Source organism: Halorubrum coriense DSM 10284, from assembly GCF_000337035.1.
Taxonomy (GTDB): Archaea; Halobacteriota; Halobacteria; order Halobacteriales; family Haloferacaceae; genus Halorubrum; species Halorubrum coriense.
This window is the reverse complement of the sequence record NZ_AOJL01000036.1, coordinates 109,615-152,512: the sequence shown is the minus strand read 5'-3', so window position 1 is coordinate 152,512 and position 42,898 is coordinate 109,615. Positions and strand designations below refer to the sequence as shown.

General features: G+C 64.9%; 36 protein-coding genes and 3 pseudogenes (1 of these 39 cut by a window edge). 22 read left to right on the top strand and 17 right to left on the bottom strand.

The window, feature by feature from the left end; all coding sequences use genetic code 11:
• Together C464_RS09560 and C464_RS09555 are read right to left on the bottom strand one after the other, a co-directional pair.
• Window positions 1-198: pseudogene (locus C464_RS09560) on the bottom strand (hypothetical protein); the annotation flags it as partial.
• A 392-nt stretch (window positions 199-590) separates the two neighbouring features.
• Window positions 591-1,274, bottom strand: a complete 684-nt coding sequence (locus C464_RS09555) for a sensor domain-containing protein (protein ID WP_006113486.1) — start codon at window positions 1,272-1,274, stop codon at window positions 591-593.
• Window positions 1,275-1,358: 84 nt separating this feature from the next.
• On the opposite strand from C464_RS09555, the gene C464_RS19860 reads away from it, so the two are divergent.
• The 4 genes from C464_RS19860 to glmU all read left to right on the top strand — a co-directional run bounded on the left by C464_RS19860 (window position 1,359) and on the right by glmU (window position 4,500).
• Complete coding sequence (locus tag C464_RS19860; protein WP_275039719.1) at window positions 1,359-1,481, top strand: hypothetical protein; 123 nt, start codon at window positions 1,359-1,361, stop codon at window positions 1,479-1,481.
• A complete protein-coding gene (locus C464_RS09550) occupies window positions 1,478-1,750 on the top strand; it encodes a DUF7521 family protein (protein ID WP_006113485.1) in 273 nt (90 codons plus the stop codon). The genes C464_RS19860 and C464_RS09550 overlap by 4 nt, the downstream gene beginning before the upstream one ends.
• A gap of 147 nt (window positions 1,751-1,897) precedes the next feature.
• Window positions 1,898-3,238 carry a phosphoglucosamine mutase gene (gene glmM, locus C464_RS09545; protein ID WP_006113484.1) on the top strand — a complete coding sequence of 447 codons (1,341 nt, stop codon included), beginning with the start codon at window positions 1,898-1,900 and terminating at the stop codon, window positions 3,236-3,238.
• 53 nt (window positions 3,239-3,291) lie between these two features.
• The gene (glmU, locus tag C464_RS09540) at window positions 3,292-4,500 is read left to right on the top strand and encodes a bifunctional sugar-1-phosphate nucleotidylyltransferase/acetyltransferase (protein WP_006113483.1); all 1,209 of its coding nucleotides are present in this window, start codon (window positions 3,292-3,294) and stop codon (window positions 4,498-4,500) included.
• Window positions 4,501-4,539: 39 nt separating this feature from the next.
• Here the strand turns inward: glmU and C464_RS09535 are convergent.
• Window positions 4,540-6,551 (bottom strand): annotated as a pseudogene (locus C464_RS09535) (hypothetical protein).
• Here C464_RS09535 and C464_RS19980 point away from each other — a divergent pair.
• Window positions 6,435-6,767 carry a hypothetical protein gene (locus C464_RS19980; RefSeq protein WP_006113481.1) on the top strand — a complete coding sequence of 111 codons (333 nt, stop codon included), beginning with the start codon at window positions 6,435-6,437 and terminating at the stop codon, window positions 6,765-6,767. The pseudogene C464_RS09535 and the gene C464_RS19980 overlap by 117 nt on opposite strands.
• A gap of 106 nt (window positions 6,768-6,873) precedes the next feature.
• Complete coding sequence (locus C464_RS09530; RefSeq protein WP_006113480.1) at window positions 6,874-8,037, top strand: sensor histidine kinase; 1,164 nt, start codon at window positions 6,874-6,876, stop codon at window positions 8,035-8,037.
• A gap of 74 nt (window positions 8,038-8,111) precedes the next feature.
• On the opposite strand, the pseudogene C464_RS09525 reads toward C464_RS09530, so the two are convergent.
• Both C464_RS09525 and C464_RS19640 read right to left on the bottom strand, forming a co-directional pair.
• Window positions 8,112-10,068 (bottom strand): annotated as a pseudogene (locus tag C464_RS09525) (glycosyltransferase family 2 protein).
• 61 nt (window positions 10,069-10,129) lie between these two features.
• Window positions 10,130-10,486, bottom strand: coding sequence for a HEAT repeat domain-containing protein (locus tag C464_RS19640; protein ID WP_239640218.1), 357 nt, complete (start codon window positions 10,484-10,486; stop codon window positions 10,130-10,132).
• A gap of 32 nt (window positions 10,487-10,518) precedes the next feature.
• Here C464_RS19640 and C464_RS19635 point away from each other — a divergent pair, with 32 nt between their 5' ends.
• Window positions 10,519-10,845, top strand: a complete 327-nt coding sequence (locus C464_RS19635) for a hypothetical protein (protein WP_239640217.1) — start codon at window positions 10,519-10,521, stop codon at window positions 10,843-10,845.
• A 406-nt stretch (window positions 10,846-11,251) separates the two neighbouring features.
• Here C464_RS19635 and C464_RS09515 read toward each other — a convergent pair whose 3' ends face one another.
• Window positions 11,252-11,632 (bottom strand): response regulator transcription factor, encoded by a 381-nt coding sequence (locus C464_RS09515; protein ID WP_006113478.1) that lies wholly within the window; start codon window positions 11,630-11,632, stop codon window positions 11,252-11,254.
• A 93-nt stretch (window positions 11,633-11,725) separates the two neighbouring features.
• Between C464_RS09515 and C464_RS09510 the strand changes: the two genes are divergently transcribed.
• Together C464_RS09510 and glmS are read left to right on the top strand one after the other, a co-directional pair.
• Complete coding sequence (locus C464_RS09510) at window positions 11,726-12,901, top strand: sugar phosphate nucleotidyltransferase (RefSeq protein WP_080510422.1); 1,176 nt, start codon at window positions 11,726-11,728, stop codon at window positions 12,899-12,901.
• 2 nt (window positions 12,902-12,903) lie between these two features.
• Window positions 12,904-14,766, top strand: coding sequence for a glutamine--fructose-6-phosphate transaminase (isomerizing) (gene glmS / locus C464_RS09505; RefSeq protein WP_006113476.1), 1,863 nt, complete (start codon window positions 12,904-12,906; stop codon window positions 14,764-14,766).
• Between the two features lie 18 nt (window positions 14,767-14,784).
• Here glmS and aglM read toward each other — a convergent pair whose 3' ends face one another.
• The gene (gene aglM, locus C464_RS09500; protein ID WP_006113475.1) at window positions 14,785-16,107 is read right to left on the bottom strand and encodes a UDP-glucose 6-dehydrogenase AglM; all 1,323 of its coding nucleotides are present in this window, start codon (window positions 16,105-16,107) and stop codon (window positions 14,785-14,787) included.
• A gap of 373 nt (window positions 16,108-16,480) precedes the next feature.
• On the opposite strand from aglM, the gene C464_RS09495 reads away from it, so the two are divergent.
• The 3 genes from C464_RS09495 to C464_RS09485 all read left to right on the top strand — a co-directional run bounded on the left by C464_RS09495 (window position 16,481) and on the right by C464_RS09485 (window position 19,566).
• Window positions 16,481-17,359, top strand: a complete 879-nt coding sequence (locus C464_RS09495; RefSeq protein WP_006113473.1) for a TrmB family transcriptional regulator — start codon at window positions 16,481-16,483, stop codon at window positions 17,357-17,359.
• A gap of 88 nt (window positions 17,360-17,447) precedes the next feature.
• Window positions 17,448-18,596 (top strand): NAD-dependent epimerase/dehydratase family protein, encoded by a 1,149-nt coding sequence (locus tag C464_RS09490; protein WP_006113472.1) that lies wholly within the window; start codon window positions 17,448-17,450, stop codon window positions 18,594-18,596.
• Complete coding sequence (locus C464_RS09485) at window positions 18,589-19,566, top strand: NAD-dependent epimerase/dehydratase family protein (protein ID WP_049911018.1); 978 nt, start codon at window positions 18,589-18,591, stop codon at window positions 19,564-19,566. The genes C464_RS09490 and C464_RS09485 overlap by 8 nt, the downstream gene beginning before the upstream one ends.
• Window positions 19,567-19,580: 14 nt before the next feature.
• Here the strand turns inward: C464_RS09485 and C464_RS09480 are convergent, their stop codons facing one another.
• The 3 genes from C464_RS09480 to C464_RS17460 all read right to left on the bottom strand — a co-directional run bounded on the left by C464_RS09480 (window position 19,581) and on the right by C464_RS17460 (window position 23,063).
• Window positions 19,581-20,999, bottom strand: a complete 1,419-nt coding sequence (locus C464_RS09480; protein ID WP_006113470.1) for an oligosaccharide flippase family protein — start codon at window positions 20,997-20,999, stop codon at window positions 19,581-19,583.
• 4 nt (window positions 21,000-21,003) lie between these two features.
• The gene (locus C464_RS09475) at window positions 21,004-22,353 is read right to left on the bottom strand and encodes a sulfatase (protein WP_049911017.1); all 1,350 of its coding nucleotides are present in this window, start codon (window positions 22,351-22,353) and stop codon (window positions 21,004-21,006) included.
• Between the two features lie 74 nt (window positions 22,354-22,427).
• On the bottom strand, window positions 22,428-23,063 hold the full coding sequence (locus tag C464_RS17460; RefSeq protein ID WP_080510421.1) for an IS6 family transposase: 636 nt from the start codon (window positions 23,061-23,063) through the stop codon (window positions 22,428-22,430).
• 125 nt (window positions 23,064-23,188) lie between these two features.
• Here C464_RS17460 and C464_RS18505 point away from each other — a divergent pair, with 125 nt between their 5' ends.
• Both C464_RS18505 and C464_RS17455 read left to right on the top strand, forming a co-directional pair.
• Window positions 23,189-24,307 (top strand): glycosyltransferase family protein, encoded by a 1,119-nt coding sequence (locus C464_RS18505; protein WP_152420917.1) that lies wholly within the window; start codon window positions 23,189-23,191, stop codon window positions 24,305-24,307.
• A gap of 33 nt (window positions 24,308-24,340) precedes the next feature.
• Complete coding sequence (locus C464_RS17455; protein ID WP_080510420.1) at window positions 24,341-25,156, top strand: FkbM family methyltransferase; 816 nt, start codon at window positions 24,341-24,343, stop codon at window positions 25,154-25,156.
• A gap of 225 nt (window positions 25,157-25,381) precedes the next feature.
• Here C464_RS17455 and C464_RS17450 read toward each other — a convergent pair whose 3' ends face one another.
• Window positions 25,382-26,182 (bottom strand): glycosyltransferase, encoded by an 801-nt coding sequence (locus C464_RS17450; protein ID WP_161781671.1) that lies wholly within the window; start codon window positions 26,180-26,182, stop codon window positions 25,382-25,384.
• Window positions 26,183-26,557: 375 nt separating this feature from the next.
• Between C464_RS17450 and C464_RS17445 the strand changes: the two genes are divergently transcribed.
• A complete protein-coding gene (locus tag C464_RS17445; protein WP_006113466.1) occupies window positions 26,558-27,292 on the top strand; it encodes a formyltransferase family protein in 735 nt (244 codons plus the stop codon).
• 8 nt (window positions 27,293-27,300) lie between these two features.
• On the opposite strand, the gene C464_RS09460 is transcribed toward C464_RS17445, so the two are convergent.
• The 3 genes from C464_RS09460 to aglG form a co-directional block, all read right to left on the bottom strand.
• Window positions 27,301-28,293, bottom strand: coding sequence for an NAD-dependent epimerase/dehydratase family protein (locus tag C464_RS09460; protein WP_006113465.1), 993 nt, complete (start codon window positions 28,291-28,293; stop codon window positions 27,301-27,303).
• A gap of 127 nt (window positions 28,294-28,420) precedes the next feature.
• Window positions 28,421-29,590 carry a DegT/DnrJ/EryC1/StrS family aminotransferase gene (locus C464_RS09455; RefSeq protein ID WP_080510418.1) on the bottom strand — a complete coding sequence of 390 codons (1,170 nt, stop codon included), beginning with the start codon at window positions 29,588-29,590 and terminating at the stop codon, window positions 28,421-28,423.
• A 111-nt stretch (window positions 29,591-29,701) separates the two neighbouring features.
• On the bottom strand, window positions 29,702-30,619 hold the full coding sequence (gene aglG, locus C464_RS09450; protein ID WP_006113463.1) for a glucosyl-dolichyl phosphate glucuronosyltransferase: 918 nt from the start codon (window positions 30,617-30,619) through the stop codon (window positions 29,702-29,704).
• Window positions 30,620-30,764: 145 nt separating this feature from the next.
• Between aglG and C464_RS09445 the strand changes: the two genes are divergently transcribed.
• The 6 genes from C464_RS09445 to C464_RS09420 all read left to right on the top strand — a co-directional run bounded on the left by C464_RS09445 (window position 30,765) and on the right by C464_RS09420 (window position 37,195).
• Window positions 30,765-33,899, top strand: a complete 3,135-nt coding sequence (locus tag C464_RS09445; protein ID WP_006113462.1) for an oligosaccharyl transferase, archaeosortase A system-associated — start codon at window positions 30,765-30,767, stop codon at window positions 33,897-33,899.
• A 42-nt stretch (window positions 33,900-33,941) separates the two neighbouring features.
• Window positions 33,942-34,886, top strand: a complete 945-nt coding sequence (locus C464_RS09440) for a DUF368 domain-containing protein (RefSeq protein WP_006113461.1) — start codon at window positions 33,942-33,944, stop codon at window positions 34,884-34,886.
• A gap of 93 nt (window positions 34,887-34,979) precedes the next feature.
• Window positions 34,980-35,540, top strand: a complete 561-nt coding sequence (locus tag C464_RS09435) for a thioredoxin family protein (RefSeq protein ID WP_006113460.1) — start codon at window positions 34,980-34,982, stop codon at window positions 35,538-35,540.
• 91 nt (window positions 35,541-35,631) lie between these two features.
• The gene (locus tag C464_RS09430; RefSeq protein WP_006113459.1) at window positions 35,632-36,327 is read left to right on the top strand and encodes a hypothetical protein; all 696 of its coding nucleotides are present in this window, start codon (window positions 35,632-35,634) and stop codon (window positions 36,325-36,327) included.
• Between the two features lie 78 nt (window positions 36,328-36,405).
• On the top strand, window positions 36,406-36,822 hold the full coding sequence (locus tag C464_RS09425; protein WP_006113458.1) for an MPN domain-containing protein: 417 nt from the start codon (window positions 36,406-36,408) through the stop codon (window positions 36,820-36,822).
• Window positions 36,823-36,868: 46 nt separating this feature from the next.
• The gene (locus tag C464_RS09420) at window positions 36,869-37,195 is read left to right on the top strand and encodes a DUF5789 family protein (RefSeq protein WP_006113457.1); all 327 of its coding nucleotides are present in this window, start codon (window positions 36,869-36,871) and stop codon (window positions 37,193-37,195) included.
• Window positions 37,196-37,231: 36 nt separating this feature from the next.
• On the opposite strand, the gene C464_RS09415 is transcribed toward C464_RS09420, so the two are convergent.
• From C464_RS09415 to C464_RS09405, 3 genes are all read right to left on the bottom strand, one after another.
• Window positions 37,232-37,546, bottom strand: coding sequence for a PRC-barrel domain-containing protein (locus C464_RS09415; RefSeq protein WP_006113456.1), 315 nt, complete (start codon window positions 37,544-37,546; stop codon window positions 37,232-37,234).
• A gap of 90 nt (window positions 37,547-37,636) precedes the next feature.
• A complete protein-coding gene (locus C464_RS09410) occupies window positions 37,637-39,916 on the bottom strand; it encodes an LUD domain-containing protein (RefSeq protein WP_006113455.1) in 2,280 nt (759 codons plus the stop codon).
• On the bottom strand, window positions 39,913-40,485 hold the full coding sequence (locus C464_RS09405) for an LUD domain-containing protein (RefSeq protein ID WP_006113454.1): 573 nt from the start codon (window positions 40,483-40,485) through the stop codon (window positions 39,913-39,915). The genes C464_RS09410 and C464_RS09405 overlap by 4 nt, the downstream gene beginning before the upstream one ends.
• 157 nt (window positions 40,486-40,642) lie before the next feature.
• Here C464_RS09405 and C464_RS09400 point away from each other — a divergent pair, with 157 nt between their 5' ends.
• Window positions 40,643-42,898 carry the 5' portion of an FAD-binding and (Fe-S)-binding domain-containing protein gene (locus tag C464_RS09400; protein WP_006113453.1) on the top strand. 822 nt of this gene lie beyond the right edge of the window, so only the first 2,256 of its 3,078 coding nucleotides appear in the window; it begins with the start codon at window positions 40,643-40,645; the stop codon falls past the right edge of the window.

The following is a 42,898-nucleotide window of genomic DNA, read 5'->3' as shown; positions in this document are numbered from 1 at the left end:
CCCGCTCAGAGATGTGTATAAGAGACAGCCCTTGTACAGTCGGCCACCGGGCCAGAACCAGACTGACGGCTCGATATCGCGTTTCGCGACGAGGATGCCTTCCGTCGACTCGACGATCAACTCGACACAGGCTTGCGGCATCCGCTCGACGAATTGTGAGAATAGTTTCTCGGGAACACGCTCATCGTGGACGTCCATGGCTCGCGCTACATTGTCTAGACGACACTTATGAGTGTTTACCCGACGAGTGACAGGTAGCGGCTGGAGGGATTTCACCGGCGTGTGGATACGCCCTCTCCGAAGGGACTGTTCGACGCTCCGTCTCATCGGCGCGGACACGGACGGGTCCGACGCGATCCATTCGCTCGCCGTGCCGCCGTGGATCAGACAGATGTCGGCCCGAGCGCGGCCGCCGGGCCGCCGCGGCGGACGGGTCGGCGGCGAGGACAGTCTCGGCGGCGCTACGGATCTCGCCGTCGGTCGTCTACGGGTCGAACAGACCGCCGCAGCCCGCGAGGGCGGTCGCCAGTCCAGCACCGGCCGTACCAAGCAGTCGTCGCCGCGTCGACCCCGCGTCACCGGCCGGGCGGTCACGCATCGGTGACCTCTGCGGACCGCGCCGCACCGCCGAGCAGCGCGTCCGTGAGGAACCCGCCGAACCGGGCGAGGCCGTTGCTCACGTGAAGCGACACGAGGACGAGGAGGACGCCGAGGCCGGCCCCGGCGACCGCCTCGCGCAGCGTGTCGATCACGTACGGGCCGAACGTGTAGGTGACGCCGGGGGCGTCGTAGAGCGCCGGCGCGGCGAGGAGCGTCGCCGACACCGCGAACGCGGTGACGAGCGCGGTGAACGCGACGACGCCGTAGACGAACTTGAGCCCGACGAGCAGCAGCCCGGTCCACGTCGTCGGCGCGGTGAGGACCCGCTTCGTCGTGCCGATCGTTTCCTCGACCGACCCGAAGGCGAGTTCGACCTCCCCGGCGTCGGCATCGACATCGACGTCGAGGAGGTAGTCGGCGAGCCGCCGCTCGAAGGAGCCGATCCCGAGGGTCACGAGCAGCGTCGCGATGACGATCGGGACGCCCGCGAACGTGACGAGGAGCCCGAGCCCCGTCGAGAGGCCGGTCGTGACGACGGTGAAGTAGGCGATGCCCAGCGGGAACGCCAGCAGCAGGTACGCCAGGTTGCGATACGTCTGCGCGTCGAACGGCACACCGAGGAAGCGCGCGAGCGCCTCGCTCGGCGAGCGTGGAGACCAGCTGTGGTCACTCATGCTGTACTCTCCGCTTGTCGCCGAGTTCACATATACCGAGTTCAGCGCTGCTGAGCCGGCAACGCCACCAAAGATATAAATACGATGTTCTCGTTCCGGCTGGCGTTCGGCAACGTCGCGTGGGTGACGGCCACCGAGCGGACCGTGGTCGTGACCGCGAGCAAGCTCTGCGGGCTCCTGCTCGTCCTCGGGGTGGTTCACCGGTGACGCTCTCGCTCGTGGCGACCGGCGGCGGCGTCGCGACCGCCTGCCTCGGGGCGTACGTCTCGTTCCTCGCCTACGACGGGAGCCGCCGGAACGGGAGCCGGACGATGCTGCTGCTCGCCGTCGGCGTCGCCTGTATCGCGGTGGTGCCGTACGTCGTCGCGTGCGGCGTGACGCCACTGTTCGGGCTCTCCGACGCCGCGACCGTGTTCGGCGTCACGATGGCGCATCTCGTCGGGCTCGGCGCGCTGGCGCGGTCGGTGACGGACTGACCGCAACCTCGACGCCGACGACGGCCCGGAGTTCGGTCCCAATAGCGGGCGCGGCGGCGACCGCTCTGAGTCGTTCTGACGCCGACCCCCGTCCCGATGCCACCCGCCGTCCCGAACCATCTTTGCGGTGGCCGGTGATCGAGAGGTATGTTCGGCACCAGCGGCGTTCGCGGCCCGGTCGGCGACGAGGTCACGGCGGCCCTCGCGCTCGACGTGGGGCGCGCGCTCGCGACGGACGGCGCGGGGACGGTCGTGGTCGGGCGCGACGCCCGCGACAGCGGAGCGATGCTCACCCGGGCGCTCACCGCGGGGCTCACCGAGTGCGGGAGCGACGTGATCGACGTCGGCGTCGAGGCGACCCCGACGGTGGCGCGGGCGGTCTCTCGCGAGGGCGCGGACGCCGGCGTCGTCGTCACGGCCTCGCACAACCCGGCCCCCGACAACGGGATCAAGCTCTGGACGGCGTCCGGGCGCGCGTTCGACGAGGCGCGGAACGACCGGATCGCCGATATCGTCGAGATGGCGGCGTTCGAGTTCGCCGGCCACGACGGGATCGGAACGGTCGAGGAGCGCGAGGCGACGGTCGGCGGCGACGCCAGACGCCGCCACGAGCGCGCCCTCCGCCAGACCGTCCCGATCCCGGACGACCTCTCGGTCGTCGTCGACCTCGGGAACGGCGTCGGACGCGTCACCGCCGACGCGCTCCACGCCGCCGGCTGCGACGTCGAGACGCTCAACGGCCAGCGCGACGGCCGGTTCCCGGGCCGCCCGAGCGAGCCGACCGCGGCGAACTGCGAGACCGCCTGCGAGGTGGTGGCGGCGACCGACGCCGACCTCGGGCTCGTCCACGACGGCGACGCAGACCGGCTGATGGCGATCGACGAGCGCGGGCGGTTCGTCGCCGGCGACGCCCTGCTCGCGCTGTTCGCGCGCCGCGAGGCCGAGCCGGGCGACCGCGTCGCGGTCCCGGTCGACACGAGCCTCCTCGTCGCCGACGCGCTCGGCGAGGTCGACGCCGCGGTGACGTACACGCCCGTCGGCGACGCGTACGTGGCCGCGGAGGCGGCGAAGCCGGGCGTCGCCTTCGGCGGCGAGCCGAGCGGCGCGTGGATCTGGCCGGACCGGACGCTCTGTCCCGACGGCCCGCTGGCGGCGTGTATCCTGACCGCGCTCGTCGGCGCGGCGGGGTCGCTGGCGCGGCTCGTCGACGACCTGCCCGAGTACCCGATCCGCCGCGACTCCGTGCGCACGGGGCGGAAGGCGGCGATCGTCGAGCGCGTCGGCGAGGTCGCGGCCGCCGAGTACGACGACGTGTCGACGCTCGACGGCGTCAGAGTCGAGACGGACGCGGGCTGGTTCCTCGTGCGCGCGAGCGGGACCGAGCCGCTGGTGCGGATCACGGCCGAGGCGCGCGACGAGGCCGACGCCGACGCGCTCTTCGAGACGGCCCGGGGGCTCGTCGACCGGGCCGACGCGGGCGGCGACTGAATCCCCGGACCCGACCGCAGTCAATAAGCCCCGGCCCGCCGTCGGCTCCGCACATGTACGGAGTCGTGCTCGCGGCCGGCCGCGGGACTCGGATGCGACCGCTGACGGACCGCCGCCCGAAACCGCTGCTCCCGGTGGGTGACCGCTCGCTGCTCGAACGGGTGTTCGAGACGGCCCGCGACGTGGTCGACGAGTTCGTCGTCGTGACCGGCTACCGCGGCGAGGCGATCCGCGAGGCGATCGGCGAGTCGTACCGCGACCGCCCGGTCCACTACGTCGAACAGGCCGAGGCGCTGGGGACGGCCCACGCCGTCGCGCAGGCCGAACCGGTCGTCGACGACGACTTCCTCGTGCTCAACGGCGACGTGCTCGCGGACGCCTCGCTCCCACGCGCGCTCGCCGAGGCGGGCGCGCCGGCCGTCGCGGCCACCGAGGTCGAGGACCCCCGGGCGTACGGCGTGTTCTCGGTCGACGGCGACGGCTCGCTCGCCGGGATCGTCGAGAAGCCGGCCGACCCGCCGACGAACCTCGCGAACGTGGGCTGTTACGCGTTCGAGCCGGAGGTGTTCGAGTACATCGAGGACACCCCCGAGAGCGAGCGCGGCGAGTACGAGATCACGACGACGATCGACCGCCTGCTCGGCGACGGCCGGCGGATCGCGGTCGCGAACTACGACGGGACGTGGCTCGACGTCGGCCGCCCGTGGGAGCTGTTGGCGGCGAACGAGCTCGCGCTCGACGCGCTCGACGAGGGGACCGAGATCGCCGGCGCGGTCGAGGAGGGCGTCCACCTCCACGGCTCGGTCGTCGTCGAGGCGGGCGCGCGAGTGCGATCCGGCGCGTACGTCGAAGGGCCAGTCCTGATCCGCGAGGGCGTCGACGTGGGACCGAACGCCTACCTCCGCGGGCCGACCGTGGTGGGGCCGGACGCCCACGTCGGCCACTCCGTCGAGGTGAAGAACTCGGTGCTGATGGCCGACGCGTCGGTCGGTCACCTGTCGTACGTCGGCGACTCCGTGCTGGGTCGCGGCGTGAACTTCGGCGCGGGGACGAACGTCGCCAACCTGCGCCACGACGGCGAGAACGTCCGGCTTACGGTGAAGGGCGACCGCGTCGACACCGGCCGCAGAAAGCTGGGCGCGATCGTCGGCGACGGCGCGAAGACCGGCATCAACACCGCGTTGAACGCCGGCGTCAAGCTCGGGGCCGGCGAGATCACGGGGCTCGGCGAGTCGCTGACGCGGGATCGGCCCCCAGAATAGCAGTCTTCGCCGCCGGCCGCGACAGGCGCGCCCGGTGCGTCACTCCCGATCCGCGTAGCGCCCGAACGTGTCGCCGACGATCCGCCCCGACTCCTTGAGCCGCTCCGTGTACGCCGGCCGGTCCCACGTCGGCGGCGCGAACCGAAGCAACCGGATTCGACCGCCTGACACGCCGGGAACCGCGTGCGTGAGGTTCGTCTCGGCGTCGAGTTCGGCGGCCGTCCCGTCCGCGCCGGCCGGGGCGTAGGAGGCCGCGGCGACGTCGATCGCCTCGAACGTCTCGTGGGCGTCGAGCCCCTCGCTCCAGAAGTCGCCCAGCCGGCGGCGACTGGGGTCCGCGACGTTGAGCAGCAGCCACGGGAGCCGGACCTCGACCGCGTCGGTCGCCGGCGAGACGTGGACGTCCGCGAGCGAGTCGAACGCGTCTGCCTCCGGGTTGCCGTTCCCGTAGCGGAGCGTCCCCGTCTCGACGGACTCGAAAGGGACCCGCTCGTCGGTCGGCGGGACGGTGTACCCGCGGCTGACGACCGTCCGGATCGGGGCGAACGCGCCCGGTTCCGGGTCCCGGTAGGCGTCGAGGTCGAGGCCGGCCTCCGCGCCGTACTGGTAGGCGAACTTGTCGTACTGCGGGCGGACGGTCGCCCGCGAGTCGCCCGGACCGCCCAGTCGCACGCAGAAGTCGGCCGGTGCCGCGGCGTCGACGCCGTACGGGAGCGCGCGAGCGCCCCGGTCGGTGACGCCGACGGCGAGCAGGTAGTTGGTCGCGTCCCAGTCGACGCCGCCGTCGAGGGCGTCCAGTTCGATTCTGATCGAGAGGTACGCGGCGTCGCTCGTGACGCGGAGCCCGGTCAGCTCGCGGCTCGCGTCCGCGCCGTCGCGGAGCCGGACGGGGTCGCGCTCGGGTGTCGCGGCGGTCGCGTCCGCCCACGCCCCGGCGGAGCCGTCGAGGGGGACGGCCCCCTCCGGGTCGAACGTCAGGAGGCCGAAGCGCTGCTCCGGGCTCTGGACGTTCGACCAGTGGGGGCGGCGGTCGGGGTCGGAGAAGTCGTCGAGGTTCCACGTCCGCTTGAACCACTCGTCGTGCCAGCTGAAGGCGATCCCGCCCGCCGCGTCTGCCTCGCGGACGTCCTCGTACATCGCGGCGAAGATCTCGCCCTGTTCGGTCTCGGTGTGGCCGCCGTGGTCGCGGCCGTGAACGTCTCGCTGGGCGACACCGCGCGAGGCGGGGACGCCGAACTCCGCGACGAGCAGCGGGTGGTCGGTCGCGCCGACGAGGTCGTTCAGGTAGCCGGCGTAGCTGTTCGGCTCGCCGCGGTGGTCGGTGTAGTTCGCGTACGCCGGCGTCTCGTTCAACAGCGGCGGGTAGTATGGGTAGACGTGGTACGCGGCGAACGTGCCCGCGTCGTACGCGTCGGTGGCGGCGACCGCGTCGGGGTCGACGGCGACGAACGGCTCGTAGGGGTGATCGAGCGGGTCGGTCGTCACCCAGTTGGTGAACGCCGCCGGGCGCTGGGCGTCGTACTCGCGCGCCTCGTACCCGACCGCGGCGTCGAGTCGGGCGGCGAGCCACGACTCGAACCCCGGAGCGTCCGGCGCTGCGAGGTACTCGCCGTCGTAGCCGGGCGCGTCCGCCGCGCGGTTCGTCTCGGCGACGACCGCGGGCGGCCACTCGATGCCGACGACGTAGCCGAGGACGGCGTCGCCGACGTCCGCGTCGTACGTCCCGCTCGCGTAGCCCGGGCGGGGTTCGACCGTCGTCGCGCCGTGGACGGCGTCGACGACCCGCCGCATCGAGCGGTCAAAGGCGTCCGACAGCGAGGCGGCGTCGCCCGCCTCGCGGAGCGTCTCCTCGCCGATCCAGTTGCCGTGGAGGACGTAATCGGCTCGGCGTGCGACCGGTTGTACGCCGCGAGCGCCCGGTAGAACGCGGGCGGGTGGACGGTGTACACGCGGACGACGTTGACGTTCAACTCGCCCATCAGCCCGAGCCACCGGTCGTACTCGGCGCGGGTGATCGCGGCCTCGCCCGGGAACCGCCCGGACTTGCCCATCCCGAGGTTCACGCCGCGCACGGAGAACGGGGCGAACGCGCCGCCGTCGACCGCGACTTCGAACCCGTCGTCGCCGATCCGAAAGCGGCGCGACGGCCCGTCGGCGTCGCCTCCCTGTCCGGACTGATCGTCGCCGCGAAAGCCGCAACCGGCGGTGCCGACCGCGCCGGCGACTCCGACGCGGCCGAGGAATCGGCGTCTACGCACACCAATTAGTGCGGACAAAGCGGGATAAGCCTGTCTTAACCCGGCGGCAGCGGTCGAACTCGCAGCTTTATGCGTCGACCGCGCGAACTACCGGTAATCCGGAGTTACTCCACGCATGCCATCCGACACGGACCCTCCTGACCCGTTCAAGAGCCTGTTACAGCTGACCGCGTCCGAGCTCTCGCACGAGGAGCGGCTCCGCCGATCGATCGACGTCGGCCGGGAGTTCCTCGGCGTCGACAACGGCGTGCTCTCGTACACCGGTGACGGCCGCTACGAGGTGGTGGAGACCAACATCGAGAGCGGTCCGTACGCGCGGGAGGGCGTCGTCGACCTCGGCGGCACGTGGTGTCGACACGTCGTCGAGACGGGCGAGCCGCTCGCCTTCGTCGACGCGACAGCGACCGAGTACCGCGACGACGTGGCCGTGGACACGACGGGGCTCTCCTGTTACGTCGGCGCGGAGCTGACGGTGGACGGCGAGACGTACGGCACGCTCTGCTTCTCGGACGACGAGCCGCGGTCCGACCCGATCAGCGACGCCGAACGCGACTTCGTCACCGTGCTCGCCGAGTGGGTGAGCGCGGAGCTCGAACGCCAGAAGCACTACGCCGAGCTGCGCGCGCAGAACGACCGCCTCGACGAGTTCGCCGAGATCGTCGCCCACGACCTCCGGAACCCGCTTGCGGGCGCGATTGGGTTCACCGAGCTCGCGCAGGACGCGGCCACCGGGCGTGTCGCCGAGTTCCTCTCGCGCGTTCGGGGATCGCTCGACCGCATGGAGTCGATGATAGCCGAGTGCCTGATCCTCGCGAAGGAGGGGGCGGACGTGGGCGAACGGACGCGGGTCGAGCTGGAACCCCTCGTCGAAGCGGCGTGGGAGACGGTCCGGACGCGCGACGCGACGCTCTCCGTCGACGTCGCGCCCGGCGCGACCGTCGTCGCCGACGAGATGCGCCTCCAGCGGCTCTTCGAGAACCTGTTCCGCAACAGCGTCGAACACTGCGGGCCGGGCGTGTCCGTGACCGTGACCGGCGACGACGACGGGTTCGCCGTCGCGGACGACGGTCCGGGTCTGCCCGAGGACGTCGAGGCGGCGCTCACCGCGGCCGACACGACGAACGTGAAGTCGTTCGGGCTCGGGCTGTTGGTCGTCCTGCGAGTCGTCTCTGGCCACGGCTGGGACCTCGCCGTCGAGAGCGACGGGGACGGCGCGCGCTTCGCGGTGTCGAACCTCAACGCCGCCGAGCGGGTCCCCCGCGGACCGGCCGACGACTGACGGTCGCGCGCCGCCGTCGACGCTCGGCGGCCGCACGGCGACGCGACCTCACGCGTCCCCGTCGCTCGGCGGCCTCACGCGCCGTCGGCGGCGCGCTCGGCCGCCTCCACGACCCAGACGAACCCCGCGTCGCCGGCCCCGACGTCGAAGTCCCGCACCCACACGAAGCCGCCGTCGCCCGCGCCGAGCGGCGGGTCCGCCGTCCAGACGAAGCCGCCGCCGCCCACCGCGTCGGCGAAGTCGGTCGTCGCCGTCACGCGCACTCCGTCCTCGCCGTCGCGGACGAGCGCGAAGCCCCCGTCGCCAGCGCCGAGCGACGGGTCCGTCGTCCAGACGAACCCCCCGTCGTCGTCGTCGCCGTCGCCGAAGTCGGCGGTCCAGACGAACCCGCCCTCGCCGACGCCGACCGTCGGGTAGACGACCGGAGCGAACCGCCCCGGCGTGCCGTCGCCCGCGACGCGGTCCAGCCACCGGACGCCGTCGGTCGCCGGCGCGTCGACGAGCCGGTCGACCCACACGAAGCCGCTGGCGGACGCGCCGGTCTCCGCTCGTGAGCCGGCCGTCTCCGCGCTCGCCGCCGCGCCAGCCGCGGCGTCCGTCGCCGCCGGCTCGGCGTCCGTGCCGAAGCCGCTGCGCTCCATCGCGCCCCACGACCGCTCGCCGCGGAGGAACTCGACGAGCCCGTGCCAGGCGACGATCGTCTTCCACTGGCGGTAGCCGAAGTTCTCCAAGACCCCGTACCAGAGGAGTCGGAGCACGTCCCGGGGCGACTCGTAGCGGTTGTAGCTCCACACCTCGCTGAACACGCCGAACCACGAGAGGAAGACCTCGACGCCGACGGTCAGGAGGAGGAACGTCAGGAAGAACTCGACGTTCAGGATCCCGAGGTACCACCCGAGCGGGAGCAGCACGTAGTCGAGTCCCTCGATCAGCGGGCCGAGCGCCTCCGCGGCGGTGAAGAACGGCAACACGACCGATCCGACGCGGCCGTATCGCCGCCTGAAGAACATCCGTCGGCTGGCGACGACCGTCTCGATCATCCCGCGGTACCAGCGGCGGCGCTGGCGGCCCAGCGACGCGAGCGACTCGGGCACCTCCGTCCACGCGACGGGTTCGGGGACGAACTCGATCCGGTAGTCCACGTCGGCGTCGGCGAGGTGTCGGTGGAGCCGGACGACGACGTCGAAGTCCTCGGTGATCGTGTCGTGGCGGTAGCCGCCGATCTCGCGGACCCGGTCGGTCCGAAACACGCCGAACGCCCCGGAGATGAGTATCAGCCCCTTCAGCCGCGCGAGGCCGAGCCGCCCCGAGTAGAACGCCCGCAGGTACTCCATCACCTGGACGCCGGCGAGCTCCGTCTTCGGGAGGTTCACCTCCTTGACCTGCCCGTCCTGGACGACGCACTCGTTGGCCACGCGGATCGTCCCGCCGCTGGCGACCGTGCGGGAGGGGTCCTCCAAGAACGGCGCGACCACGTCCAACAGCGCGTCGCGGTCGACCAGGGTGTCGGCATCGACCGCGCAGAACAGCTCCTGGTCGGTGAGCCAGACGCCGGCGTTGAGCGAGTCGCTCTTCCCGCCGTTCTCCTTGTCGACGACCAGCAGGTCCTCGTGGGTCGCGGAGCGGTAGACGCCCCGGATCGGCTCGGAGGGCACGTCGTAGGGCACCTCGGCGTCGACGGGGCGGAGGGCGAACGCCTCCCGGAGCCGGTCGAGGGTGGCGTCCGACGAGCCGTCATTGACGACGACGATCTCTTGATCGGGATAGTTGAGCGCAAGCATCGAGCGCACGCTCTCGACGATGGTCGCCGCCTCGTTGTACGCCGGGACGACCATGGCGACGCCGGGATAAAACGGGCTGTCGAACGGCCGGAACGAGGGTCCCACTCCGACTCGCGGACGCTGTCGCGGAGCTGTAACAGCGCCAGCACGTGGATCAGCAGGTAGCTGACGTGGATCAGCAGGTAGTACGTGACGATGAAACGCCCGACCCGACGACCAGCGTCGTCCCGACGGTCTCGAGGGTCGTCATCCGCGCGCCTCCTCGAAGAGCCGCTCGCGGTCCCGCGAGCCGGCCGCGCGTGTTCGAGCGCCTACGCGTACGCGGCCTCGAAGGGTTCCGTCGGCGCCGCGAGGCCTCCCGCCTCGTCGGGCGTCCCGTCGCCCGCGAACGGCTCTCGACCCTCGACGAGCGTCTCCGCGGCCGCCACCTGCGCCCGGGCGTCCGACTCGGACGGCGCGGCGGCCTCGATCGCCGCGACCGCGTCGGCGTCGCCCCACACGCCGAGCGCTCGGTACGCTTCCGCGCGGACCGTCGGCGCGGGGTCGTCGCGGATCGCGTCGAGGTCGATCCCGTCGCGCAGCCGGCGGTTCCAGCCGTACGCGCCGAGCGCCCGCCACGCCGCCGGCCGTACCCCCGGTCCGGGCTCGACAGCGCGCCGACGACCCACGAGAGGTCCGCGCCGCCGACGACGGTGGTGAGGTGTCGCACCACGAGCAGCGCCTGTCGCTGGAGCGCCGGCTCCCACGCGTCGAAGTCGGCGGCCGCCCGCTCGAAGAACGGCGTCGGGTTCCCTCGGCGACGCGGTACAGCGTGTCGACGCCGAACACCGAGAACGGCGCGGGGTCGTCGCAGAGGAGCAGGTCGACGCCGGTCGTCGCGACGTCGTCGGTCCGGGCCGCGTACAGCGCCCGGGCCGCCGCGGAGCGCTCGCGCGGCGTGTCGGTACAGTGCGCCTCCAGCAGCGACCGGTCCGGCGCGTCGCGGAGGAGCGCGAGCCACACCAGCGCGTGGATCCGGGCCCAGTAGTCGTCGCCGGCGATCGCCTCCCGTGCGCGCTCGGGGACGCTGAGCGACGCCCCGAGGTCGGCGAGCGCGTCGGCGTCGCGCCCCTCAAGCTGCCGGAGGTAGACGTCGAGCAGCGACTCGAGCTCGCCGCGCTCGGCGGCCGAGAGGCCGGCGACACACCGTTCCCACGCCGGCTCCCCGGAGCCGTACAGCCGGTCGAGGAGGCCGGACCGGAGGTCGGCCCGCATCGGCGTGCGCCGTCGCCGGCGGCGCGCGGCGCGTACCGAGTAGCCGAGGGTGACCACTGCCGCGGCGACGAGCAGCGACCCCAGCACGACGACGCCGAGCGTGAGCGGCCACGAGACCGACACCTGAAGCGGTCCCCCGCTCACCGCGCCGCCGCAGGGTCCCGGTGGCGCGGCCACGGTTACGCCTCGAGGAGCCGATCGACGCGCGTGAGCAGCTCGGTCGGGCTGAACGGTTTCGTGAGGTACTCGTCCGCGCCGGCGTTCAGCCCCTCCAACACGTCGTCCTCCTGGCCGCGCGAGGTGAGCATCATGACGGGGACTTCGGGGTCGACCGCGAGCTCGCCGCGGCGGATCGCCCGGGGGACCTGAGTGCCCTTCAGCCGCGGCATCATCACGTCGAGGACGACGACGTCGGGCGTACTGGCGGGGCCGTCCAGCGCCTGCCGGCACTCCTCGCCGTCGTGGCACGCCGTCAGCTCGAACCCGGCGTTCGACAGCTTGTACTGGAGGATCGACCGGATCGTCTCGTCGTCGTCGGCGATGACGGCCGATTTTGTCACGTCCCTTATATAGTCGCAAACGTGCTTTACTGTGTCTGTGTGCGGTCGGCGTTCCGCGAGCGATTTAAACCGCGGGCGGGCGACGTTCGAGGCATGAGAAGTGACTCCGTGACCGCGGTGATCCTCGCCGCCGGCGAGGGGCGGCGGCTCGCGCCGCTGACGAACCGGCGGCCGAAGCCGATGGTCCCCGTGGCGAACCGGCCGCTGCTCGAACATGTCGTCGAGGCCGTCGCGGCCGCGGGCGTGGACCGCGTCGTACTCGTCGTCGGCTACGAGCAGGAGCGCATCCGGAACCACTTCGGCGACGGCGACGACTGGGGCGCGACGATCGAGTACGTCGAGCAGTCGACCCAGCTCGGCACCGGCCACGCCGTGTTACAGGCCGAACCGGTCGTCGACGGACCGTTCGTCGTGCTCAACGGCGACCGGATCGTCGACCCGGAGGTCGTCACGCAGCTCTGCGACCGCGCCCGCGAGGAGGACCTCCCCGCGATGTCGGTCACGACCGCCGCGAACCCGCGCCAGTACGGCGTGGTGACGCTCGACGGCGACCGCGTCACCGACATCGAGGAGAAGCCCGAGGGCGCGGTCGAGACGAACCAGATCAACGCCGGCGTCTACGCCTTCTCGCCGGCCGTCTTCGACGCGATCCGCGAGACGCACGCGACCGGCGAGCTCGCGATCACGGCGACGCTCGACCGCCTCGCGTCGGCCGAGCCGCTGTCGGCGGTCCGCTACGGTGGCCGCTGGCTCGACGTTTCGAACCTCTGGGACCTGCTGACGGTCAACGCGGCGCTGATCGGCGACGACGCCGGCGCGGGGATCGACGACGACGCGCTCGGCGAGTCCGTGACCGTCGCCGCCGACACCGCGCTGGCGGGCAACGTCCGGATCGGGTCGAACGTCACGATCGGCGGCAGCACCGCGGTCGGCAGCAACGCGACGATCGAGGCGGGGGCCGTCGTCGACAACGCCGTGATCTTCCCCGACGCCGTGATCGGCGCGGGGGCGGTGGTGCGCGACGCGATCGTCGCCGGCAACGCGCGGATCGGGGCGAACGCGACGGTTACGGGCGGACCGGCGACGGTCGTCGTCGGCGACGCGGTCCACCGCGGCGTGGAGCTCGGCGGCGTCGTCGGCGACAACGCGATCGTCGGCGGCGGCGCGACGCTCGCCGACGGCGCGGTCGTCGGAGATGACGTCGAGGCCGACGCAGGGGTCGTGATCGACGGACGAGTCGAGTCTGGCGCGGTCGTGCGGAGGGGGTAACCATGTGTGGAATCACCGGCTACGTCGGCGACGGCGTCGCGCTCGACGGGACCGACGGCGGGACCGACGACGACAGCGGCGCCCGCGTGGGCGACTTCGTCCACGAGGGGCTCCGCAACCTGGAGTACCGCGGCTACGACTCGGCGGGGATCGCGCTCGTCGGCGCGTCGAGCGGGCTGACGGTCGCGAAGCGGTCAGGCGAGGTCGCCAACCTCGCGGTGCCCGACGTGGCCGACGCGACGCTCGGGGTCGGTCACACGCGCTGGAGCACGCACGGGCCGCCGACGGACGCCAACGCCCACCCGCACACCGACTGCGACGGCGACGTCGCAGTCGTCCACAACGGCATCGTCGAGAACTACGCGGCGCTCAAAGCCGATCTGTCCGCCCACGAGTTCACGAGCGACACCGACACCGAGGTCATCCCCCATCTGATCGAGGAGGAACTCGCGGAGCGGTCGGGCGCGGGTGACCTCCTCGACGCCGTGCGGGCCGTCGAAGACCGGCTGGAGGGCAGCTACGCGATCTGTGCCGTCCGCGAGGGCGCCGACCGGATCGTCGTCGCGCGCCGCGGGAGCCCGCTCGTGTTGGGCCGGGGCGCGGACGCGACGTTCGTCGCCAGCGACGTGACGGCCTTCTTAGAACACACCCGCGACGTGACCTACCTCGAGGACGGCGACGTGGCGTCGCTGTCGGCCGACGGCGTCGAGGTCTACGCCGACGGCGACCTCGTCGACCGCGAGACCGAGACGGTGACGTGGGAGGCCGACGCCGCCGAGAAGGGCGGCTACGACCACTACATGCGCAAGGAGATCCACGAACAGCCGGAGTCGCTCCGGCAGACCATCGCCGGCCGGCTCGACGTCGACCGCGGTGAGGTCGACCTCGACGTCTCGTTCCCGCCGGGCTTCCTCGCCGACTTAGAGGAGATCCAGATCGTCGCCTGCGGCACCTCCAACTACGCGGGGCAGTACGCCGCGCGGCTGTTCGAGGAGCTGTCGGGCGTCCGCGCGACGGTCGACATCGCCAGCGAGTACGAATTCGGCGCGGGTCGCAGCCCGGACCGGACGCTCGTCGTCGCCGTGACCCAGAGCGGCGAGACGGCGGACACGCTCGGCGCGGTCCGGCGGGCGAACGCCGCCGGCGCGCGCACCTTCGCCGTGACGAACACCCTCGGGAGCACGGTCACGCGCGAGGTCGACGACACCGCGTTCATCCGTGCCGGCCCCGAGATCGGCGTGGCGGCGACGAAGACGTTCGCCTCGCAGGTGGCGACGCTCGCGATGCTCGCGGTGTCGATCGGCCGCGAGCGCGGCGCGCTGGCCGCGGCCGACGTGCGGCCCGTGTTAGAGGGGCTTCGGGACCTCCCGGGAGCGGTCCAGCAGGTGCTCGACAACGAGAACCGAGTGCGGGAGGCCGCGACCGAGTACGGCGACAGCGAGGCGTTCTTCTTCGTCGGGCGGAAGCTCGGCGTGCCCGTCGCGCTGGAGGGCGCGCTGAAGCTCAAGGAGATCTCCTACGACCACGCCGAGGGGTTCGCGGCCGGCGAGTTGAAACACGGTCCGCTGGCGCTGGTGACGCCCGACACGCCCGTGCTGGCTCTGTTGACCGAGGGCGGGCGCGCCGACGAGACGATGAACAACGTCACCGAGGCACAGACGCGGGGCGCGCCCGCGATCGGGTGTGTGTCGGCGGGCGACGAGTACGGGACGCTGGACGTCTCGCTGCCCGTGCCGGACGTGGGGGTCGCCGAGCCGCTCGTCGCGAACGTCTACCTCCAGCTGTTCGCCTACCACGTGGCGAACGACAAGGGGCGGTCGATCGACAAGCCGCGGAACCTCGCGAAGAGCGTCACCGTGGAGTGAGCGAGAGCGTTCCGTCGCTCACCAGGTCAGTCCCTCGTAGGTGATCCCGTCGCGGCGCTCGACGATTCGTCGGCCGTCGACGACGATCGGGGTCGCCATCGCGTCGAACTCCTCGTCGAGCGCCGCGAACTCGTCCCAGTCGGTGACGACGACCGCGCCGTCGGCACCGTCGAGCGCCGCCGCGGCCGACTCCGCGTAGGTCACGTCGTCGACGTAGTTCGGGGCGTTGTCGGCCGCGACCGGGTCGTAGGCGGTGACAGTCGCGCCGCGCTCCTGGAGGTCGTCGATAACCGGAATCGCGCGGGAGTTCCGCATGTCGTCGGTGCCGGGCTTGAACGCGAGGCCGAGGACGGCGATTTCGGCCCCGTCGAATCCGCTCTCGCGACGCTCGACAAGGTGGCCGGCCAGCAGCTCGACCAACCGCTCCGGCTGGCGGTCGTTGACCTCGACCACGGCGTTGAGCACTGCTGGGTCGTAGCCGGTGTCCTCGGCGGCCGCGACGATCGCGGCGACGTCTTTCGGGAAACAGCTGCCGCCCCACCCCACGCCGCTCTGGAGGAACTGCTCGCTGATCCGGTCGTCGAGGCCGATCGCGTCGGCGACCTCGTAGGCGTCGACGCCGAACTCCTTACAGATATTTCCGATGTCGTTGATGAGGCTGATCTTCGCCGCGAGGAAGCCGTTGTTGGCGTACTTGATCATCTCGGCGGTGCGCGTGTCGGTCTCGACGACCGGCGCGTCCGTCCCCTCGACGAGCGGGGCGAACACGTCGCGCATGTCTCCGAGCGCGCGGTCGTCGTCCGCGCCGAGGACGACCTTGTCCGGGTTCAGGAAGTCGTGGACCGCCGTCCCCTCGCGCAGGAACTCCGGGTTCATCCCGACGCCGAACCCCTCGCCGACCCTTTTATCGCTTTCTCTTTCAAGAATCGGCGTGATAGCGTCCGCCGTCGAGCCGGGGACGACCGTGCTCTTGACGACGACTGTGTGCCAGTCGGCCTTGTCGGCGAGCGTTTTCCCGAGTTGGCTCGCGCCTGCCTCGGTGATCGACAGGTCGATGCTGCCGTCGTCTTTCTGCGGGGTGGGGAGACAGAGGAACGTTACCTCGGTATCGCGGACGGCCGCGTAGTCGGTCGTCGCCTGAAGGCGGCCGGTTCCGTCTGGTCCGGCATGCTCGGCGATGAGCTCCGAGAGTCCCTCCTCGTGGATCGGGGCCTCGCCGGCGTTGATCGTCTCGACGACCGACTCGTCGATATCGATGTTCACCACGTCGTGGCCCAAATCGGCGAAGCAGGCGGCGACCGTCGTGCCGACGTAGCCGCTACCGACGATAGAGAGATCCATGTCGGGCCGTAATTCGCGGGGTGCGGTCAAGAAGGGTCGGATCGATGACGGACTGACAGATCATCTCTCTACTGTTCGCCGTGGCAGGCGATGGGATCTGGCGGGCCGTGTGCGTGTTCGCTCGGCGCGGCCAGCCCTCCACGTCGCCCGGAGCGGCAATGCCAGGGCTACTCGTCGTCTGGCTCCTCGTCGCGGCCTTCGGAAAGCCGCTCCCAGATCTCCGTACAGCCAGCGCCGTCGGGGACGTCAGCGAGGTGGGAGTCGTCGGAGGAACTTGAGTTACTCATGTTCTGAGTAACCGTATAGACGCTCACGTAATAACTGTTCCGACGCCACCAGTAGCTACTTACTGGCCCGACGACGACGCACGACCATGGCCGAGCCCGGAGCCGACCTCTTCTCGTTGCTCGATCTGACGGAGTACGAGGCCGAAGCGCTAGAGGAACTGCTACTGTTAGGACGGACGACGGCTCCGGATCTCGCCGAGGCCACGGGGATCCCGAAGGCGCGGATCTACGGCGTCCTCGACGCGCTCGCGGAAGCGGGATACGTGAAGATGATTCCCGGGCGTCCGAAGCGGTACGAGCCGCACGAGCCGGCGGCGATCGCCGAGCGCGCGGTCGAGAACCGGCGGCACGCCTACGAGCGGTTCCGCGAGGACGTGGAGGCCGTCGAGGAGGCGTTCGTCGAGGAGTACGCCCCGGTGCGGAACCGCGGCGTGGACGAACTCAGCCCGACCGAGGACCTGTTCCACGTCGTCGACGTCGGCGAGCCGAGCGAGCGCGAGACGCGACGGCTGTTCCGCGAAGCCGAGGAGGCGGTGTACGTGCTCTCGAAGAGCTTCGGCTACATCGACGCCGTCCGGCCGGCGCTTCGGGACGCCATCGACCGCGGCGTCTCCGTCGACGTCCTGTTGTTGAACCCGGCGTCGCTCTCGTCGGAGAACCGCCGCCGACAGGCGGAGATCCGCGCGTCGCTCGCCGAGTCGTTCCCCGCCGTCTCGGTCCGCGTCAGCGATCGCGAGTTACCGTGGCGCGGCACGTTCGCCGATCCGAGCCTCTCGTACGAGTCGGGGCAGGGGTTGTTGATGGTCGAACAGGAGGAGGTGCCGAACCACCATCGGCAGGCCGCCGTCACCGAGAACCCCTCCTTCGTGGCGGGGATGTGGCAGTACTTCGACCTGTTGTGGCGACACGAGAGCGTCCCCGCCGATCACGGGGGCGACGACGACGTAGGACACGACGCACGGTAGCCCGAGCGCCCGCGACGGGCACCGTCTCCTCACCGCGGAGGAACAACCGGAAAACATTTAGCAGCAGTTACTCAACATCTGAGTAACGATGACCGTACTCCTTACCGGTGCCGACGGCTACCTCGGCTGGCCGACCGCCCTGCGACTGGCCGACCGCCTCGACGAGCGGATCGTCTGCGTCGACGACTTCTCGCGGCGCGACTGGGTCGCCGAGTCGGGCAGCGTGTCGGCGACGCGGATCGACGGTCCCGAAGAGCGCTTTGGGCGCGTCGAGAACCTCAGCCTGATCGAGGGCGACCTCGCCGACCGCGACTTCGTCCTCCAGCTGTTGGACACGCACGAACCGGACACCGTGCTTCACGCGGCCGCCCAGCCGAGCGCGCCGTACTCGTCGATCAACGGCGAGCGCGCGCTGTACACCCAGCGCAACAACGTCTCAATGGCGCTGAACCTGCTCCACGGGCTCCACGAGACGGGGCTGTCGGACACCCACTTCATCGAGACGACGACGACCGGTATCTACGGCGCGCCCCACTTCCCGATTCCAGAAGGCGGGCTGGAGGTCGATCGGAAGGGCGGCTCCGACGAAGTGCCCTTCCCGGCGATGGGCGGCAGCTGGTACCACCAGACGAAGTCGTTCGACGCCGCGAACATGCGGCTCGCGGAGTCGCAGTTCGACTTCCCGATGAGCGAGGTGCGGACCGCGATCGTGTACGGTACCGAGACAGAGGAGACCCAAGCTCACGAGAGCCCGACGCGGTTCGACTTCGACTACTACTTCGGCACCGTCGTGAACCGGTTCTGCGCGCAGGCCGTTGCGGGATACCCGATCACGGTGTACGGCAAAGGCGAGCAGCGCAAGCCGATGGTGAGCCTCGAAGACACCGTCGAGAGTCTCGTGCGACTCGTCGAGCAGGGCCACTCCGACGAGGATGGCATCGACGTGTACAACCAAGTCACCCGGCCGGTTGCCATCGTCGAGCTCGCGGAGACGATCGCCGAGGTCGGCGACGAGTTCGACCTCAACGCCGAGGTGAAACACTACGAGAACCCGCGCAACGAGGACGAGGAACACAAGATGGAGATGGAGAACGAGCGGTTCCTCGAACTCGTCGGCGGCCAGCGCCAAGAGCTCGAAGCCGGGATCCGCGACGTCCTCGGGACGCTCGTCGAGGAGCAGGATCGGATCGCCGCCCACGAGGACCGGTTCCTGCCGGGCGTGCTAACCGATGAGTGAGTCAGATTCCGGGACGAACCCGACAATAGCGGTCACAGGTGCGGCTGGATACATCGGAAGTCGGATGATCGTCGAGCTGCGTGAGACTCACCCCGATTGGGAGTTGATCGCAATCGATAATATGTATCGTGGGCAGGTCGACGCGATCGGCGATATCGAGATCGAACACGTGGATATCAGAAACCGTGGGCGGTTGGAGGACGCGCTTGCGGGTGCGGACGTGGTCTGTCACCTCGCGGCACTGAGCGGAGTTGACGACTGCGAAGAAAACCCGGATCTGGCATATGACGTGAACGTGACGGGAACAAACAACGTGGCATGGTTCTGTCGGAAGACAGGCGCTGGGTTAGTGTTCCCGTTCAGTATGGCCGTACTTGGTGACCCAGAGGAATTCCCGATTACCGCCGACCAGCCGCGAGACCCGCTGAACTGGTACGGCCGAACGAAGCTACTTGGTGAGCGATCCATTCAAACCTTCGCGGACGGCGCGTTCCCGGCGCATTTGTTTCTTATCTCGAATCTGTACGGTGAACATGTTGTCGGTGATATGAGTATCGACAAGCCAACCGTTATCAACTTCTTCGTCAACCGAGCACTCGCTGACGCGACGCTAACGGTGTACGAGCCCGGAACCCAAGCACGTAATTTCGTTCACGTGAAAGACGTGGCACGGGCACACATCCGGAGCATGGAGCGGCTGTTAGAGCAGCTAGCGCGCGGCGAAACCGGAACCGAGACGTACGAAATTGCTGGAGAGGAAGACATGAGCGTGATGGAGGTTGCGGAGATTGTGCGGAAGGAAGCCGAAGAGGAGTTAGGCGCAGAAACTGACATCCAGTTGGTTAACAACCCACGTTCAAGCGAAACTGTAGTCGACCAGTTTGAGGTGGATATCTCAAGAGCAGCACAGAAACTCAATTGGAAACCGTCTGAGAATATTAAATCCTCTGTACGAGAAATCCTTCGTTGAAGACGAGCAGTACCCTAATTGAATGGATGGACTCTGTCCGGGGCATTATTTCGAACGATTGTTCTGAACCGGCGAGAGATTACCAACAATACCGCGAAATATATTAGCGCTCCAATCGGTATCAAGAAGAGACTTGGAACGAGTTCGTACGCTATGAACTCCGCACCTGCATAAATGAATATTCCCATAATGAATGCGGAAACCACCTGTTTTGAGACCTCAGCAATCGGAAATCTAAATTCTGTCAGTCGGACAAGCGCATCATAGGAAAGTAGGGCACCGAGCAGAGCCGAAACAGCCGTAGCGACCGCCGCGCCGATCCAACCATAGAGGTACACGAGAACGATATTAAGAACGATATTAGCAGTCACGAAAACGCCGTCAACCCTGAAGGTAACGTCCGGTCTGTTGATCGCATCGATGACGTTGGTGAACTGGGACTTATACGTCGAAATAAGTCGAGCGAGTATCAGTACAACCAGTACCACGTATCCCTGACGGAACTCGGCACTGTACACGGACAAAATGACCTCCCCAAGAACTGAACCACCAATGAGACCAGGAATGAGAAAGAGACCGGAGTAAGCGACACCAGTCTGTGCCAGATCAGCGACCTCTTCAGATGCCTCTTCGTCCAGACTACTTATCTCGGGGAACAGTGTTTGATTGATTGACACACCGAACACGGCGAGAACCGAAGCCACGTTCCATGCGATTTCGTAAATCCCGATCAGATCGGACGTGACGAAGAGGCCGAGGACGATCGTATCCATCGACGCGAGACTTCGGTTGCTAAAGTTGCCAATCCACGAATACTTCGCGTACGACCAGATTGATATGAAGTGACGCTTCTCAGGATATTCGAGCTTGGCGGCGACAAAGTAGATCCCGACGGTCGCTGCGATGACGCTCGCTACTATATACCCCAGAAATAACCCGAGTAGTTCGAATCCCAAGACGACGAGGGTAAGTTGTACGATCGTCCGAATAATTCGATCAAGAGGATTGAGGGCGCCTGCGACGTGCGCTAAGCCCTCACCAACCAACAGCGAGGTTATGAATCCGAAGAACGAACCTGACAGTAGTAGTACAATTAGAACTTCGATATTACTATACCCCGTGTATTCCTGTAGCGGTCCCCGAAACAGTAGAATAGACAACGACACGATGACGACGCTTGTGATCTGTATGAGAAGCCCAGCCGTGAGGAATTCACCCGGTTCGTCGGTTTCGCTGATGCGCTTGCTCACCGATCTGGTAATCCCCATCGTGGAGAACATCTTTACCCACGTCAACACGGCAATCACCAGAAAGTAGGTTCCCAAGGTATCGGCTCCTAGAACGCGAGCGAGAAAAATCGTCGCCAAGAATCCTGCTATCGTAGCAGCAAACTGCGATACAAAATGTATAACCGATTTCTGTCCGAGCTCCATCTCGTCAAGTCTTGTATCCGAGTTTCTCTAGACGGTCTTGAACCACTTCGTCCATTTCCACGTCGCCTGCGTCCATCGACGTTTCAGAGACCAGTTTCCGGTGCTCCTCTATCTTAGATCGGATCTCAGACAAGGCAGGCGGATTTTCACCTCTGATGTCGTTCTTCTCTTCCGGGTCTGTAGTTAGATCGTATAATTGTTCGTTGTCTTGCTTTTTTATATACTTCCAATCGTGGGAGCGGTAGAAGAACCGATCCGGTTCGCCGTCAGATCCTCCCCAATCCCCGATAACGTGGTCTCGTTCCCAGATACCGTTAGTAACAACCGAGATGAGGCTATTACCATAGAAATTGTCTGGGATGTCACACCCAGCGTACTCCGCGATCGTGGGAGCAATATCTACGAGGCCAACTATCTCATCGTGTTCTCCCGTGGTACCGTCGTCGATTATTAGCGGTACGTGGATCCCTTCATCATGGACAGTGTTGTGGCTGTACTGCCCGTGTTCATAGAACTCTTCACCATGGTCCGCGGTGATCATCACGATCGTATCTTCGCCCCACGAATCCTTCACCTCATCGACGAGGCGTCCTACCTCGTGATCGGTAAACCGTATCTCGGCGTCGTACAGGTCAATGAGATCTTGTCGTTCCTCTCGGGTAATCTCGTCGGGCGACTCCAACATCTTCCTCCGGAGCTTGATTGACCGTCTATCGCTTATCGGCGAGTCGCGGAACTGAAGCTGGTACTCCTCCGGTGGTACGTATGGATGATGTACGTCCATATAATGCGTCCAGAGGAACCGATCGTCAGAATCGGTCTGATTTACCCATTCAATCGATCGATCGGTGATCGCGTCTGCCTTCACATAGCTAGAACCGACGTTGAGGCCGGCGTTCTTTTCTGTCGCGTCGTAGAGACTCTGTAGAACCCCATACAAGAGGCTGTCTTGATCGAGGTTCGTTTTAATGAGCTGTCTGAGCTTCGCAGTGAGACCTGGGTCGGTCTTAGAGTCGTAGAAGGTATCAAAGCCGCGCTCATACCCGAAGTCCGCACAGAGAAACAAATTTGAATGAAATCCCGCGGTAGAGGAGTCCTCTTCCTTCAGCACCTCCGAAATGAGCGCTCTTCCTTCAGTTATTCTTTCGTAGCCTCCGTACATATTGGTATAGGACGAGCTAAGAATGGTAGGGAAAGAGGCCCGTGTCATCCCTGCATGTGAGAAGACGTTGGAGAATCGATGGGATCTTTCTGCGATATCGTCTATGTTTGGAGATGTATCTCTGTTATAATTGTAGCTACCTAGATGATCGTGACGCAAAGAATCAATTGTTATCAGAACAATATCAGTCATTGTATAGTGGGATTATACTCAGGGTATTACAAGCTTCGGTAGCATATACTGTTGCCCAAGATACACGGTCGTGTTCAGATAAGCTGATTCCATGCGAACGCGAACGATCTCAGCCACTCGTCAGCAGTTTCTGCTTTGGCGTTGCTAAAACAGTTTGAGAAACTGGTAGTTCTGCGTTTTATCTCACGAAAGATACGTTCGATGCTGTTCCGATTTCCATGTCGTTCGTATCTGAAATTGAGGCCATGTTTTTCACATGCTCGGTGAAGTGGAACCGCACCATCAACAAGAAAGATCGCGTCGTCCACGTCGTGTTTTTCGCGGAGTTCCGCGAAAAACTGATCCGCGATCACGTTTGTTCTCGTCGGTTCAAGCTTTGTGTGTAGCAGATCGTTCGAATCTGGATCGACGGCAGCGTACAGCCAATATTGTTCATCATCAAGTTGAATCACAGTTTTATCAACCGCAACGTGATTCGGGCTCTGCCCTGGTTTCGGCTGTAAATCAGCCTTGTGAACCCAGTTATGAACGGTAGATCGAACCCGATCAACACCAAATACCTCAAGAAAAGAAACAGTATTCGAAAGCGATAATCCAGCCAGATGGAGCTGAATACTGAGCTTCATCAACAGTTTCGGTGTTGCTTCTCGCTCCATAAACTCTAAGTTGATCTCTTCTAAACAGCCGCTGAGGCGGTCGTTTTCGGGCATAGATCACTTTGAAAACGCACCGCCTCTCCTTTCAATCCTTATCTGAACACCGCAAGATACACTAGATACACTGGCATATAAAAAGAGAATGTTTTCAAGTATGGGGTAGAAGCGCTAATCAAGCTATGAATCGGGTGCTAATGATCTCTAATAATCGTACACGTGAGATGGGGGGCGGACCCGAGAAAGAGGCGAACAAAGAGTTGCTGCGCGAGCAAGGGTGGGAAGTCGAAATAGGGTATGTTCCCGATCCATCGATCTCCGGCATCCTAAAAGAGGTTCCTAAGCTCACTCGCCGTGTACGTTCAGATGATATCGATGTGATGGTGACTCACTGTAGCCCTCCTGAGTTACACGCTCTTGGATACATATTGAAGAAAATCACAGGGGAGCCATGGTTGGCAGAATTCCGTGATCCTCTAGCGACAAATGTTCATGTAGACACTGGATCCTACTCTCATCTCCAGAGACGCATTTTGGAAGAACGTGTTGTTATATCTACAGATCAAGTAGTATGGTGGGATGGCATTCAGATGAATGACAATCACTTCAAGCAATCTTATCCAGATCTACCCGAATCAAAATTCTATAAGATACCTTATTTAGGATTTGGTGGTGTTGAAGTTGAGAAATTTAACAGGATAAGCACCGAAAAGTTTGATAATTTCACAATTACATACGCGGGCTCTTTCTATGACGGATGGATCGAGCCATACGGATTCTTAGAGGGTTTGAGCGAGTACGTGAGGCGTCACGGTAGTGGAGGAATACAGACTCAGTTCTACGGTGACTGGAAAGAGGAATACCAGCAGAAAGTGTGTGAAGAGAATCTAGAGGATATCGTGACTACATATGACCCAGTGCCATACAATGAAATTATCCCTATTCTAAAGAAGTCTCATCTGCTTCTGTACGTCGGCGGTAATGATCCGCGCAACCGACAAAATATCTCGTTGAAAATGGCAGATTACATTGCCGCCGAATCACCAATCTTGGGTGTAATTGATCCGACTTTTCGTGCTGGAGAGTTCATAAGAAAAGAAAATGTTGGAGTCACCGCCCATCCGAAAGAGCCAGATTCGGTAGCCGATGCGATCCACACCATTCGTACAGCCGATTTTAATTACGATCCAAATAGATATATGAAGAATAGATTCGATAGCCGCCAAGCTATGGAAGAGTATACACATATCCTCAATACGGTTTCCGAAGGTGAACGATATACAAAAAAGAATCAGAGATAGCCGGATTTAAATACTCAGAACGCCGGATCACGAATGATTACCATGCTTTATGAAATTGGTCAGAAACTTCCAAGACCAATCGGTAGACTTGGAGCAAGTGTCCTTGTTAAAGTAAATCAACTTCGGGGAACTAATCAGTTCCGATATAACTGTTCAGGGGCAGAGTTCGTGTATGGGTATCAGGATACGACGACTTTTTTGAGGCAGTACGATTGTATCGACGTTGAGCGCGGCCGTACAGCATTAGAAGACATACCTCTTTCGTATTTCGAACTCTCTGATCATGACGCAGCATTAGACGTTGGTGCTCACTTTGGGCTCTATACTGTCATCCTGGGAAGAATGAACCCAGACCTTCCGATTCTTGTATTTGAGCCGAACCAGTATAATCGTTCAGTTCTCAAACAGAATTCGGAACTGAATGATTTTGACTCGTCTCGGGTTAGGATCTTGGATACAATTGTTGCCGGTGAATCTGGTTCTGTTACATTTCACGAAGATAGATCAACGACCGGATCCCCCAGAGACACACTTTCACCGGGAGAAGACACGGAAAAGTTCACAGAGACGGTGGAACGTGATAGCAAATCTTTATCTGATATATTTAAATCCCACAACATTAAAAAGCCATTTGTGAAGCTTGATATTGAAGGCGCTGAGGATGAGGTTATCGCAGATTTGCTGTCTGCAGATATAGAAAGTTTCGCAGGGATCGTAGAGATTCACTCTGACCGTCTTGGCGATGGAGAAAACACTGTATTAGACCAATTTGACAGCCATGATGTCTCGTATGAGATTGTAAAAAAACACCCAATAAAACCACAAGCATACTACTTTAAAAGTAGTTAGGGATAGAAAATGTAATTATTTAGTAACGTCTCAAAGAGACAAGTCATTTCATACCACCCTAGATTACAGAGATATATCATAACTATTATATAAAATGGAATACACTATACCAGATACTCTGAAGTTCGGTGAATTGTCACCTCGGTACAGAAGGAATTTAGAGCGACACAGACAGAATATCAATACGTAGGCTTGAAAACATCTAGTTAGTAACAGTCTGTTCTATCAATGATTATTTTCAGACACGGAGTCAAGGACCTCTGCTAATTCATCCATCTTGTGCGACCTGCTGAACTCGTCAAAAGTGGTTTTATTGGACACATACTGGAATTCCCCCGAAAGCATTCTTTCGATAGCATCGGCTATCTCCTCCCTGTTATCGGGGTGAACCACAACCCCCAAGCCGTTCTCTTCGATGAGTTGGGCGACACGGAAGGAGGGATCTACGACGGCGAGTATCGGCGTCTTCGCGCCCATGTAATCCCAAATTTTCGATGGAACGCTGAGTCTATTCTCCGGATCCTTACCACCTATATATACAACAATGTCGGATCCTTTGAGCAGAGGTATGATCTTCTCATGAGGGACAAAATTGTACGTATTAACAAACTCAACGAGGTTGAGTTTTTCCACTGCTCCTTGGTACTCATCACTCCAGTCACCATAGAATTGTAGGGTTAGTTCGTCTCCCTCAGGTTCGTTTTTATTCACATAATCCGAAAAGCCTCTGAGGAGTTCATACGGTTCTATCCATCCTTCGTAAAAAGAGCCGGCATAAGTAATAGTAGAAGCTTCATAATTTTCAGTCGGTACAGACTCAAATTTTCCCGCCTCAAAACCGAGGAAGGGGAGTTCTTTGAACTGTTTTTCGGCGAGGTTTGGATAAGTCTCTATAAAGTACTTTTTTTGCATTTGTATCCCGTCCATCCAAATTACGCGGTTAGCGAAACGTACTGTGAGGCTCTCGATAATCTTCGCAAGATACATTTCGAATGTACCGTCTTCCCTATCAGGGTTTCTTACCATAGGGTCACGGAATTCAGCGAGCCAAGGTAAGCGTGTCAAGAGAGATATTAGCAACCCTATCACGTGGAGGTGCATCGGATTACTTATTGAGTGTATCACGTCAACATCCTCTTGATTGGCACGCCGCCAACATCTAAACAGACTGGGTAAGAAAGAATAGAGATACGGTTGAGGTACATACCCTATTATTACTTCCCACCCTCTTTGTTCAAGTAGACGCTGCCTTGTCTCTACTTTTTCTGCTCGCCCTCCTGTCTCGTGAGGGGCCTTATTAGAAATTAACAGTACCTTCACAATCTGTGTAGCCTTCGATAACTTGACGCAGAAAGGTTATGAATTCAGTAGTTTTATATATCAAAGATACTGGGATGACTTATGATAGAAATAGCATTTCTGGGAATTAATGATGTAGGGGAACGTATCTACGATTGGCTAGTAAGCCGTGATGATACGAAGGTACAGGGCATATTTACAGAAAATGAACAACTGAATATACTAAAGGATATCGAACCAGATCTTATTCTTTCTGTAGGATATAGACATATTGTCCCAGAAGAGATTCTAGAGGTACCTGAATACGGTGCGATAAATCTTCATAAATCGTATCTTCCATACAACAGAGGGGCAAACCCCAACGTTTGGAGTATCATCGAAAATAATCCAGCAGGTACTTCAATACATTATATGACGTCTGATGTGGACCAAGGCCCGATTATAGATCGACAAAAAGTTCATATTGATCCCAAAGATGATGCACGAGATTTGTACGAGCGTCTCGAAGATACACAGGTTGAGCAGTTCAAGCGGATGTGGGACCAGATTCGCGAGAGTGACGTAGGTACTATTGAACAACAGTTGAACGAAGGAACGTACCATTACAAGCGGGATTTCACGGATCTATGGGAGTTAAATCTCGACAAAAAAGTCAGGATCGGTGACTTCATAGATAGGCTCCGGGCACTCACATTCCCTCCGTACAATAACGCTTACTTCAAAAAGAACGGTAAAAAATATTATTTAGAAGTACATATTGAGTCAGAGTCGGATGAAGTAGAAAATAGTGCTGAACCAAAAAAAGTTCCAAATTACACACATAAAAACGGTGAATAAATATAGATCTACATGTAGGGATACTCAGAGTTCCTGAAGTTGTCTTTCTCGTAGTTAGTGATGTTCTCCTCTTCCATCCATTCTTTAATCTCTTGCACCCCGTCTGCGATATCGTGTTTCGCCTCCCAGCCGAGAATATGGTTGATCTTGTCGAAGCTCACGCGATACGTTCGCTCGTCTTCCTTGTGTTCGACGAACCGAACCTCAGCACCGTCGACGTTATCTTCGACGATCTGTCCTACCTTTTTGATCTGGTAGTTCAGATCGTTGTCGCCGACGTTGAACGTCTGATGCGCGACTTTCTCTGTATCGGCTTCTAGCACAGCCGCGAACGCTCGGGCGGCGTCGTGAACGTGGACGAGTGGCCGGTACTGCTCCCCACCGAAAACCGGAATATCCCCCTCTAAGACGGCTTTCGCAGTTAATATATTGACAACGAGATCGAAACGCATCCGGCGAGACCATCCGAAGATCGTACCGAGCCGAAGGATCGTCGGCGTGATCTCGTTGTCGGAGAACATATCGTGCGTCTCGTGGAGAATGATTTCCTCGGAATCGATCTTCGACTCGGCGTACAACGAGAGCGGATTGAGGTACGAGCCCTCGTTTAACTCCATAAGCTGGCTGGCTCCGTACACCGAACAGGTCGACGCGAAAACGAGACGCTGAATATCGTGGAGCTTACAGACTTCGACGAGTGATTTGGTGGCCTCTACATTCACTGCTTGCGTCGCTTGCTCGTTGACACCGCAGGCGGGGTCGCCGACGATCCCTGCGAGGTGAATCACGGCGTCGCATCCCTCTACGGCGTATGAGAGATCCTCGATGTGCCGGATATCGCCCTTGCGGACTTCCAACCGCTCGTTTTTGCGGAGGGATTCAAGTGCATTATCTCCCCAGAGCATCGAGTCGAGAACCCGGACCTCATGGCCGTTGTCGAGTACTTCTTCAACGACGTAGTTGCCGATGTAACCGGCACCACCTGTTAGGAGTACTTTCACGTTCGGTGACTTCCAATCGACAGATTAAATCTGTTATGACATTCGACTCCCCGGAGTTTTGAACCGCGGCTGGAATAGATCCACTCTCGTCAATCCGAACTAAGTCGTCAATCCAGCAACAAATGTCCTATCTCACCTGTGCGACGGTGTCGAATTCTCTGACGGTTTCGATGACGTACTGAATTTCCTCTTCAGTGAGGTTGGGATGATTCGGAAGTCCGATCATGCTCCCGACAACGGCCTCTACGTTAGGGAGGGAGAGGTCATAGTCGTGGTCATTCGGGTTTGCGCTCCAAGGGAAGTCCGAATTGAACCCACGGTGACGAGCGAAGACCGGCTGATCGTAGAGAGGGTCATTGTATCTGTGCCGCGTCTCGACACCCTGTTCGCGAAGATTCTCCCAAACTTCTTTTCCGGACATGCCAATCTTTTCCGTCTGAACTTCAAAGGGTGCCCAAAAGTACGCGTGTTCGACGTAATCGCGTACCGTAGCTGGCTGAAGCCAGTTCAGGTCGTCAAGCGCATCAAGCAGTCTCCCACTAATCTCCTTTCTTCGCTCATTAAACCGGTTAAGCCGGTCAATTTGTGCTGTCCCAATAGCCCCATTCAGTTCACTCATTCGGTAGTTGTACCCGAGAGTCACGTGCTGGTCTCGGTTAGCCATCCCATGACTTCGAAGCATCCGAAGCTGTTCTGCGACTGCGTCGTTATCTGTCGTCACGATGCCGCCCTCACCTGTGGTTATGTTTTTCGTGGCGTAGAATGAGAAACAGCCCACATCACCGATCGAACCAACGATGTCGTTCTTGTATGATGCTCCGTGTGCCTGTGCCGCGTCCTCGATGACATATAGATCGTGTTCATCCGCGAACGCTCGGATCTCGTCCATCTCCGCAGGGTGGCCATATAAATGGACAGGCATAATCGCGAATGTCTCGTCGGAGAGGCACCGCTCAAGATCCGTATGATCGAGGGTGTAGAGTTCTCGGTCGATGTCAGCGAACACCGGAACACCGGCTTGGTGGACCACAGCGGTAGCTGTCGATCCGAAAGTAAGTGATGGAACGATAACCTCGTCACCGGGCTCCAATCCCAGTGCTTTCAGAGATAGTTGGATTGCCGCTGTTCCGTTAGTAACGGCAACTGCGTTTTTTGTACCTACGTAATTTGCCCATTTTTTTTCGAATTCCTCAACAAACTCACCCTGTAAAAACCGACCAGAATCGAGAACATTTCTCAGGTTTTCCCGCTCTTCATCGCCAATGATTGGTTCAGCGACATCCACGTGATCGTCCATATACGCACTACAGGATATCGAATCAAGAAACCAGCGGTGAAGTATGATGACTGGAGGAAATGGAAAATGCACATAATCGTATTCAAAACAGATCTGCTAAGTCATTCTACGTTAGCGGCTTACGACGGCATACAAGTAGCCACACCCAACAGTGAAAGTAAAGCAGAAGAGACAGATCAGCCGTTCTAGCTTCGGTCGAGAGGGTGTACTGAGAGTGTTTCTCAGGCGCTTCGGAACAAAGTCTAGTATCAATCGATACAGAAACGCCCCCTCTTCTCTCCCGCCGTCGTCGACAAGCGACTCCATCGCCCGCTTCGAGTATCCCTGCCAAAACGCGCGGTCAACCAACCACCAGAAGTCTGTCCGGTACTCGAACACCTTGTGTGCCACCTCGGCTTCCGGGTCGTACCACACGCCCTGCCCGTACTCTTCCCGCATCCGGGCACACAGCTCAGTCTCTCCCCCCTGAAGATTCTTGTCACCCTTCCGCCCGCCGATGTCGACATCGAACCCGCCCAACTCTGCGAACACGTCCGTCCGGAACGAGATATTCGACCCGAAGGTGTTCCGCACCTCGCCTGGCCCGTCCGCAAATCCGCGATGGGTAACGCCGACTAACCAATAGAACTCTTCGGGAAGAAACGACGGCTTCCCCGCGACCCACTCGGGCGTCATCTTCCCGCCGGCCGCGACAGCGTCCTCCTCCTCGTAGGCGCGAACCAGCCGCTCGGCCCACGCCTCGTCCGCAATCGCGTCGTCGTCGATGAACGCGACTACGTCGCCGGAGGCCAGCTCCGCACCGCGGTTCCGACTCGCCAGCAGCCCCACGTTCTCGTCGTTACACGCGATCACCGCGTCCTCGCGGTCGCCGTAGTTCTCTGCGACGCGCTCGTACACCTCCGGCGTCCCGTCGACGACCACGACGAGTTCGACATCGTCGTGCGTCTGCGCGAGGACGCTGTCGGCCGCCTCGCGGAAGTGTTCGTACATGTCCAGCGTGTACGTACAGACGACGACAGAGACCTTCACACCGAGACGCTTTCGACGCGAGCGCTTAGGGTTTCCGTCTCGGGTCCCGCACCGGAACGCGTTCGACCGCGGACACCCCCGGAAAGGCGCAGCGGGCGCGGGTATATGACAAGCCTTATGCGCGTTTTGCCAGTGCCTTGCGGTAATGAGCGATTCGAACGATCCGCCGGACGAATCGGACTCGTCCCCGTCCGATCTCCTCGCGCGGTGGTACCACGTTCCCGCCCTCCTCGGCGTGGTCGCGTTCATGCTGTGGACGCGGCTGCGCTCGTACGGGAACTTCATTCAGAACGGTGAGGTGTACTTCCGCGGCAACGACGCGTGGTATCACTTCCGTACGACGAACTACCTGCTCGAAAACTGGCCGAGTACGCTCCCGTACGACGTCTGGACCGGCTTCCCGTTCGGGACGAACGCCGGCCAGTTCGGCACGCTGTGGGACCACATCATGGCTGTCGGGATCTGGATCGCCCGACCGATCATGGGCAGCGCCGAGGAGGTCATGCTCGTCATGGCACCCATCGTCGGCGCGCTCGTGGCGGTACCGACGTACTTCATCGCGCGGCGGTTCGTCGACCGCGTGCCGGCCCTCGCCGGTGCGGTGACGCTGGCGCTGTTCTCCGGGACTTTCCTCCGATACACCCTCGTCGGTTTCCCCGACCACAGCGTGGCCGAGGTTTTCTTCCAGAGCACTGCTATCCTCGCGTTCCTCGCCGCCCTCGGGGCCGCGAAACGCGAGAAGCCGGTGTGGGAGCTCGTCGTCGACCGAGATTGGGACGCGCTCCGCAAGCCCATCGTGTACGCCGCCGCGGCCGGCGTGGCGCTCGGGCTCTACATCTGGACGTGGCAGCCGGGTATCCTGATGGTCGGCTTCACCGGGATATTCCTCGCGGTCAAGATCACGAGCGACACGTACCACGGTAAGAGCCCGGAGCCGGTCGCGTTCGTCGGCGCGGTCGCGATGAGCGTCGCGGGCGTGATGCAGGTCATCCCGCTCGACACGTTTTCGTTCGAACCGAGCGAGTACTCACTTTTACAGCTTATCGCACCGCTTGTCGTCGCACTCGGCGCAGTTTTCCTCGCGTGGCTCGCCCGGCAGTGGGAGACGCGTGACCTCAGTACCGACAGCTACCCAGCAGCCGTCGGCGGCCTCGTGCTCGCCTCCGCCGGCGTCGTCTGGCTCGCGATTCCGTCGCTGTGGTCGACAGTTATCGGGAGCCTCCTCAACACCGTCGCGTTCAGCGCGTCGGCCGGCGCACGTACTATCGGCGAAGCCCAGCCCCCGCTCCAGAACGCGCAGTTCACCGACTTCGTGCTCTCGCAGTACGGGCTCGCATTCTTCCTCGCGCTCGCTGCTGTCCTCTACATCGTCGCCCGTCCCCTCTACCGGTCGGATAACACCAACCACACGCTGTACATCCCGGCCGCGCTCGCGGTCGTCGGCTCCGTCTACGCCGTCCCACAGGCCTACTCGGCGATCGGCGGCGTCGTCGGCGTCGACTGGCAGGTGATCGGCCTGCTCATCGCCGCAGCCCTCCTCGTCGGCGCGACGCTGCTCGTCGAGTACGACGCCGAGGAGCTGTACTTCGTCGTGTGGGCGGCGTTCATCGGGAGCGCCGCGTTCACTCAGGGCCGCTTCAACTACTACCTCGCCGTCGTCGTCGCGGTCGGCACGGCGTACTTCCTCCAGGTCGCGCTCGACGCCCTCGATCTCACCTCCCTCGACGCGGTCCGCGACATCGAGGGGTGGCAGGTGCTCACCCTCGCGGCCGTCCTCGCCGTCCTCGTCGTCCCACTCGTCGGCGTCGCCACACCGGTCTGGCAGGCGGGCAACTCCAGCCAACCGGGCAGCGTCGTCCAGTGGGACGAGAGCCTCCAGTGGATGAACGACGAGACGCCGACGCCGGGCGAACTCGAAGGCGCGGACAACCCCATGGAGCTGTACGGCACCTACGAGCGTCCCGCGGACGGCGACTTCGAGTACCCCGAGGGCGCGTACGGCGTCCAGTCGTGGTGGGACTACGGCCACTGGATCACCACGCGCGCCGAGCGCATCCCGAACGCCAACCCGTTCCAGCAGAACGCGGGCGAAGCCGCGGACTACCTGCTCGCACCGAGCGAGGAGGAGGCGGCCGAGGTGCTCGCGAGCCAGAGCGCCGAGGGCGCGAACACCCGGTACGTGATGGTCGACTGGCAGATGGCGTCGCCGAACTCCAAGTTCAACGCGCCGGTGACGTTCTACTCGGGCAACGAGACGGTGCGCGACTTCAACGAGGTGCTCTACCAGCGCGTCGAGGGCCCGCAGGGCCAGCGGGGCGGGCTCCGCGCCGCGCTCCAGACGCGCACCCAGCGCTACCACGAGAGCCAGATGATCCGGCTCTACCAGCACTACGGGAGCGCGGTCGAGCCGGACCCGGTCGTGCTCGACTACGAGCGCCAGACCGCACAGACGAACGCGGGCGAGCAGGTGGAGATCAAGGTCCTCCCGAGCGAGGGACAGGCGGTCCGCCGGTTCGACAACCTCTCCGCGGCGCGGTCGTACGTCGAGGAGGACGGCTCCGCGCAGGTCGGCGGCGTCATGGGCGTGCCCTCCGAGCGCGTCGACGCGCTCGAACACTACCGGCTGGTTCACGCCACGCAGGCCCCCGGCCGGTCGCCGTACGCCCAGCAGGCGCAGATCCTCGCCCAGCGGTTCGGCGTCGACCTCCAGGCGACGTTCGGCGAGTCGCTGTTTGGCGCGTTCGGCGACGACTTCGTCAAGACGTTCGAACGCGTGCCCGGCGCGACCGTCGAGGGCTCGGGCGCTGCGCCCGGGCAAGAGGTCGAGGCGACCGTCCAGCTCCGGAAGCCGAACGGGCAGACGTTCGAGTACACGCAGTACGCGACCGCGGACGACGACGGGAGCTTCGAGCTCACGCTCCCGTACTCGACGACGGGCTACGACGAGTTCGGCCCCGAGAACGGGTACACGAACACGAGCGTCCGCGCGACCGGACCGTACAACGTCACCACCGCGCAGACGACCGGCGACGACCTGTACACGATCCGGCGCGTCGGGCAGGTCGAGGTGACCGAGGGTCAGGTCGTCGGCGCGGACGACGCGGCGGCGACGGTCGAACTGGCAGAGGAGGTCGTCGACTGCCCGAGCGGCGACCCCGAGTGTCCGGTCGACGACGACGGCGACACGACGAACTCGACGGACGCCGGCTCGCTGATCGGCACCGAACCGACCGCGGCGGCGGCGAGCGATCTGACGGTCGCGGTCGACGCGGCGGCCTGAGACCCGTCCCTTCATAACCGCGGCTCCGTTTCTTGCGAGCAGATGGCCGGACTCCGCGCGTGGGTGACGATTTATCTCAAAGGCGTCGCGATGGGGAGCGCCGACGCCGTGCCGGGCGTCTCCGGCGGGACCATCGCGCTCATCGTCGGCGTCTACGAGCGGCTCGTGGCCGCGATCACGGCCGCGACGCCCTCGCGGCTCCGGCGGATACTCGCGGGGCTCCGTTCGGGCGGTCGCGACGACGCGTTGACCGCGGTCCGCGAGCTCGACGCCGGCTTCCTCCTCGCGCTCGGGGCCGGGATCGCCACCGCGGTCGTCGCGGTGTTGAGCGGCGTCGACTACCTGCTCACGACGCGGCCGGTGGCGACGTACGGGTTCTTCTTCGGGCTGATCGCCGCGAGCGCGGGCGTCCTCCTCGCCGACGTCGACCTCGCGACGCCGACGCGGAAGGCGGCCGCGGTCGGCGGCTTCGCGCTCGCCTTCCTCGCGTCGGGGTTCGCCTCCGCCGCGGTGGCGAGCTCGCTGCCGGTGGTCGCCGTCGCGGGCGCGGTGGCGGTCAGCGCGATGATCCTCCCGGGCATCTCCGGCTCGCTGCTACTGATCGTCCTCGGCCAGTACGACTACATGGCGGGGACGGTCGGCCGGTTCGTCGACGGCGCGATCGCGTTCGCGCTCGGGCGCGGCACGGACGGCATCGTCGAGACCGCACCGGTCGTCGCCGCGTTCTGCGCCGGCGGCGTCGTCGGCCTCGTCACCATCGCGCACGCCGTCCGGTACGCCCTCGCCCGCGCCCGCGCCGCCACGATGGCCTTCCTCGTGAGCCTCGTCGTCGGCGCGCTCCGCGCGCCCCTCGCCGAGACGACGGCCGTCCTCGCCGAGAGCGGCGAGTCGTGGCGGGCGGCCGCGCCGCGGTTCGCGCTGGCCGCGCTGGCCGGGGCGGGGCTCGTGGTCGTGTTGAACCGCTACTCCGCCGCGATCGAGTACTGACCCGGAGCGAGGTTCGCTCGGCCGTGCCGGGAGTTCCTCGCGCGCCCGTCGAGCCGCAGAATGTCTTTCCTGCTCCCGCCCGTACGTCGAGACATGGTCCAGACGGAATCCGACTCGGCGCTCGACCGCGGCGACGCCGCGCCCGACTTCGAACTGCCCGGCGCGGACGGCGAGACGCACGCGCTCGACGACTTCGAAGCGGACGCGTTACTCGTCGTGTTCACCTGTAACCACTGCCCGTACGCGAAGGCGAAGATCGGCCTGCTGAACAACCTCGCGTCCGAGTACGACGACCTCGCCGTCGTCGGTATCAATCCCAACGACGCGGACGAGTACCCCGCCGACTCCCTCGACGCGATGCGCGAGGCGGTGGCGGACGGAACCGTCGCGTACGACGCGTACCTCCGTGACGAGACCGGCGAGGTCGCGGCCGCCTACGACGCGGTGTGTACCCCCGACCCGTTCCTCTTCGGCCGCGAGGACGGCGCGTGGCGGCTCCGCTATCACGGGCGGCTCGACGACGCGCTCAACCCCGACGACGAGCCGACGGAGTTCTACGTTCCCGACGCGGTCGACGCCGTCCTCGCGGGCGACGACGTCGATATCCCCGACCGTCCCTCCCGCGGCTGTTCGATCAAGTGGTCGGGCGAGTAGGACGGTCTCGCCCGGCGCGCGTCCCAGCGCCGGATCGCCGTGCCGCCGGAGACGGGTTAAAAAGGGTCCGGACCGAACAACCGGTATGAGCATGAAAGGCGACGAGCCGGACCTCCACGAGATCGATCGCTACGACAGCGGCGTCGGCTGGATCGCGTACCCCGACGAAGTGATGGAACGCGCGAGCCACGCCTTCGCGGTCGCGAACGAGGAGGCGGACGAAGACGACGTGTGGGTCGTCGACCCGGTCGACGCGCCCGGCGTCGATGACCTCCTCGACGAGCTGGGGACCGTCGCCGGCGTCGTGATCGGGCTCGATCGCCACGTGCGCGACAGCGCCGCGGTCGCCGAGCGCCACGACGTGCCGGTGTACGTCGCCGAGTGGATGACCGGCGTTACCGAGGATCTCGGGCCGGACGTCGAGATCGAGCGGTTCGGGTCCCGGCTCGCGGACACCGGCTTCGAGGCGATCCGGATCCGCGACTCCTCGCTGCCGCCGTGGCAGGAGGTCGGCTTCTTCGACGGCGAGACGCTGATCGTCCCCGAGTCGCTCGGCAGCGGGTCGTACTTCCGCGGCGACCGCGAGCGGCTCGGCGTCCACCCGATGTTGCGGATCACGCCGCCGACGAGCGCCCTCTCCGGGCTCGACCCCGAGCGCGTCCTCGTCGGACACGGCGTCGGCGTCCACGAGCGCGCGGCCGTCGCCTTGGAGGACGCCCTCTCGGACTCGCGGCGGAAGGCCCCCGGGCTGTACGCGAAGACGCTCGCGTCCGCGCTGCCGTTCTGAGCGCGGCCGAGACGCCCGCCGAGGGCGGCGACCCGTGCGTGACCTTTTGCCAGTCCGCCTCGTAGCGTGGGGCGAACCGTGATCTACGTCACCCGCGACCTGCTGACCGTGCTCCGCGAGCGCGCCGCGAGCGAGGACCCCGACGAGGTGAACGTCCGGCTCTCGGCGACGCCGGCCGGGGAGTTCGAGGCGGACCTCGGGCTCGACCCCGAGACGCCGGTGGTGACGCACTTCACGCTCCCGTCGGTGGGGAGCTCCGTCAGCTCCGTGTTCGGCGTCGACCTCGGCGCGCCGGCCGGGGAGGGCGGCGCGCGCTTCCTCTCGCATCCGGACGGCTTCCTCGGCGTGTCGCGGACCGACGACCTCGCGGCCGTGGTGATCGTCGCGGTCCCGCCGTACGACGGCGACTCGGTCGCCGCCTTCGACCGGGCCGGCGACGGGGTCGAACTCGCCGTCGTCGACGCCGCCCCGCCGACCGAGTCCGTCCCGGAGTGAGCGGAGAACAGGGGTTTCAAGCCGCCGGAGGGTGTACCGGAGCGTAATGGCAGCACGGCCACCCGGCGGCGGCGATACGAAGGAGCCCGAGGCGATCGAGTTCGGCATCGCCGCGCTCGACGCCCGGCTCGACGAGGCGGACGTGTCGTTTCCCGCGACGGCCGCGGAGCTCCGCGACGCGCTCGGCGACCAGGAGATCCCCTACGACGCGCAGGGGCGGTCGCTCTCGATCGCGGACGCGCTCGACCGCGTGCCCCAACAGCAGTTCGACAACGAGACGGCGTTTCTCGACGCGCTCTACCCCGTGTTCGACGAGGCCCGCCGCAAGGAGCGCGGCGTGATCGCCAGCCTCCGCGACGCGTTACCGTTCTGAGACGGGGCCGGCGGCACCGCGGTCACCGAGTCCCGGTCAGCGCGACTCCGGCCGGGCCTCGATCTCGTTCGCCTCCTCCTCCGACTCGCCCGCGTCGTAGCGCTCGATGACGTCGTTGATCAGGACGACGTCGCCGACGGCGCGGACCCACCGGTACGGGACGATGACGCCCGTCGACCCGCTCACCTGGCCGGCGAACAGCTCGTGGTTGAGCTCGGCGAGCGCGAGACCGGTCACGGCGCGGGCGTCCAAGTCGAGCTGGATGTCCTCGATCTCGCCGACGAAGACGCCGTTGCTCGAGTACACCTCGCGACCGACCAGCGACGTGATCTCTTCGGGGGCTGCGTTCATACCTGATACGGTCACGAGCGCGCCTAATAAGCGTTCGTTGTCGAACGACGCGCGTCCGACGCCGGCGGCTCCCGCGCGGCGCGCGCCCCGCTACTCCCGGGGCGCGACGACCTCGATCGGGTGCGTCGGGGCGGCGCCGAGCAGGGCGTCGAGCTGTTCGGTACAGGACGTGCCGGGCGCGACGACGACCCGGTCGGTGTCGCCGAACTGCTCGCGCAGCGGCTCGCCGACGTCCATGCTCAGCTCGTAGTACTCCGACTTGTAGCCGAACGAGCCGGCCATCCCGCAACACTCCGTCTCGGAGACGCGCACGTCGTAGCCGAGGCGCTCGAACACCGCGGTCGCGTACTCGCCCACACCGATCGTCCGGGCCTGACAGTGCGGGTGGTACGCGATCCGCTTCCCCGAGGCCACCGGACCGGTCCCCCCGGCGGGCGCGCGCAGCGCGGCCGGGTCCCCACCGCTCTCCAAGAGGCCGAACACGTACTCCATGACGTCGTAGCTCGCGTCGGCGAGCCGCTCGTGGGAGTCGGGCGGGAGGAACCGCTCGTACTCGCGGCGGAACGTCGCGAGGTCGCTCGGCTCGACCACGACCACGTCGCGCCCGGCGTCGACGTGGGGCGCGAGGCCGGCGTAGACGTCCTCGGCGGCGGCCTCGGCGGTCGCGACCATCCCCTGCGAGAGGGGCGGCCGACCGCTTCCCGGAAGGGCCGGCACGCGGACGTGGACCCCGAGCGCCTCCAGCGCGCGCACGGTGGCCTTCCCGCGCTCGACGTCGACGTAGTTGGTGGCGGTGTCGGGGTAGACGACGGCTTCTCGGGTCGCCTCGGCGGCCGGGACGGCCGGGCCGCCGCGGGCCTCGAACCACTCGACGAGCGACTCGTTCGCGAACTCGGGGAGGTCGCGCCGGCGGTCGATCCCGGCGACCCGCTCGGCGACGGCGCGCACCGGGCCGGCGTCCGCGAGGCGGTTGGCGATCGGGGCGGTCCGGTGGCCCCACTTCGCGAGCGTCGCGTAGTTGCCGACCAGCCGCGTGGCGAGGTCGAGGCCGCCGGGCTCCTCGTCGGGGACGAGCTCCTCGAACGCCCAGTCGAGCTGGCTCGGGTCGGCCTCGCCGCGGTTGATCCGGTCGCGGACGGCCGTGTTGATCCACGGGATGTCGATGCCGACCGGACAGGCCGGCACGCAGCGCGAGCAGCCGGTACAGAGGTCGTTGAACTCGCTCGCCACGTCGAGCCCCTCGATCCCCGCCTCCCAGCCCGTGGCGATGCCGCCGGAGTAGGTCTCGCCGCCGAACGCGTGGCCGCCGACGCTCTGGAAATTCCCGCAGGCGTTCGAGCAGGCCGAACACCGGATACAGTACAGCGTCTCCTTCAGCTCCTCGTCGTCGCGCATCGCCATGCGCCCGTTGTCGATGAGGACGAGGTGGAACTCGCGGTCGTCGCCGGTGCCGTCGGCGAGGGGCTCGCCGTCGTCGTCGAAGTCGGGCACCGGCGAGTCGACCGGCGGGGTGAGCGTGGAGATGTAGGAGGTCACGTCTTGGCCCGTGCCCGACCGCCCGATCAGCTCGACGAAGGGGGAGAACTCCTCGACGGTCGGGACGAGCTTCTCGACGCCCGCGACCGCGACGTGGGTGTCGGTCGCCGTCACCGTCTTCCGGGCGTTCCCCTCGCTGGTGACGAGGAGCATGGTTCCGGAGTCGGCCGCGACGAAGTTCGCGCCGGTCATCCCGAGGTCGGCGTCCTCGACCAGTTCGCCGAGCCGCTCGCGGGCGAACATGGTGAGCTCCTCGGCGGTCTCGGGCGGGTCGTCGGGGTCGAACCGCTCGGCGAACAGCTCGGCGATGCCCTCTCGGGACTTGTGGATCGCCGGCGCGACGATGTGCGAGGGCTCCTCGTCGGCCAGTTGGAGGACCCACTCGCCGAGGTCGGTCTCGACGACATCGACGCCGTCGGCCGCGAGCGCGTCGTTCACCTCGATCTCCTCCGACGTCATCGACTTCGACTTCACCGCGCGCTCTGCGCCGCGCTCGGCCGCGACCTCGCGGATGTACCGGTTCGCGTCGGCCGCGTCGTCGGCGAGGTAGACCGTCCCGCCGTTCGCCTCGACCGTCTCCCGAACCTCGTCGATGAGGTCGGGGAGCCGCTCGATCGCGTCCTCCTTTATCGAGCGCGCCTCCTCTTTCAGCGCCTCGTAGTCGTCGAGCCGGCCGGTCGACTCGTAGCGGCCCTCGTTGAACCCGCGGGTGTTCGCCGCGACCGCGTCGCCCTCGGTGGCGAGCAGCTCGCGGATCCGGTCGGCCTTCCCCTCGCGGTCCAGACCGCTCGTCGCTTCCGCGCCGCCGGAGCCGGGCTCGGCGTCGCTGCTCATCGGCCTCCCTCCGGACCGTCGAGCGACCCCTCCGCCATGTCGCGGTCGCGCAACAGGACCACGTGGACGGCCTTCGGCCCGTGGGCCCCGTGGACGAGCCCGCCCATGTCCGCGGTCGCGCTCGGCCCGGTGGCGAACACCACGTCGACCGACTCGTCGCGCGACCGCGGGCCGAGCCAGTCGAACGCGTCGGCCATGTCCGGGACGAGGTCCGTCTCGCGGAGGACGACGACGTGGCGGTCGACGAAGAGGCTCACCGGCTCCGTCCCGGCCGCGTCCGCCTCCAGAGCGACGCTCCCGTACGCGGCGACGCCGAGCGACGCCGCGGTGACGCCGGTGTGGGCGGCGCGCAGGTCGGCGGTCGTCGGCTCCGTCTCGACGCGGTCGGGGAGCGACGCCGGCGAGTCGGCGAGCGCGTCCGGCCCCGAACGGCCGAGCGGCACGCCCACGGCCGGATCGCCCGCGGCCGCGTCGACCATGGCCGCGCACTCCTCGGGCGGTCCCGCGGAGACTTCGACGCCGAGATCGGCGAGCCGACCGGCGAACGTCGACGTGTCTGCGAGTGTCATACCCGTTTCGTTCGCCGGCCGGCATATGGGTGTTGCGGCCGTTCCCGGCGGGTAGCATCGGTCCGACCGGTGCGGGCGCGACGCGACCCGGACGGGCGAATTCCCGCACGGCGCGGACGGCAGGAGCTTTTTCATTGCTCGACCGTGAGGGACTCACATGGCGACTCACACCCCCGGCCCCGACCCGACGGACGGCGGGGACTTCGACTACACCGGCGGCGCGGTCGAGCGACCGGACCTCGTCGACGCGCTCGACGAGCGCGTCGCGGGCGACGTGCGGTTCGACGACTACTCGAAGCGGCTGTACGCGACGGACGCGTCCGCGTACGAGGTGACGCCCATCGGCGTCGTGATCCCCGAGTCGACCGCGGACGTCGCGGCCGTCCACGAGTACTGCTTCGCGGAGGGGATCCCGGTCCTCCCGCGGGGCGGCGGCACCTCCCTCGCCGGCCAGAGCGTCAACGAGGCGGTCGTCCTCGACCTGACCGCCGAGATGGACGGCGTGCTGTCGACCGACCCCGACGGGGAGCGGGCCCGCGTCCAGGCGGGCGCGTACGTGGGCGACCTCAACGCCGCGGTCGAGCCGCACGGGCTGAAGTTCGCGCCCGACCCGGCGTGGCGCGACAAGTCCGCGGTCGGCGGCGCGATCGGGAACAACTCCACCGGCGCGCACTCGCTGAAGTACGGCAAGACGGACCACTACGTCGAGGAGCTGGAGGTCGTCCTCGCGGACGGCACGGTGGCGACCTTCGGCGAGGTCGCGGTCGAGGAGCTCCGCGCGTCCGCCGATCCGGAAGCGGACGACCTCCTCCCGCGGATCCACGCCGAGATCGTGCGCATTCTCGACGAGGCGGCCGACGAGATCGACGAGCGGTTCCCGGAGCTGAAGCGGAACGTCTCCGGCTACAACCTCGACCGGCTGCTCGCCGAGTACCGCGGCGAGTACGGCGAGGCGGGCGTCGTCAACCTCGGCCGCCTCATGGCGGGCAGCGAGGGGACGCTCGCGACCGTCACCGAGGCGACCGTCTCGCTCGTCGAGATACCCGAGACGAAGGCGGTCGCGCTGCTCACCTACGACGACCTCCTCGACGCGATGGAGGACGTGGCGGCGTGCCTCGAACACGACCCCGCCGCCGTCGAGGTGATGGACGACGTGCTCTTAGGCCTCGCCGCCGACACGCCGGAGTTCGAGGACGTCGTCGGGATGCTCCCCGACGGCACCGACTCCGTGCTGCTCGTCGAGTTCTACGCCGAGGACGACGCGGCGGGGAGACAGAAGGTCGCGGACCTGATCGCGGACCGGGTGGGAGCCGCCGAGGCCGCGGCGGGGGCCGGCGTCGAGACGGCGGCCGAGCCGAGCGCCGGGGCCGCCGAGACGACGAGCCACCCCCGCCGGGCGGCGCACGCGATGGAAGCGCACGACCCCGCCGAACGCGACCGCTTCTGGAAGATGCGGAAGGCGGGGCTCCCGATCCTGCTCTCCCGCACGACCGACGAGAAGCACATCTCCTTCATCGAGGACTGCGCGATCCCGCCGGAACACCTCCCGGAGTACACCCGCGAGTTCCAAGCGATCCTCGAGGACAACGACACGTTCGCCACCTTCTACGCACACGCCGGGCCAGGGGTGTTGCACATCCGTCCGCTGATCAACACGAAGGACGTCGACGACGTCGAGGCGATGGTCGACATCGCCGACCGCGTCACGGACGCCGTGGTGCGGCTCGGCGGCTCCGTCTCGGGCGAGCACGGCGACGGCCGCGCGCGGACCCAGTGGAACCGGAAGCTGTACGGCGACGACCTCTGGGACGCCTTCCGCGACCTCAAGACCGCGTTCGACCCGGACTGGCTGCTCAACCCGGGGAACGTCTGCGGCAACGTCGACATGCGCGAGAACCTCCGGTTCGACGCCGACTACGAGTACGACGCCGGCTTCGACCCCGCGATGGAGTGGGCGGTCGACAACGGGATGCAGGGGATGGTCGAGCTCTGTCACGGCTGCGGCGGCTGCCGCGGCCCGCAGGAGACAACCGGCGGCGTGATGTGCCCCACCTACCGCGCCGCCGATGAGGAGGTTCAGTCGACCCGCGGCCGGGCGAACATGCTCCGCGGGGCCATCTCCGGGGAACTCCCGGACGACCCGACCGACGACGAGTTCGTCACCGAGGTGATGGACCTCTGTGTCGGCTGTAAGGGCTGTAAGGTGGACTGCCCAAGCGGCGTCGACATGGCGAAGCTGAAAGCCGAGGTGGAACACGCGCACCACGAGGAACACGGGGTCGACCTCCGGACGCGGCTGCTCGGGCGCTTCGAGTCGCTCGCGCCGCTCGCCTCGCGGTTCGCGCCGCTCTCGAACCTCCCGAACAAGATCCCCGGGGGCGGACTCCTCGCGGAGAAGGCGTTGGGGATCGCG

Bases quoted from the DNA above. Each gene is read 5' to 3' on its own strand.
- C464_RS09440 (WP_006113461.1), top strand. From the start codon at position 33,942: ATGGCCGGACTCCGCGCGTGGGTGACGATTTATCTCAAAGGCGTCGCG.
- C464_RS09420 (WP_006113457.1), top strand. From the start codon at position 36,869: ATGGCAGCACGGCCACCCGGCGGCGGCGATACGAAGGAGCCCGAGGCG.
- glmM (WP_006113484.1), top strand. From the start codon at position 1,898: ATGTTCGGCACCAGCGGCGTTCGCGGCCCGGTCGGCGACGAGGTCACG.
- C464_RS09490 (WP_006113472.1), top strand. From the start codon at position 17,448: ATGACCGTACTCCTTACCGGTGCCGACGGCTACCTCGGCTGGCCGACC.
- aglM (WP_006113475.1), bottom strand. From the start codon at position 16,107: ATGGATCTCTCTATCGTCGGTAGCGGCTACGTCGGCACGACGGTCGCC.
- C464_RS09455 (WP_080510418.1), bottom strand. From the start codon at position 29,590: ATGGACGATCACGTGGATGTCGCTGAACCAATCATTGGCGATGAAGAG.
- C464_RS09555 (WP_006113486.1), bottom strand. From the start codon at position 1,274: ATGAGTGACCACAGCTGGTCTCCACGCTCGCCGAGCGAGGCGCTCGCG.
- C464_RS09530 (WP_006113480.1), top strand. From the start codon at position 6,874: ATGCCATCCGACACGGACCCTCCTGACCCGTTCAAGAGCCTGTTACAG.
- C464_RS17460 (WP_080510421.1), bottom strand. From the start codon at position 23,063: ATGCCCGAAAACGACCGCCTCAGCGGCTGTTTAGAAGAGATCAACTTA.
- C464_RS18505 (WP_152420917.1), top strand. From the start codon at position 23,189: ATGAATCGGGTGCTAATGATCTCTAATAATCGTACACGTGAGATGGGG.
- C464_RS09485 (WP_049911018.1), top strand. From the start codon at position 18,589: ATGAGTGAGTCAGATTCCGGGACGAACCCGACAATAGCGGTCACAGGT.
- C464_RS09410 (WP_006113455.1), bottom strand. From the start codon at position 39,916: ATGAGCAGCGACGCCGAGCCCGGCTCCGGCGGCGCGGAAGCGACGAGC.
- C464_RS09480 (WP_006113470.1), bottom strand. From the start codon at position 20,999: ATGGAGCTCGGACAGAAATCGGTTATACATTTTGTATCGCAGTTTGCT.
- C464_RS09435 (WP_006113460.1), top strand. From the start codon at position 34,980: ATGGTCCAGACGGAATCCGACTCGGCGCTCGACCGCGGCGACGCCGCG.
- C464_RS09415 (WP_006113456.1), bottom strand. From the start codon at position 37,546: ATGAACGCAGCCCCCGAAGAGATCACGTCGCTGGTCGGTCGCGAGGTG.
- C464_RS17450 (WP_161781671.1), bottom strand. From the start codon at position 26,182: ATGGTAAGAAACCCTGATAGGGAAGACGGTACATTCGAAATGTATCTT.
- C464_RS17455 (WP_080510420.1), top strand. From the start codon at position 24,341: ATGATTACCATGCTTTATGAAATTGGTCAGAAACTTCCAAGACCAATC.
- C464_RS09445 (WP_006113462.1), top strand. From the start codon at position 30,765: ATGAGCGATTCGAACGATCCGCCGGACGAATCGGACTCGTCCCCGTCC.
- C464_RS19860 (WP_275039719.1), top strand. From the start codon at position 1,359: ATGTTCTCGTTCCGGCTGGCGTTCGGCAACGTCGCGTGGGTGACGGCC.
- C464_RS09510 (WP_080510422.1), top strand. From the start codon at position 11,726: ATGAGAAGTGACTCCGTGACCGCGGTGATCCTCGCCGCCGGCGAGGGG.
- glmU (WP_006113483.1), top strand. From the start codon at position 3,292: ATGTACGGAGTCGTGCTCGCGGCCGGCCGCGGGACTCGGATGCGACCG.
- C464_RS09495 (WP_006113473.1), top strand. From the start codon at position 16,481: ATGGCCGAGCCCGGAGCCGACCTCTTCTCGTTGCTCGATCTGACGGAG.
- C464_RS09430 (WP_006113459.1), top strand. From the start codon at position 35,632: ATGAAAGGCGACGAGCCGGACCTCCACGAGATCGATCGCTACGACAGC.
- C464_RS09405 (WP_006113454.1), bottom strand. From the start codon at position 40,485: ATGACACTCGCAGACACGTCGACGTTCGCCGGTCGGCTCGCCGATCTC.
- glmS (WP_006113476.1), top strand. From the start codon at position 12,904: ATGTGTGGAATCACCGGCTACGTCGGCGACGGCGTCGCGCTCGACGGG.
- C464_RS09475 (WP_049911017.1), bottom strand. From the start codon at position 22,353: ATGACTGATATTGTTCTGATAACAATTGATTCTTTGCGTCACGATCAT.
- C464_RS17445 (WP_006113466.1), top strand. From the start codon at position 26,558: ATGATAGAAATAGCATTTCTGGGAATTAATGATGTAGGGGAACGTATC.